Source organism: Salipaludibacillus sp. CUR1 (genome assembly GCF_021028955.1).
GTDB lineage: Bacteria > Bacillota > Bacilli > Bacillales > Salisediminibacteriaceae > Salipaludibacillus.
In genome coordinates this window covers 1-41,188 of sequence record NZ_JAIWPE010000015.1, presented here as the reverse complement: position 1 = coordinate 41,188, position 41,188 = coordinate 1, and the positions used below count along the sequence as shown (strand labels likewise).

Genomic DNA, 41,188 nt, shown 5'->3' with positions numbered 1-41,188 from the left:
ACAAGGTCGTTATATGCCTCGTCCGCCTTTTTTTAAAATTAACCCAAAATATTGTTTACATATATTAACATTAGTGTATTTATTTTACTTACGTGCAATCGTTATGGGTCAGACCCCCCATTATATGGAAAACACCCGTTCCGGGATTTTAGGGCCGGCACGGGTAATGCGGTTACTTTTTAAAGCCGAGCAGCATTTCACGGAGGAATTTACTGGCGGCGATCGCTGTTTGTTCTGAGTTGTCGTAGGCGGGTGACACTTCGACTAAGTCGAAACCGGTTATTTGAACATCCGACGCAGCGATGGCGTGAATCGCTTCGAGCAGTTCTTTGGAAGTGATGCCTCCTGCTTCAGCCGTGCCAGTTCCAGGAGCGTAAGCCGGGTCAAGCACATCAATATCAATTGTGACGTAAACCGGCCGCCCCGCTAATTGCGGAAGGATTTTTTTTAACGGTTCAGCTACTTCAAATTTACTCATATGCATGCCGGACTCCCGGGCGTACTGGAATTCCTCACGCATACCTGACCGGATGCCGAAGGAAAAGACGTTTTCCGGTCCGATTAATTCACAAGTTTTCCGGATAGGCGTGGAATGGGAAAGCACTTCTCCTTCGTATTCTTCCCTTAAGTCTGCATGGGCATCTATATGAATAACAGCCAAATCCTCGAACTTGTTAAACATAGCCCGGATGACAGGCCAGGACACGAGGTGTTCGCCGCCAATTCCTGCCGGAAGTTTGCCATCATCGAGAAGACGGTTGGCATACGTTTCTATCATATCGATACTTTTAGCAGCATTCCCAAATGGCAGAAGCATGTCCCCGGCATCGTGCACACTCACCTCTTCTAAATGGCGGTCAAGATACACGCTGTATTCTTCGAGGCCGATGGAAGCTTCACGGATACGGTTAGGGCCGAAACGGGAACCCGGCCGGAAGCTGACAGTGTAATCCATCGGCATGCCGAACATTACAACATCCGCTTCGTCATATGATTTATCTGCCATAATAAATTTTCTTCCTGAATATCTTTCGTCAAAAAACATAAGATCCCTCTTCCCGTTACTTTGTTAAGTCTTCTACGAACTTCGGCAGGGCAAACGCTGCTTTGTGGATGTCTTTCGTATAATATTTCGTATCAAGATCGTGAATACGGTCCTCTTTTACATCAAGGGGGTCGTATTTTTTTGAACCGATCGTAAACGACCAGAGACCGCTCGGATACGTAGGAATATTGGCCGTATAAAGACGGGTAATCGGGAACGTCTCCTTCACATCACGGAAGACGTTTCGGATGAGTTCCTGCTGAAACCACGGGTTATCTGTCTGTGCGACAAATACGCCATCTTCTTTTAACGCTTTGGAAATGCCTTCATAGAATCCTTTAGTAAAAAGATTGACGGCAGGTCCTACCGGTTCGGTGGAATCTACCATAATGACATCGTACTCATTCTCACTTTTGGCGATATGCATGAAGCCATCATCGACCTGAACGTCTACACGAGGGTCATCTAGTTTGCCGGCAATCGTCGGCAAATATTTTTTGGAGTATTCAATGACTTTTCCGTCTATTTCCACGAGGGTGGCTTTCTCAACTTCAGGGTGTTTAAGGATTTCACGGATAACGCCTCCGTCACCGCCTCCGACAACCAGGACATTTTTAGGATGAGGATGGGTATGAAGCGGTACGTGAGCCACCATTTCGTGATAGACGAACTCATCTTTTTCTGTGGTCATAACCATGTCATCGAGAAGGAGCATATTGCCAAACTCCTCAGTCTCGACCATATCAAGCTGCTGGAAATCTGTTTTTTCACTTACATACGTTTTCTTGATTTTTGCTGTAATACCGAAATTCTCTGTCTGTTTCTCTGTAAACCAAATACTCATTTGGCGTCACCTCTTTTTTATTTATAGATCGTTAATCTTTATTGTTAGCACCCCGGGACCAAATCGCCTCATCCCTTGTATGGAGTAAGACTCCTGGCTTTTCGCCCCCCAGGCTGTTACGGCTATTTGTAAACTTACTGTCCCTTTTCCATCACTTCTTCCATTCAAACTATCTATTTCCCCAAATAAACGAAAAGTACAGAAAAAGTATATAGCAATCCCAAATAAATAGAAACTGTTTTCTTAATTTCATAACTAAAGGAACGTATAAAGCCCCCCAAAAGGTGGAAAACTGTGGGAATGGAAACTTCTGGGGGGTCTGACCCCCCAGCTGTTCCCAGTAATTACACTCTGGAAATTAATGGGGGGTCAGACCCCGGAAAGGGGCACGGGATGGAAGTGCTGACACGGACGGCCTATCATAAGCGCCGTCGACTTTGGACTAAAATACTCTGGTTCGGCGTACTTGTTATTTTCTTCAGTTTCCTCACGTTGAGCGCTCTCGTGTTGTACGCTTATCAAATGGAACGGCCTTCATTATCGGTTCCCGATACTACCGTTGTTTATTCTGCTGACGGCGAAAGAATCGGAGAGTTTCATCAAGGCGAACACCGCTACTGGATTCCGCTGGACCAAATGGGAAATACCATAGTTGATGCTACTCTGGCTATTGAAGACCGCCGGTTTTACGACCATTACGGCTTTGACCCGATCCGGATCACCAGGGCTGCTCTGACTAACGTCTTATCAGGCTCAAAAGCGCAGGGAGCCAGTACAATAACTCAGCAGTACGCACGGAATTTATTTTTAACACATGATAAAACATGGGCAAGAAAATGGCATGAAGCTTTATATGCTTTACGCCTTGAGCTTCATTATTCAAAGAAAGAAATTCTTGAAGGCTATCTTAATACAATTTATTACGGGCACGGAGCTTACGGAATTGAAGCAGCCGCCAATCTTTATTTTCAAAAAAACGCTGATGAATTAACATATTCAGAAGCTGCGCTGCTTGCAGGAATACCTAAAGGGCCGAATATCTATTCGCCTTTTGTTGATGAGGAACGGGCCTTTACCCGCCAGCAAACCGTGCTCAGATCAATGGAAGAAGCCGGCACACTCTCTCCTGAAGAAAGAGCCGGTTATGAGTCTGCACCTTTAACCTTTGCCTCCAGCCAGGAAACAGAAGGGAAACGGGTCGCTCCGTATTTTCAGGATGCCGTCCGTCAGTGGCTCGCTGAAGAACACGGGTTTGATCCGGCTATGCTCGATGGAGGCGGCCTGGAAATTCACACGACTCTTCATTCAGGCTTGCAAAAGCATGCCGAAGACATTATCTCAAGAGAGCTTGACCCTGACCATGAACTGGATACGGCATTAGTGGCAATGGACCCTCGCACTGGTGATGTAAGAGCCCTGGTCGGCGGGAAAAATTATACGGAAAGCCCTTTTAACCGGGCTACTCAGGCAAAACGGCATCCCGGTTCTACAATGAAGCCTTTCTTGTATTATGCGGCTCTTGAGCATGGTTTAAAGCCTAATTCAATGCTTAAAAGTGAAGAGACCACTTTTGTTTATGACGAAGGCAGAGGTGAATACAAACCTAGTAACTTTAACCACCGCTATGCCGATGATTATATTACGATGCTTCAGGCACTGGCTGTTTCTGATAATATTTTTGCAATTAAAACGCATTTTTTGCTCGGCTTTGAAGACCTTCTTCATACGGCAGGCCGGTTTGGCATTGAGAGCCCGTTAGAGGCAAACCCTTCCCTCGCGCTCGGGACAAGTGATGTCGGGGTGCTGGAAATGACTAAAAGTTACAGTCCGTTTGCCAACGGCGGCTACCGTGTCGCTCCCCGGCTTGTGGAAAAAATCGAGGACCGCCACGGAAACCTTCTGTTCGAAGCAAATATGGAGAGAAAACAGGAATTTAACTCTGCTCACACCGCCATTATGACCGATTTAATGAAAGGCATGTTTGAACCTGAATTGAGTGCAAGCTTTGGAGCTGTGACGGGAGGCAGTATTTCGGACATCCTTGACCGCCCAGTGGCCGGAAAAAGCGGGTCAACTCAATCTGACAGCTGGATGATCGGCTACACCCCGCAGCTGTTAACAGGTGTGTGGACAGGTTACGATGATGCCCGTTTCCTTGAAAGCGGGGACGCCGCCCACTCGAAACAAATTTGGGCAAAGTTTATGAAAAAGTCGCTGGATGGAGAATTAAAGCTCAGTTTTCCGGTCCCTAAAAACGTGACTGAAGTGAACATAAATCCAGCAAACGGGCTTTTGGCGACAGAACACTGTCCCGTCAGCCGTCCTACCCTTTTTTATAAAGGGACCGAACCAACCGAATACTGTAATGAACATATTGGAGAATTGGAAGAAAAAACTTCTGAAACAGAAGGCGATCCAGAGGACAGCTCCTCCGGCCGTGAAGATAAAAAGAAAGAAAAATGGCTTGACCGCTTCACCGACTGGATACCTTAAGATGGGGCCTCCCCTCATATCTATCAAGTTAATCTTGGGCATATTAAGAGCAGCGAATGTTGTTCACATGATTTAAAAGGAGTGATTTTCACTCCGCCAGGCGGACGCTTGCCCAGGGGCTTGTCTTCAGCTAAATTCAACTCAGCCTAGCTTCGTTGAATTGGATCTTCAGACTGCGCTTAATCCCTCGGGCGTCGCCGCCTTCTGTCCTTCACTGTCAGTGCACATTATGACATTGATATTTAACAGGACCCTAAATTTGTACTAGATTGTAACGCCGGGCAGCCGACTCCTGCGGGCACAACACTAGCTGGAGATCCCCTCAGGAGTCCTTTTGGCTCCTGAGGAAGTCGAAGCATTGTCCGCGGAAAGCGGCTGCCCAGAGAGGAAATCCAGCTTTTATTTAAGTGTAATTCGTTAACTTGATGGGGTCAGACCCCCCATTTATTGGTAAATATGCGATGCATTTGGTAAAAATCCGCAAAAAAAAACAGACGAAGGGAACTGGGACATGTCCTTCGTCTGCTTTTCTTGTCTTAGTATTTCTTGTGCGTGTGTGGCTTTAAGTTTACAAAAGGATCGGATTTATGACAAGGGGAATATTGGAAGTTCACATTTTGTTCACATTTTCGACACAATCCTCTATTCACGATTTTTCCCGGAACCTTTTTAAAAGTTTTCGCCATTCCACCCGTCCCGCCTGACTCCTAAACAGTCAGGTCTTCTTTCAGCTGGTCGTCCGCGCGTTCCCACATACCTTCGTCGAAATCAAAAAGAAATTCTTTTAAAATTGTTTTCGACCGGTCGTCCATCTGGGAAACGACGATCCGGCGTTTTAAGGATTTATCCATGTTGTTCACATGTTCAGGGAGACTTTTATAACCGCGGCGGATTTCCCGGTCCACGGTCATTTCGCAGGCTGTGACGCCTACATAAGTCGGGCCGCCGTTCAGGGGCTCGACAGTGACCCACACAAGCCAGTACGGCTTTCCATTCGGCACGGCTTCTTTTTCTTTTAGAAATTTAATCCCTTTTTCAACAGCGCTTCGCGCATGCAGAGCGCCCATATCCACAAAGGCTTCTCCGCCTTCAACATCGACAAACACCGGAGTGATATTATTTAAATTTAATGTTCCCACTCCAAAACCGCCATGGCCGTCAGTGGAATCTCCACTTAAAATATTAAAACTTTTACTCATTTTTTTAATCTTTTCATTTTTTGCTTTATCTGATTCGTTCATTCTTATCCCTCGCCTTCACCAAATAGTGATTACGTCTAGTTTATCATACAACGTTTTTCAGATGCACAAATCTAAAACGGGAAAACTTCTGTTTTTAAAAGGAAAAAAGGCGAAGAATGTTGAAAAGGTAAAGGTGAACCTCCCCGCTGCATTCAGCGCGGAAGATTAGATGCTCACTAATGAAAGGAGAAACACATATGCCGATTGTGACAGTAAAAATGCTTGAAGGACGTACAGATGAACAAAAACGGGCCCTCGTTGAAAAGGTGACAGAAGCAGTTACAGAAACAACTAATGCACCGAAAGAACGCGTTTCCGTGGTCATTGAAGAAATGACATCAGATAATTTCGGAGTCGCCGGTGTCCGGGCAAGCGACAAAGGATAAATATGTAAAAAAAGCTTGCCGCTAAGTCTGGCGGAAGCCTCAGATTTAAATTAGATTAAAAAGGTGCTTTCAAAGAGGGGTAAACCCTTTGAAAGCACCTTTTATTCTTATCTCAACGCGTCATTGGCAAGCCGCAGGCATTTCTGGTAAAAGGCCATTTTCTTATCTTTCTCATACCTGTCCAGTTCCTCATCTATCCACGTAAAACTCTTCATCAGCATTTCTTCAGGCACACCTCTCGTTACAAGCACCTGGTGAAGCCATAACGCGTAATCTACAAAAATCTGTTCATTCTCTAACTCATAAGCTGTATTCAAATAATTAAAGTGGTGAAGCAGATCTTCTTTTGTATGCTTCCTTCCCCGGTCACCGAATCTCTCCAGCTCCGCCCCGTCCTGTTCATAGAACTTCTCTGTTAAAGCTTCGGCTACTGCCTCTTCACTGAATGGAAGACTCATAAGCCTCAAACCTCTCCTTCATTCATCGATTCACGCAGCCTGGCGATATAGGCATATGCTTCGTCAATATCTTCTTCAGTATAATTTTGCTTTGCTTTAAGCTTAAATACCTTACTCGTCACGTCTTCCTTTGAAAGTTCCTCAAAATACAGCACGGTTGACACGAGTTCAAGAAATTTAGCGCTCTGCCCGTTCATTTCCTGCAAGACACCAGTCACTTCAGGAAATTCGTAACCTGTCATGCCCAGAAATTCTTCTCCTTTACCAGCCAGTTCATAGCGGTACTGCTGATAACCAGCCTTTTTTTCTTTCACCTCAGAAATAAATTCCAGCTGGCTCATTTCTTCCATACGCAAAGTCAGTTCTTCCGAATAAGGCCCAAACATATGAAACTGATATTTTTCGTGAAAAGGCAGGTTTATTTTTTTAGCTATGTAAATCATCTTCTGCAATTTTTTACGCCCGACAATTTCACCTGTCTGTTTAAAAAAAGCGAGAAGCTTCGCATGTTCATTAAGCACCTTTTATCCCTCCTGGTTAGTGAGTAAAGATAGGATCTTCTGTTTTTCTTCCGCAAAAACCGTTTGGTCGGACAGAAAATCCTCGGGAAAATAAAGTTTGTGATCCGTCCGTTTCTTTCCGGAAATGGCTTCCACGACATCTGATTCCCTGGACAGTTCTCTCAGCCTTCCGTCTGGCATTAACAAGTGAATCGGCAGCCGCTCATCTTTCTCGCCGGGCCTGTAAAAATCATACGGCAGGTCTGATGACGAATCGATCACAAGATAATAATCCGGGTTTAGCCCTATTTTTTTGAAAAGCTGCTGAAGTTCAGGCCATATCAGCATTTGCTTACTCGGATTGCATTCCACATATTTGAACAGACGGCGGTTCATAAACCGCTGGCAGAGATCACTTAAAATCGGATCATCTTCTTCCTCCCACGCCTGAAAATAATAAAGGATAATCGACTCATCCAGTTTTAGGTAATCCTTTAATGTTACTTCCCCATTAAACATAGATTTAAAATGGATTGGCGTAATTTTAAAAGGATAATTTTCAGCAAGCAATTCTCTCGCCCGGTGCAGAATCTTGCTGAGGATGACTTCCGCACTTCTCGTGACAGGGTGAAAATAAACCTGCCAGTACATTTGATACCGGCTCATGATGTAATCTTCTACTGCATGCATCCCGCTATGCTTAAAGACGGCCTGATCTTCTTCCGGCCGCATGACTCTTAAGATCCGCTCCATATCAAACTGGCCATAGCTCACACCTGTATAGAAAGCGTCGCGAAGGAGGTAATCCATCCGGTCGGCATCAATCTGGCTCGAAATGAGGCTTACGAGAAGTTTGTTGTCATATGTTTTCGCTATGACATCCGCCACTTTCACCGGCACATCCGGACTCATCTGCCGGAGAACCTTATTAATTTCTGTGTCGCCAAGGATAATCTCCCTTGTCCACTTTTCATGATCCATATGAAATACTTTTTCAAATGAATGGGAAAACGGTCCGTGGCCCACGTCATGGAGTAACGCTGAAGCGAGGCATACGAGGCGTTCTTCTTCGTCCCATGCCCCTTTTTTCTCCAAGTTCTCCACCATCCGGCGCATCACTTCATACACACCGAGAGAGTGGTTAAACCTTGTATGTTCCGCTCCGTGAAACGTCAGAAATGTTGTTCCAAGCTGGCGAATCCGTCTAAGCCGCTGGAATTCTTTCGTCCCTATCAGCTCCCAGATCAGCTCGTCTCTAACATGAATGTACCGGTGAACCGGATCTTTAAACACCTTTTCTTCTTCCAGCTTTCCGTCTTGCCTCTCCATTGCAGGCGTGACCCCTTCCTCTGTTTTCTGGTCTGTTGAATTTATTGTCATATCGTGTCTTAGTTTATCTTGTTTTATTATACTAGATTGTTCCTTGAAAAAAATAGGTGATTTATGACGGCGTATAATATTTTTGCTGCGGCAGTCATAATAAGAACCGGACTTGGCTCGCGCTCTCTTGCTTTATCGTCTGGTCTGCGCCGCAAAAAAACTGCAGATAAGCCGTATTCTAACGGTCCCTGCAGTTCTTTTTATCTATCTGGCCGGCCACATTATTTCATTCGTTTTTTGACTTTTTCCATTAATTGATCCTCGTCGAGCGCTGCGACAGGACGGTCATTCACAAACGTGAATACTTTTTTCCGGCCCGGCCCGCAGTATGACTGGCACCCGATCTCAATCTCAGCATCAGGATCGAGCTTCTTTAACTTAGGAAGTAATGTTTTAATGTTTGTGGCCTGGCAATCGTCACAAATATAAAACTTGTTTGCCATTTTTCACCACATCCTTATTTTTCAGACTGCCAGAGCCGGCTCGCTAATGCTTCCCGGCCGCACCTATTTCAGGCTGAAGGTGCTACTGAAGTATTTTACAACTTACCCGTAGTAAAATGCAATAACCTTGCCCAAAAAACAGGGCTGGAAATATGATATAATTTTCTCGGCATAATAGCGACATAAAGAGGAGCATGACCAATGATAAATCTCCAACATTTACTTTATAGACAAAACTGGCTGTTTTTAGACCAGTCTGTTTCCGGCCTGGCAATGAATCCGATGCATTCGTTTGCGATGGATGATACGTTGTGCAGGCGGGCATCAGAATTTGAGAATACAGGAATTGCGAGGCCCTGGGTACATGACAGTACCGTGGTTCTTGGCATTCAGGACAGCCGTCTGCCTTTTATTGATAATGGCGTTCAATTTTTGAGAAACGAGGGGTACGAAGTGATTGTCAGGAATTCAGGAGGCCTGGCAGTTGTTCTTGATCCTGCTGTTTACAACTTGTCCCTCATTTTCCGGGACGAGAAGAACTTAACAATTGACCGGGGATACGACCTTATGGTGGCATTTACGAGGCTTCTCCTCCACGATGTAGGAGTTATTGAGGATGGAGAAATAAAAGAATCTTATTGCCCTGGAAGATACGATTTAAGCGTCAACGGACAAAAATTCGCCGGCATCTCCCAAAGGCGGCTTCGCGGAGGCGTGGCAGTCCAGATCTATCTGGCTATGAGCGGAAGCGGCTCTGAAAGGGCGTCACTGATTCGGGAATTTTACAGCCGGGCTGTCAATGGGGCTGCGACGAAGTTTGAGTATCCACGGATTATGCCTGAAAAAATGGCATCACTAGAAGAAATTTCCGGGCATACGTTCACATCTGAAAAGTTGAACGAGCGCCTTCTTATGCAGCTTCAAAAATTAAGCGGCAAACTCGGTATATACGAACTCGACAGCACCGACTGGGAGCGGTATGAAAACAACATTCAACGCATCGAAAAAAGGAATGAGAAAGTCTCAGCTGTCAACGGCTGATAACGGACCGCCTGTTTATTACGGCAGGACCGGCCTCTTGTTAAGATGAAGCAAGTCCCCATCTTCCTGATCCGCTTAAAAAGCCTGACTGGGTATATTCCAGTCAGGCTTCCTGTTTAACTTTAGGTTTGGCAGCGGCTTTTTTCCTCCCGCCGCCTCCTGCTGCTTTAGGCTGTTTCTTTGTTTTATCGATTGATGCTTGAAGGGCAGACATAAGGTCAGTGACATTGGCAGCGGCTGCCGGCTGCTTCCCTTCATCTGCTTCCACAATCTGTTTGCCGGTCCTCTTCTCTTCAATGAGTTCCATTAAAGCGGTACGGTAATCATCGCTGTATTTCTCCGGTTCAAACGGGGTGGTGAGCTGTTTAATCAGCATCAGGGCTGTATCAAGCTCTTTTTTTGTGATGTTTTGAGTATCAGGTATAGAGACATCTCCCGCGTTTCGCACTTCGTCCGGAAAATGAATGGTCTCCATAAGCAGCGTATTTTCATAAACTCTCACGACTGCCAGCTGTTCTTTCGACCGGATAACAATTTTAGCCACCCCTATTTTCCCCGACTTCTCCAGGGCTTGCCTCAAAAGCAGATAAGCTTTTCCTCCACCGGCATCCGGAGCGAGGAAATAACTTTTTTCAAAATAAATAGGATCTATTTCCTCAAGATCCACAAAATCAATAATCTCAACAGCTTTTTCTTCAGTTTCCTTTTTCAGCTTTTCCAAATCATCCTGATCGAGTACGACAAATTTATTTTTTTCATATTCGTAAGCTTTGACGATCTCTTCATTTTTTACTTCTTTGTCGCAACCCGGGCACGTTTTTTCATATGAAATCGGCGTGTGGCACTCTTTATGAATTTGCCGAAGCTTAATGTCTTTATTTTCAGTGGCCGCATGCAGTTTCACAGGGATATTGACGAGGCCAAAGCTGATACTTCCTTTCCATACCGTATGCATGATTCTCACCCGCTTTTTTTTCTTAATGTGCGGTTTTTAATTGTTGTTTATACATCCCCGCTTCTGTTCAAAATAAGAAGACAAAAGCTTTAAAGAATAGGAGCAGTTGCGATGAAACCGATGCGCCTTACGTCTGCAGAAGAGTTGCCGTCAGAGCCGGGCTGGCTGTATGAAGTAAAATACGACGGGTTCAGGTGTTTACTTGTTTGGGAAAAAAATAACGTTCAGCTTTTAACGAGGATGGGAAAAAGCCTGACGGCACAGTTTCCAGAAATTATTGATTTTTGCCGGAGCCTTGAAACTGACGTGTCTCCCTTTCTGCCGCTCACTTTGGACGGTGAGCTCGTCTATCTGGCAAGTACGTATAAAAGTGAATTTTCCATCGTTCAGCGACGGAGCCGGATGAAGAGCAGCGATGTGGTTACTGACCACGCCCGGCGTTTATCATGCCATTTAGTTGTGTTTGACTTACTGCAGCTAAGCGGCGAGCAGCTTACCGGCCAGTCGCTTGAAATGAGAAAGCAGCGCCTGAACCGCTTTTTGGAAAAAGTGGCCCTTCCTGAAACACCCAATTATGAATCGCCTTCTCTTATTCAGGGAATAGAATCGGCAAACGACCCGGCTTTACTGTGGGAGCACGTGGACGCTGAACACGGAGAAGGGCTGATAGCCAAGAAAAAAACAGGAGTATATGAGGCTGGCACCCGCTCAAAAAGCTGGCTTAAAAAGAAAAACTGGCGGGTTGTTACAGTGGTTTTAACCGAATACGACGAGACTAATAATTATTTCCAGGGAAGTGTTCTGTTAAATGGCGACTGGGTCCCTGTCGTCCACGTCCGCCATGGATTCAAAGAAGAAGAAGAAACGACGCTCGTAAAGATGTTCCGCCAAAACGGTGTGAAGGAACCTGCAGGAAAATGGCTTTTACCTCCGTCAATTTGTATCGGGGTGGCATGTATTGACTTTGACGGCAAACACCTGAGAGAACCGCGCTTTCACAGCTTTCAGCTCGACAAATCACCTGAAGAATGCACCTGGAAAACTATGAACCACCAGTTGGGGTCTGTCCCCCAGCGCGTTAAAGTAACAAAGCCAGATAAGCCTGTTTGGGCGGATGCTTCATTAACGAAAGCAGATTATCTCGTTTTTTTGCAAAGGGCAGCCCCTTACCTCCTGCCTCATTTAAAAGACAGGCTGTTAACTGTAATCCGTTACCCGCACGGCACGGACGGCGAGCATTTTTATCAGAAACACGTTCCCGATTATGCGCCTGAATTTGTACAGACGCGTATGGAAGGGGACACAGAGTATATTATCTGCAACTCCAGGGAGACTCTTCTCTGGCTCGGCAATCAGCTGGCGCTGGAATTTCACACACCTTTTCAGCCCGCCGGCTGCGAGTATCCATCTGAAATCGTCCTGGATCTTGACCCGCCTTCAGCGTCGGAGTTTAATCTTGCTGTAGATGCAGCGTTAAGGCTCAAAGCAGTCTTCGACGAACTGAATTTCAAACCATTTGTAAAAACGTCCGGACGGAAGGGGCTGCAAGTTTATTTACCCTTGCCTGCTGAGCGGTTTACTTATACAGAGACGAGGCAATTTACCTCCTTTGTCTGCCAGTTCCTTTGTGAACAGGCGCCTGACCGGTTTACAACAGAAAGGCTTAAAAAAAACCGGGGGAACCGGCTTTACCTGGACTATCTGCAGCATGAAGAAGGGAAAACAATTATCGCCCCCTATTCGCCTCGAGGGACAGAGGGCGGCCTTGTTGCCACTCCCCTGTATTGGGAGGAAGTTTCAGAAACGCTTGATCCCCGCCGGTTCAATTTGTATGCCGTCCTGGACCGGCTGACCTATGAAGGGGACCCATTCAGGTTTTACCGGGAATCAGCAGCCGAAAACGGTGCCATGCTGGAAGCCGTCTTAGCAAGGCTGACGACTGGATAAACGAGCCGGCACGGGATTTAAGCACCTGAGGCAACAAAGTTGCCCTTAGCCAATTCGGGGGGGTCAGACCCCCCATTTATTCCCAAAAACCCCCGACTGTTCACACAGCCGGGGGGTGGTATCAAATAAATTAATCTGTGACGCCTTGCATGGCGGTAATCAGTGCTAGCTTGTACACATCTTCTGCGTTACAGCCGCGGGATAAATCGTTTACCGGTTGATTTAATCCTTGAAGGATTGGGCCGATCGCTTCAAAATCGCCGAGCCGCTGAGCCAGTTTGTATCCGATATTTCCTGCTTCAAGACTTGGGAAAATGAACGTGTTCGCTTCTCCTTTTAATGGAGAATCCGGCGCTTTTTTAGCAGCTACACCTGGAACAAATGCAGCATCAAACTGGAACTCACCATCAAGTGTTAACTCAGGAGCTTTTTCCTGTGCGATTTTCGTCGCTTCAACTACTTTTTCTGTTTCAGGGCTTACTGCGGAGCCTTTTGTTGAAAAGCTGAGCATTGCCACTTTCGGATCGATACCGAATACTTTTGCTGTTTTAGCCGCTTCTACAGCTGTTTCGGCTAGATCATTGCTGTCTGGAGCAATATTAATCGCACAGTCACCAAAGATATAACGCTGGTCATCTTTAACCATAACGAAGACACCTGATGTCTTCTTAACGCCTTCTTTTGTTTTGATAATCTGAAGGGCCGGTCTGACAGTATCACCAGTCGAATGGGCCGCACCGCTCACAAGCCCTGCCGCTTTGCCTGTATAAACAAGCATCGTACCAAAATAGTTAGGAGTTTTTAAGATTTTTTGTGCTTCTTCCTTCGTATTTTTGCCTTTGCGGCGTTCAACGAAGGCATCACAAAGCTCATCAAATTCAGGATACGTTTCCGGATTGTAAATCGTAAGACCGGATACATCCAGATCCAATTCTTCTGCTTTGGCTGAAATCTCCTCTTCAGTTCCGATCAATACAGGGTTCAGCAGCCCTTCTTCTTTAAGACGCACTGTCGCTGACAGAATGCGTTCATCCGTACCTTCCGGAAAAACAATGGACGGATTATTTATTTTGACTTCTTCAGCTATAGCTGTAAACATGTCGCTCACAGGAATTCCTCCTTTATTCTCGCTATATACTAGGATACTCCTTCTCAAGGAAAAAATAAATTATTGAAAGCGCTTACTTTCAAAGTTTAAATTTTCAGAACGGGAATTTGACAATTTTATATAATCACTTCCAATTTTTATGTTAACATGCCCTGAATAACCGCTTTAATCTATTATTAAGAGCGACTAACCTTTACCAGCTGATGTAAAAACTGCTTCATTTTCTGCAAGCTTAGAAGTATATTATTAATCCGATGAACGAAGGCGAGGACACCCGGAGGATGAGCGAAGTCTGAAAATCCATTTTCCTGAAGTAGTTCTTCGGGAAAGTTAGTTGAAGACAAGCCCTCGGGTAAAGAAAACACAGCGAACTTCCACATGGATGTGGTGACTTCGGCGTTTCACAGGACGTGAAGGGGTTAGCCGAAGATCCCTGCGACGATGTTGCACTTATGCCTGTGGTATAAGCCTTCGCCGCGAGTGAATTGGCAAACTAACCGGATATCTTCCCAGGCTTCCATCACTCCTATTTTTAAATCAGCTTTTTCTTGTACTTAAAAGTGTAATAGTGATTAGAATGATTGCCATCCCTATTGTTTGAGTAAAGCTGAGGAATTCTCCCAGAATTAGAACTCCAAACAACGAAGCTGTAACGGGTTCGATCATAGCCACGACAGAAGCAACTGACGGGGAAACTATTTTCACTCCTTTTATATAAAGGAAAAAAGAGAGTCCTGCTCCCACTACTCCCAGAACCACAAACAAAAACAGGTCATCGGAATAAAACACAGATACCAGTTGTTCTCCATCTATTAAAAACACGAGCAAAACGCTAAACACGAAAAAAGCAATGGTTAAGATCGTTTGGGGACGACCATGTGCGGAAGCATATTTGAAACCGAAAATAAAAATTGCGTAAGATATGCCTGCTAATAAACCGGTGATAATTCCTATACTGTTTAAATTTCCTACACCGACCTCATAAACATTTGTTAATAAACTGATTCCTGCCATAACAACGGCTATAGAAACCCCTTTAAACAAGGTAATTTGTTCAGTACGCAATAAAAAAGAGATAAGAAGAACAAACAGCGGGGCGGTGTACATAAGAGTAGAAGCCACAGCTACGCCAGAAAGGGAAATACTGAAAAAATAAAAAGCAAAATTCCCAGCCACTCCTATCCCTGCCAGGATCGACCAGAGTACGAGAGGACGAGTCACCTGGAAATTTTTTTTAAAATTGAGGGAAAGCCAAAAAAGGATGCACAAAAGACCTACAGCCCCTCTATAAAAAGAAACAAGAAGGGGATCCCAGCCTTTATCCATCAGAATGGACCCTATCCCCCCCGACAACCCCCATAAAATTGCTGCTAATAAAACAAGTCCTGTTCCAATAAAATTCATCGGCTTTTCCTCCAATAAAACTGTTCTGTTTCTAGGTTCCTTCTGCCCTTCATTACCCTGAATCTGCTCCTGAGTAACTGAAAATTATTCAGAACTGCCAGACGAGTCTTTCAATCCCTTCCTTTTACTCGGCCATCGCCCTTTTAATGTCATCCAAATAATTAATGGGTTACAGCCTGGCCTCCCGCTTTTTTAGTGCCTCGCCCTCACTGCCATAACTAATTACTATGACTATATGCGCACTGACAGAAGGTATTTTAAGCGGCTGCCCCTCCTGAATGTGAATTTCCAATTGCAATCCTTCTCCTTTATTAAGTATAATGAATGAATAATCACTCATTTTTAAATGTTGGGAAAATTCACCGAGAAACTGACTGAAATCTATTTTTTAAAGGGGGATCTTATGGGTTGCGATGCTTTATTTCAACCGCTCACGATTAACAATTTGACGTTAAGGAGCCGTGTGATTATGGGCTCCATGCATGTAGGATTGGAAGGACTGGAAAACGGGATTCATAAACTGACAGAGTTTTACAAACGGAGGGCGGCCTTCGACGTCGGGCTGATCGTCACTGGAGGTGCAGCCGTTAACCCGGAAGGCAGTGGCGGACTCGATTTCATGACAATTTACGAAGACGAAGATATTGAACGGTGGAAGCCGTTAACTCAAGGCGTCCATGACGAAGGCGGAGCCATTGCTCTCCAGCTGTTCCACGCAGGAAGGTATGCCTACAAAATCATGACGGGAATGGACCCAGTAGCTCCTTCCCCTCTTCAGTCGCCTATTAATCCTGATAAGCCGGCAGAAATGACCCATGACCAGATTTTAAAAACGATTGACGATTTCGCGCAGGGAGCCCGCCGGGCAAAAGAAGCCGGTTTTGATGCGGTAGAAATTATGGGGTCCGAAGGGTATTTAATTAACCAGTTCGTCTCCCCTGCTACCAACAAGAGAACAGACGAATGGGGCGGCAACTTCAGCAACCGCCTCAAATTCCCTGTAGAAATCATGAAGGCCGTCCGAGAAGCTGTCGGGCCGGATTACCCTGTCCTGTTCAGAATGTCAGGCCTCGACCTGATTGATGAAAGCACGACAGAATTGGAAACGCTTCAATGGGCGCGGGAGATTGAAAAAGCAGGTGCTGATGTACTGAATATCGGAATCGGCTGGCATGAATCCAAAGTGCCGACTATCTCTATGAAAGTGCCGAGAATGCAATTCGTGCCAGTCGCTGAAAACATTGCCAAAGAAGTGTCCATCCCGGTAGTCGCCAGCAACAGAATTAATGATCCGCGTGACGCCAATAAAGTTCTTGAAGAAGGAACTGTTCAGCTCGTGTCTATGGCACGACCTTTCCTGGCAGATCCAGCTATCCTGACAAAAGGAAAAGAAGACCGTTATGATGAGGTAAATACGTGCATCGCCTGTAACCAGGCCTGCCTGGACCATGTGTTTGAAGGAAAGGCAGCCACATGCCTTGTCAATCCGGAAGCCGGCAGAGAAACCGAATTAACACTCGAACCAGCTGAAAAAACTAAAAATCTTCTTATCATAGGAGCCGGACCCGCCGGTCTGGAAACGGCCCGTGTGGCAGCTGAACGCGGCCACCATGTCACGCTTGTCGACGAGAAAACTGAAATTGGCGGCCAGCTTAACTATTCAAAACAGATACCAGGTAAACAGGAGTTTTATGAAACGCTCCGCTACTACCGGGTCCAAATGGACAAACTGGGTGTCGACCTTAAACTCGGAGAACGTTTATCAGCAGAAGATCCGCTTATAAAAGAAGCCGACGAGATCGTCATTGCTACCGGAATCGTTCCCCGGATGCCTGAAATTGAAGGGGTTAATGACAAGAATATCCTGTCTTACCGTGACGTTTTTGAGGGGACAGCCACAACCGGCAGCCGTGTCACCATCATTGGCGGCGGCGGAATAGCCTGTGACCTGGCCTTATTTTTGAAAGGAAAAGGGGTTGAGTCAATCACCCTTCTGCAGCGCAGCACGAAATTTGCCCGCGGAATCGGTAAAACTACACGATGGGCCACTCTTATGGAATTGATGCAGATGGGCATCAAAATGATCGGAGGAATTGAGGCCTATAAACGAATTGACGGGCAATCGGTCACATTTATCCACGAAGGCGAGCAGAAAACAGCTGAAGCGGATACGGTGGTTCTTGCAGCAGGACAGCTGATTAACGATGAGCTGGCTGCCGCTTTAAGGGATGAAGGCAAGAATGTGCATATCATCGGCGGAGCGAAAGATGCGCTGGGCCTTGACGCTAAAAAAGCCATTTATGACGGAGCAGTACTTGCACGTGCACTATAAATTAACGGAGGTATCGCCATGAAAACTGTAAAGTACGACGTGAAAGACGGCATAGCAACGATTATGATGAACCGCCCGGAAGTGAAAAATGCAATTAATGAAGAGATGCATAAAGACTTATATGAGGCGTTTCAGGAAGCACGGAGAGACAATGACGTTCAAGTCATCGTACTTACGGGTACAGAAGGAGCCTTCTCAAGCGGAGCCGATTTAAAGAGCATCCCCGTGAAGGAAATGGAAGCGTTTGACCACGGTGAGTACCTGGAACGCACATACAACCAGCTTTTGCTGCTGATCGACGAAATCGATAAACCAACCCTCGCCTACATGAACGGAACAGCTGTCGGAGCCGGCCTCAGTCTCGCACTCGCCTGTGATTTCCGTTTCGCTTCTTCCGATGCAAAAATCGCGCTCAGCTTTCTGCATATCGGCCTCACACCAGACGCAGGAGCTTCCTACTTTTTGCCGCGTCTTGTAGGTATGGGAAAAGCAATCGAATTGGGGCTGGGCGGCTCGATAAGCCCTGAAGAAGCTTTGAAGATTGGGCTCATTAATCAGATCGGCGACCCTGCACAGTTTATACAGGCACTCAAGCAGGCCCCCCACCCAGCCTATGGCTGGATGAAGAAAAATATGAAAGCAGGAATGGACAGCTCACTGCGTGATGTCTTATATGCTGAAGTAGAAGGCCAGCGGGCTGCAGGAAAATCTGAAGCCCACCTTCAGGCAGTCATGGCCTTCCTGAACCGGGCTAAAGGTTAAAAGCTGCACTTCAGCCATGATGCACCTTTCGTTGGTTCTCCACTCTAAAGGCAGAGAGGCCAAAGTCTGAAACCACATTTTGAAAATCGCATTCTGACATTAATCCCAGCAGCATGCCACACATCGGGCATGCTGTTTGGTTTTTTCTCCAGCGGCTTGTATAATGGGAGATGTGCAATAACGTTACATACACTATAATAATTGTGAAAACCTTTAATTATTGAACATGAACAGGAGTTGATTTAAATGGCAGAACCGGCTAAAACACTGGACGGATGGTATGTGCTCCATGATTTCCGTAAAATGAACTGGGTTGAATGGAAAAAGATTTCTTCTGATGAGAGAGAATCAATTATTGCTGAATTTATGAATTTGCTTGAAAAATGGGACAAAACCCAATCGAAATTTGAAGGCAGCCACGGCCTTTATTCAATCTTAGGGCAAAAAGCTGATTTAATGATTATGCTTTTGCGTCCGACAATGGACGAGCTCATTGAGATTGAGAGCGCGTTTAATAAGACCCGCCTTGCTGAATTTACAGTCCCAACTTATTCTTATGTCTCCGTAGTGGAGTTAAGTAATTACCTCCCTGCTGACAAAGACCCTGACCAGGATCCGGAAATTCAGGCCCGTCTCAAACCGATCCTGCCGAAGTGGCAGTATGTCTGCTTCTATCCAATGGATAAACGCCGCCAAGGCAACGACAACTGGTACATGCTTCCGATGGAAGAACGCCAGACAATGATGCGCAGCCACGGGATGATCGGACGCAGCTATGCTGGCAAAGTCCGCCAGATTATCTCCGGATCAGTCGGCTTCGACGACTGGGAATGGGGCGTGACTCTGTTCGCCCACGATGTACTCCAGTTTAAAAAGCTTGTTTACGAAATGCGCTTCGATGAAGTGAGCGCCCGCTACGGCGAATTCGGCACCTTCTATGTAGGCACCTACCTTGAAGATGAAAAAGTAAAACAATTTTTACATGTTTAGAGATAAGGATTCCGTGAGGCGCTTGTTAGCTGCCTCACGGTTTTTTTGTGCAGGGCGTTGGCGGCGCTATGCTTGCACCTACCTTGCCAAACCCTCTTTTACCTCCTTACAGCTCCCTTTTTCTCCCGGTTTCTTCCTGATACCTTTGTTGGTGCTACCCCGGTTGCACCAACTCTTCCAAACCCTCTTTTATCTCTTTCCAGCTCTCTTTTCCTCCTGTTTTCTTCCTGATCCATGTGTTGGTGCTACACCCGTTGCACCTACCTTTTCAAACCCTCTTTTACCTCCTTACAGCTCTCTTTTTCTCCTGTTTCCCTCCTGATCCATGTGTTGGTGCTCCTGCGCCGCTGTCGCTTGCTCGTCGCAGGTAATGAGTGCTACACCCGTTGCACCTACTTCTTCAAACCCTCTTTTATCTCTTTCCAGCTCTCTTTTCCTCCTGGTTTCGTCCTGATCCATGTGTTGGTGCTCCTGCGCCGCTGTCGCTTGCTCGTCGCAGGTAATGAGTGCTCCTGCGCCGCTTCGGCTTGCTCGTCGCAGGTAATGAGTGCTCCTGCGCCGCTTCGGCTTGCTCGTCGCAGGTGAAGAGTGCTACACCCGTTGCACCTACCTTGCCAAATATCCTGCGCCGCTATCCTTACTAATACTCCTTCAATCTAATTTTGGTTTTTGTCATAGGGGGTTAGGCGGGTTCATACAATGGGATTAGGATGAGCGGGGGCTGCCCTGAGATTCTGGACACAACTTCATTCGTGACCCGGCTAAAGGAGGTGTGGGGTTGGCTGTAATTAAAGCGAGAGATTCTGATATTGACTTACTGGCGAGGCTAATGCGCGCAGAAGCTGAAGGAGAAGGCGAGCAGGGTATGTTAAGCGCAGGAAATGTAATGGTTAACCGTGTGAGAGCCAGATGCCTTGACTTCGTTGATATTAATACTGTTCCCAGAATGGTTTTTCAGTCACCTGGCGGGTTTGAGGCGACCCAGAAAGGCTATTTTTATCAGCGGGCAAGGGAACGTGACAGGCGTCTTGCAAGAAGGCTGGTTGCGGGCGAACGCTTTGTTCCGGGGGAATTTGATTTATGGTTTTTCCGGCCGGATGGTCCGTGTCCTGAGCAATGGTGGGGGCAATGGAACTCGGGCAGGTTTAAATTGCATTGTTTTTACTCTCCTCTGCCTAGTGAATGTCCTTCAGTTTATACAGTTTATTAAAGGAGTGGTGGAATGTATTCACAACAAGATTTTCCGTATTCAGGATACGAAGACCAGAATTACGACAGCTCTGAAGGCGATCAGCAGCAAAAGGCATACGGTCCTGCAGGAGGGCCTCAGCAGGCCGGGGCTTTCTCTATGAGAAGCGGCCAGCAGCATGGAAGCTATCCGTCGATGCATCAAATGGGCCATCAGCACGGGGGCTATCCATCAACGCACCAAATGGGCCAAATGGGCCAGATGGGCCAGATGGGTCAGCAATTTGGAGGCTCCCCGTCTATGCATACTGGACAGCAGTTTGGAGGTTTCCAGGCGGGCCAGCAGCAGTTTTCACCATTTATGCCCGGCACACCTATGCCGCCCCCGCCACAGTTTGTTCAGCCTGGTCAGCAGCCTTTTTCACCCTTTTTACAGATTCCAGGGATGCTCCCAATTGAAATGTCGTATATTGAAAATATTCTTCGTCTTAACCGCGGGAAAGTCGCAACATTTTACATGACCTATGAAAACAATGAGAGGTGGAATGCTAAAATATTCAAAGGAGTTATTGAAGCAGCAGGAAGGGACCATATTATAATCAGTGATCCTCAGACGGACAAACGCTACCTCCTCCTGATGGTGAACCTTGATTATGTGACGTTTGATGAAGAAATCGAATACGATTACCCGTTTGACGGATTGGCACAGCAGCAGATGGCTGCTTATGCGCCGAGGTAAGCAGAGGCCTTTCTTTCACATAACACCATTTACATGCTTTAAAAAACCTGCTGCGGTCTGCAGCAGGTGTAATTTTTATTTTTTCACCCAGTATTCCGAGCAGTCTAAGCTGCGTTCCATAAATCCGTATTCGATAAAGTAGCGTCTTAAAGTTGCAAAATCGGAATAGATGGATTTAAGGATCTCGTTAACGTTTTTCTCTGAATAGATTTTTGCTGGGTTAAATCGTTGAACCAAATGCTGGAGGACAATGATCTTTCGCTTTTCCTTGCTTGGGAAAGAGGCAAGCGGTCCGTTTAGCCCTTCTTTAAAGTAAGTCTTCAGTACTTTATCCCTTTCTTCTACAGTCACTGCGTAGCGTTCATCCACCATTTTCGCCCCCTTATGAATTTCAATTAAATCATCTTTACTTTCCTTCTGCTCCTGTCTTAATCCATTCATAATGGCCAGAAACACTTTTGCCTGCTTTTCTTTCTCTTTCAGTTTAAAACGGTGGTTACGGATGGTGGAAGTGCTTCCTCCCTTTTGAGCACTGACTATTTCTCTGTCTGTCATGCCTTGTTTGAAGAAATGAAGAAGTTCCTTTTGATGATCGGAGAGGCCGGTATATTTCTTATCCATGGATAAGAGTGAATCTACTACAGACTGGTGGTCAACGGAAATGTGAAGCTGAATGGCTTTTCTGGCTTCATACAGCCTCTCTTCCCTCTCATAAACTACCCCGTCCTGAAAGCGTTCATTGCAAATAAGACAGATATATGCTTCTTCGTGGCTGTCATATGTGTAGCCCTTTGTCAGCTCTTCAACTGACGATTGCCAAAACCTCTCATCCGCTAACATAAACAAAACCCCTTTGTGTTTATTATTTATATAAACATTTTATAATTTCGTTTACTAAAAATCAATAGTTAACTTATATAAAAACCCGCTGGCTTAAACAAAACGCGCAAGGCCTTGCTTTACAACTAATTCCAGAATAAAAAGACAGGCTTTCATTTACTATGAAAGCCTGTCTGGTAATACGTTCAGTTGTTATTATTCCATCCACGCAGCAGCAAACAGCAGAGCCCAGCCTGCCAGAAAGGCCAAGCCTCCGATTGGGGTGATAGCTCCAAGTACACGAATTCCGGTTAAGCTTAAGGCATATAAGCTTCCTGAGAATAAAATAATACCCGCAACAAATGCCCAGCCTGCCCCGTGGACAAGCCCGGTCGCTGACAGATATCTGGATAGAATGGCTACAGCAATCAGGGCGAGTGCATGAATCATATGGTACTGCACACCAGTCTGGAACGTTTCCAGGTACCCCCCTGTTTCGAGACGCTCCTTAAGAGCATGAGCGCCAAATGCTCCAATGGCAACAAACAAGAAGGCATTTAAACTTCCAAGCAGCAAAAATAATTTCATGGTTTTCTCCTTTCAGTTCAATGACCATATTTCACTCCCATAACATACCATATGCCCAACAGCCAGAAAAGGGACTTGCTTCTTAAACTGAGCCAGCCCCCTTTAATTCGCCCTATTTTTACCGGTTGTGCAGAAAAACTTTTACAGCTTCTTCAACCCGTTCAGCATCCTTTTCAGTTTGGCAGTTGATCAGAATATGATCTCCTTCCACATCTATTTCAATATGACTGAAGCCCTGAGTTTCTAAAAAGTCTGCTATATCTGTCGCCTCTTCTTTTTCCGCATAAAGCGTATGGTCTCCTACATAGTCTCCATTTACAAACATTTCATATTGAGCTTCATAAAGCTTCGCATAAGCGTCCTCATTTTCGCCGATATAGCCAAAGAAGATCGGCAGACCTGGTATACCGTTTATCATGTTGTCATTCCTCCCTTTTCCAGATACGTTTAGCTTGCATTTTTTATTTAAAAATTATGTACTTAATCCTTTGCCGTACAGCGGTTCTATCTTCTATAATCAGGCTATACCATATGAAAGGACCGATGAAACATGTCTGAAAAAATAACGGTTCATCCATACACTATAGATGATTTTAACGAGCTTTTAACTATACAAAAAGAAGCCTTCCCTCCCCCTTTTCCGGAAGAATTATGGTGGAGCAAAGAGCATATTGCTGCGCACGCAGAAACGTTCCCCCAGGGGGCGATGCTCGCCAGGTTCGATGGCCAGCCGGCAGGATCGGCTACGTCATTAATCACCCGCTATGACGGGTCGCTTCATACATGGGAGGAAGCAGCTGATAATGGGTTTATCAAAAACACTCATGATCCAGGGGGGGATACACTTTACGGTATTGATGTTTGTGTACGTCCTGCCTTCAGGGGGAAAGGCGTCGCCAAGGCTCTTTACGAAGCGAGAAAACACCTTGTACAGGAGTTAGAGCTTTCACGGTATATTGCCGGCTGCCGAATCCCGGGCTTTCACACATACGCCGACCAGATGTCGCCGGTGGAATATGTCAATAAAGTCACGTCGGGAGAGTTAACTGATCTCGTGCTGTCATTCATGCTCACTCAAGGCCTCAGCCCTTTACAGGTGATACCGGGGTATGTGGAAGATCACGAATCTCTCAACTACGCTGTGATAGTCGAATGGCAGAATCCTTCTAAAAAACAGGTGTGACCCGTGCTGCCGGATTTTTCAGCCGTTTAAAAAGTGCGCTCCATAAGGAACGCACTTTTTTATTTTGATTTTGTTATGGTACCACAAATTAAACTTTGATGTTGATATTCGCTTCAGGACGCTCGCTTTCCGCGGGCGGTTCGGGAGCCTCCTCGGCGCAAAAGCGCCTGAGGGGTCTCCCTTGAACCCGCTTTTCCCGCAGGAGTCTCGCACCTTGCGCTACTATCAACCCTTATTTTAAAATCAACATTTACTTTAATCAAAGCATTTTAAAAATCAAACAGGCTGTCGCTTTCCGGTTCATCGCTCTTGTCATAAATCGTCTGTTTCTTTTTATTGCCGGTTTTAGCAGCCGGACGGTCTTCTTCCATATCGCCCATCATCATTTTAATGTCTGCTGCTGAAGGCTGGCGGACATCACCTGATGGTTGTTCTGCTGTCCGATCTTCCGAATCAAGTATCAGATCGCAGTAAGTTTTCAGCGCCTGGGCGTATTGGCGGTAGTCATCTGTTTTACCGGATTCATTCACTGCGTGCTTTAATTTAGCCAGTTCCTCTTCCATCTTTCGAAGAACAAGCTTTGCAGGAATCTCCATAGTCTTCCCTCCACTAATTACTTATTTCCTGGTTAATTCCATAAATGTATCGAGGTCCTGCTTCAGGAAATCGATCGCTTTCTGCCAGAATCCTGGTTTTGTCAGATCCACATTCAAATGTTTGATTGCCAGTTCTTCCACTTCGAGACGGCCGGTGTCGCGCAAAAGGTCAATGTATTTCTCTTCAAACGCCGCTCCCTCTTCTGATGCTTTCGCATAGATTCCCATGCTGAACAGATACCCGAAAGTATAAGGAAAATTATAAAACGGGACCCCGGTAATATGAAAATGGAGTTTTGAAGCCCAGAAACTTGGTGAATAGTCACTCAAAGATTCACAGTAAGCTTCCTTCTGAGCTTCAACCATCAGTTCATTTAGACGCTCTTTGCTGACCGGGCCGTTTTTACGCTCATCGTAAAAACGCGTTTCAAACAGAAAACGGGAATGGATATTCATAAAAAAAGCGACACTACGGTTTAACTTGTCATCGAGCAGCTGGATTTTTTCTTCATCTGTTTTGGCTGCTTTAACTGTCGCGTCAGCCACAATCATTTCTGCAAAGGTAGAAGCTGTTTCTGCCACGTTCATCGCATATCGCTGGGAAATTTGCGGAAGATCGTTCATGACATACTGGTGATAGGCGTGGCCAAGTTCATGAGCCAGTGTCGCGACATTAGAAGCCGAGCCGTCATATGTCATAAAAATCCGCGACTGTTCACTCAACGGAAAACTGGTGCAGAAACCGCCAGGGCGCTTCCCTTCTCTGCTTTCCGCTTCAATCCATTCCTCATCGAATGCTTTTTGTGCAAACTCAGCCATTTTAGGGCTGAACTTATTAAACTGGCTGACAATCATATCAGCTGCATCATCGTAACTCACTTCTGATACGTTTTCAGAAATGGGGGCACTGATATCATACATTGCCAGACGTTCTATTCCAAGAAGTTCAGCTTTACGGTTCATATATTTAACAAACGCTTCTTTGTTTTCTGTAATTGTCTGCCACATGACTTCCAGCGTTTCTTTTTTCATACGGTTAATCTGCAGCGGCTCCTTTAAGACCTCGTCCCATCCGCGGGCGCCGTAAGTTTCCAGCCTGAACCCTGCCAGGTGATTCAACGTGCTTGCAAACAAATCAGACTCTTGTGCCCAGGCCTTTTCATACCGGTCAAAGACATGCTTGCGCTTCTCTCTGCTTTTATCCGAAAGTTTATTGGACGCCTGGCCCACTGAAAGAGCCTTTGTTTCTCCGTTTTCTTCTATTTCGACTTTCATACGTCCGACAATGGTATTATACATCTCACCCCACGCATGGTAGCCATCCACCGACAGACTTTGAATAAGCTTTTCCTTATCTCCAGACAGTTTGTCTTTCGCGTTTTCGCGGCGTTCATTTAAATTAAAAAGGATTTGATTCATATCATCCCTTGCCGTAAATGCTCCCCATTGCTCGCTGTTAAAGGAAAGAAGCTGTTCATCAATCGTCGTCATGACCGAGGCGTATTTCGAGGCGAGCTGTTTCGTTTTTCCTCCTAACAGTCTGGCCAGGTCGTCGGTCACATCCTGTGCTGTCAGACAGCTGATAAATGCACTTGCTTCTCTAGCTTTCTTGCCGACCTCCTGTGCCCGGTTCACATAATCTGCCCAGAGGTCCACGTCCTCATTCTCCTCTTCCTGCGTACGGTCCATTTCTGCCTGAAAAGCAGTCAATTCAGTTTCCAGCGCTTCTAAATGCGCCTTGAATTCTTTTGAGCGGCTTCCCCCGGGAAAAATTGTATCCAAATTCCATACCTCACTATATCTGTTACTCATAAAATAACCCCTTTTTTAAAAGTATTTGCCATCTTTGGCTTTGATAAGTGCAGATTTTTTAAATCCCGCGAGACTCCCGCGGAAGAACGGGGCAGATTAGAGACCCCGCAGGACGGGAGCAGGTTTTTAACACCCACAGTTTTCCCTAACAGCGCTTAATTTTTAAGCACTTTTCCTAAACGTTGGATTAAAGGTGATTCATAAATGTGAAGCCCACGGCTTTCTTTTTGCGCAACAGCGTACATGGAAGCCGCCACGTATGAACCTTTTACAGGCTTATACTTATCCAGCGGGCCTTTCATAAAGATCGACAGCGGTTTACTGAGCCACTCTGCGGATTTCTCTCCTGCACGAAACTCATATCTTTCTCCGATAAGAAGAGATGGGCGGAAAATATGTAAAGACGGCAGATTCAGAGATATAAGCGCCTCCTCAAGAGTTCCTTTAACACGGTTATAGAAAAAACGTGATTCCCGGTTTGCCCCTGTAGCACTGACGACTGTAAAAGTATCCGCACCGTATTCTTTAGCCAGTTCCGCTATTTTGAGTGAATAGGTGTAATCCACCTTTATAAATTCTTCATGAGATTTAGCCTGTTTCATAGTGGTGCCAAGAGCCACAAAGATATCATTTATTTCTTCAAAAACAGGTCCAATTCCTTCCAGTTCCTCAAAAGATACAATATGTTCCCGGACAAGCGGGTGTTTGAAAAAAGGAGTTCTCCTTCGGGTCAGAATGTGAATTTCATCATACTTACGGCTGTTAATGAGCTCTTTGACTATATGTCTTCCCACTAACCCTGTCGCTCCGGCTACTGCAGCTTTTTTCAATCTGATCACCTCTTCCCATAATTTTCTGTACTGTCAATGTACCATGAAAAGGCTCGAAATAGAAACGATTCTGCAGGCCCTCTGGAGAATAAAATGGTTGAAAAAATAAATAGTTTTAAATTTCTTCATGCCTGATCCTTTACCAGAGTTAACTTCCGGACACAAAAAAACCGGCCTCATATCATATGAGCGTCCGGTTCTGCAGCGTGCTTATTTTTCTGCCTTATCCGCCGATGTTCTGCTTCCTTTTACCGCTGGCTTTGCAGGCAGGTAAATAGTAAAGGCTGTCCCTTTCCCTTGTTCAGATGACACATTCAGAGCGCCATTTACTTCTTCGATCACCCTGTAACTTGTTGTGAGCCCTAAGCCTGTTCCGGTTTTTTTAGTGGTGAAAAATGGCGTCCCGAGCTTTTCTATCGTTTCTTTATCCATTCCGACACCTGTGTCTTCTACCTGAATGATCACATGTGAATCATTTTCAGTTTCGTCTTCCACCGTGGTGCGGATATTCATCCTCCCTCCGTCGGGCATAGCTTCTATGCCGTTTTGGATCAGATTAATGAATACTTGCTTTAACTTATTCGCATCCATTTCCACTGCTGGAAGCGATCCGTGGAAGAACGTTTCAAGGTCAACATGGTTTTTATAAATCTGAGACGAATAAAGCGCCAATATATCTTCGAGCATTTGATCGATATTAATTTCAGCCTTTTTCTCTTCCGGATTCGGATTTGCTATGTTTAAAAGTTCATTCATAATTTTGTTTACACGCTCAATTTCTTCTATAACTAACTGATAGTAATTTTCCTTCACGTGGCCGTTCTGCTCGTAAAAAAGCTGGATAAATCCTTTAATTGTCGTTAACGGGTTTTTAATTTCGTGGGCGAAGCCGGCCGACATTTCTCCAACTACTTTAAGCTTCTCTGAACGGATCAGCTCTCTTTCCATCTTTCTTTTTTCTGTTAAATCATAAAAGACGACAAGCATTTCATCCTCTACCGTTTCATCTTCAGGAGTCGGAAGTGTCGAAAGACTCAGAAACAAAGTCCGCTCCTGTCCGCCGCACTTGCATTCTATTTCATATTCGGAACGCACCTGCTCTTCATCTTTTAATTCAAGCAGCCCGCTGCTCTCCACTACAGACTTAAAAGCCGGAGACTGGCCGATCAATTCATCAAGCTCCATACCGATTACATCATTTTTATCCTGGCTGAACATCTCTTCACACATCCGGTTAAATACGGTGATCCGCTTTGTCTTTCGGTCGAAAGCAAAGACCCCGTTGTCCGTGGTCTCAAGAACAAGAGCGGCCTTTTTATGGGAGCTTTCCCGTTCTTCAAGCTGGCGGGTCATTTCATCAAATGTAGTGTTTAAATCGTTTACTTCCTCGTAAGCATAAACATATTCCTGGTTATCCCGATTCCCGGCTGCCACCCGTTTCGTCGACTCAACAAGCTGGCTGACCGGCCGTACCAGAAAATCAGACAGACGGTACACGGCATATGTGAGGACAGGAAAAACAAGACTGAAGAATATGAGGTACCTGATGAGAAGGGTGTTTAATGGCGAGTATAACTCGTCTTCCTGAACAGATACGCCTACGTACCAGTCATGCATAAACCCTGGAAACGGATCGATCCTGTTAAAATAGTGGACTTCCCCGTCCACCACACTGGCCAGTTCCCCGTCTTCAATTTTCGTTTCAATATGGTTTTCGGAAATTTGTTTTTCCTGAAAGTAGTTTACATTTAATACTTTTTCAGGGTCCGGATGAAAAGCAACCTCTCCTTCACTGTTTAAAAGGAAGGTGTAGCCTCCCCATCCAGCCTCCTGCTGCTCTTCTGTATAATCACCGAGCTGGCTGTAAAGTGTTTCTACATCAAAAGTCGGTGAAACAACTCCGATAATTTCCTGGTTCATATTATATATCGGGGAGGCAACTACCATCACCGGTTTGTCGAGAAGCGGTGACACATAAAGATCAGAAACGACTGTATGCCCATTAAGCGCTTCCTGGTACCATTCTCTTTCACTCAAATCCTGGTCAAGCACTTCCGTTTCCGTGTCTGAAACGACAATTCCGTTTTCATCCAGTAAGATTATATCCACGTAAAGGTCATGTACACCCATAAAAGAATATAATTGGTCTCTGATATCCAAAGTGGAACTCTCAGGATCCATTAAGACAGGGTTTTGTGCCAGGAAGGCTGCGTCAGCAAGCCTCTCTTCCATAAAACGCTTTATTTCAAGATTGACACTGTAGCTTTGAATTGCCAAAGAGCGCTCCACACTTTGTGTCATCTCCTGTTTCTGGCTTGTATAACTGATCACACCGACTGCTGCCATTGGCACAAAAGCAATCAGTATGAAAAATAACAGCAGTTTGGACCGCAGTGTACGAAACATAATTAAATCTCCTTATTAACTTTCTCTATCTATCATTATAATGCATAGCGTTTGTAACATGTGCTAAAATGCGACATTTTTCGCAAAAATTCGACATATATATATTTATAATTTCATTTGACCATCATATAAGGGTTTAACATGTTTGTAAAGGGGAATTAATAGTAATTTAATAATTGTGAAACATTAAAAAAGACCCATAAAAGGAACTCTTTTCCTTAATGGGCCTCTGTTTTCAAGAGTTTTCCATATAGTATTTATATAGTGCCTGAGTACCTGAATTTTCTTCTCCTTTTTCAGCCAGCTCCTGGTAAAGTTTTTTTGCTACTACAAGACCGGGAGTTTTAAGCCCCAGTTCATCAGCTGACTCGATCGCAATGGCCATATCTTTTATAAAATGTTTAATATAAAAGCCCGGAGCAAAGTCGCCTGCAATCATTCTCGGCCCCAGCTTGGACAATGAAAAGCTTCCTGCCGCCCCGGTTTCAATTGTCTGCAGGACATTTTCCTGATCAAGACCAGCTTTCTTTGCGTAAGCAAGCGCTTCGCTAACACCCATCATCGTACTGGCTATAGCAATTTGGTTAGCCATTTTAGTATACTGGCCTGCTCCAGCATCTCCTTGAAGGCGGATATTTTCTCCCATAAGCTCTAACACGGGAAGAAGTTCTTTGAAAACTGATTCGTCTCCCCCTGCCATGATTGCAAGTTTTCCTTCCCTGGCCCCTGTATCGCCTCCTGAAACAGGGGCATCCAGGGCGTAAATGCCATATTTCTTTGCTTCGTTATAGAGCTGTTGGGCGAGTGCAGGTTTTGAAGTCGTCATATCCACCACATATGTACCCTCGCCGGCGTTAGCCAGTATGCCGTCTTTGCCAAAATACAATTCCTCCACGTCATGCGGATAGCCCACAATTGTCAGTATGACTTCAGATTCTCTTGCAAGCTGTGCTGGCGATGCACACCATTGGGCGCCTTCTTTGATCAGTTCATCTGCCTTCCGTTTTGTACGGTTATAAACAGCTACTTGATGGCCCCCTTTCATCAGATGACGGACCATGCTGGTTCCCATAACGCCTGTGCCAATAAAACCGATTGATTTTTTAGCCATCGTATCCTCTCACTCCCTTAACAGATTTAAACAAACGTATCAGGATGAGGCCCGAACCTCAAACCCTCATTGCAGTTATTTAAAACGGCCATCTCTTCTCCTGTCAGCTCAAAATCGAACAGCTCGGTATTTTGTTTAATTCGTGAAGGTGTAACAGACTTTGGAATAGTAACTACTCCGTTTTGCAAATCCCAGCGCAATAAAATCTGAGCAGGTGTTTTGCCGTACTTTTCAGCGAGCTTCATAAGCCGGGGATCATCAAATTTTCTCCCTCTGGTTAACGGGCTCCAGGCTTCAAGCTGTATCCCTTTATCTTTACAGTACTCATGCAGTTCAGACTGGGTAAGCCATGGATGGTACTCTATCTGATTCACAGCAGGCACGACCTCTGCCTCCTCGAGCAGGTCCTCCAGATGGTGGATTAAAAAGTTGCTTACACCAATCGCACGGACTTTGCCTTCGTGATATAGTTTTTCAAGCGCCCGCCACGTCTCTTTGAACTTACCGGTGACCGGCCAGTGGATTAAATATAAATCTATTATTTCCACTCCCAGTTTCCGCCTGCTCTCTTCAAAAGCAGCTAGTGTTTCATCGTATCCGTGATCGTCATTCCATACTTTCGTAGTTATAAAGATCTCATCGCGGGAAATCCCTGACTCTGCTATAGCCCGCCCGACACCTTCTTCATTGAAATAGAAAGCTGCTGTATCAATGCTTCTGTATCCGGATTCAAGGGCAGTTTTGACGGCATTAACCACCTCTTCACCGTCTTCCGCCTTATAAACTCCCAGCCCGACCAAGGGCATACGGATACCATTGTTTAACGTTATGGTTGATTGTAAGTTTTCCATCAGATTTGCCTCCTAATTTGACCACTATTATTCCACTGTAACCGGCAATTGCCAATCCACTTCGGTCTGGCCAGTCTTTCTTAGAAATTCATTCGTCCGTGAAAAAGGCCTGCTGCCAAAAAAACCTCTTCGCGCTGAAAAAGGACTGGGGTGGGGCGACTGGATAATACAGTGGTGACTGTTGGTAACGAGTTCCCCTTTCACTTGAGCATGCTTCCCCCAAAGTATGAACACAACAGGCTGCTCTCTGTCATTAAGCTTCTTAATAACCTTATCAGTCAGCTTTTCCCAGCCTTGTCCCTTGTGCGACTGGGGCTTCCCCGCTCTTACAGTCAGTACATTGTTCAGCAGTAACACGCCTTCTTCCGCCCATTTCTGCAGAAATCCGTGCTCTGGGACAGGGTGGCCCAAATCCTCATGAAGCTCCTTATATATATTTTTTAGTGAAGGCGGGACTTTCACGCCAGGCTGAACAGAGAAACTGAGGCCATGAGCCTGGCCGGCTCCGTGGTAGGGGTCCTGTCCAATGATTACCGCTTTCACATCTTCATAAGGTATGCTGTGAAGGGCATTATAAATATCATCCATTGGCGGATAAACAGTTTCATAAGTATATTCTGTTTTTAAAAATTCGCGCAGTTCAAGGTAATAGTTTTTATTAAACTCTTCATCCAGGACTTCTTTCCAGTCATTTTTTAAAGGGTTCATGCAGTCACCTCTCCTGTTTCTTTTGACGGTATATATGCTTCATCCCTTCCCTTTTACTGAGCGGTTCAAGCTTCTCATTATCTATGAAAGAGGCAACTGGCCGGGGGTTTGTTTTTGAATATTCTCGAAGCGCCCAGCCGATCGCTTTTTTAATAAAAAACTCTTTATCCCGGCTGTTTAACCGGATGATATGAAAGAGCCTCTCTTGATTGGTCCGTTCTTTATATTTTAACTGATATAAGATCGCCGTTCTTCTCAGCCACATATTTTCGTGGCTCTTCCATTTCTCTGCAGCTTCTTCTTCGAGGCCGGGGTGCCTGATAAAAAAAGGGCCCACTATATTTGAGGCCAGTGTATCTACAGTGTCCCACCAGGATTGAGTGGTTATTAATTCTTCCAAAAAAGGCAGATGCTTTTCTTCCAGCCATTCCGGCTTTGCTGCAAGCACAGTTAAAACTGCGTAATGGTATTCCCTTTCCGGCAGCACCCATATGTCTTTTAAAAAAGTAATGGGCAGTTCTTTTTCTTTTAATATTCCTGTCTCATTAAAAAACTGACGAAGAAGCACCTTTCTCTCTGGAGTTTTAATTCCGAGAAACGGAAAGTGAAGTTTCATATATTCAGCCATAGGTTTTGCCTGTCCGGTGTTCCTGTTTTTTTCAAAAAGATAGACGAGTTTTTTTAAGTACACCGTAAACACCTCTTTATTTATCGCACCAATTTATGGCATAATATAAAGGACTTTGGTAACGAGACAATTGTCTCAATAACACAAGAGCAGCCTATTTATTAAATCATAATAACTATTACCGTTTTATAGATTCAAAGGAGGTAAAATGGATGGCAAAACTATTAATTACTGATGACGCAGCTTTTATGAGAATGACGCTTAAGAAGATGGTGACCGATGCAGGGTACGAAGTCGCATGTGAAGCCGGGAATGGCCAGCAGGCAGTCGACCTGTACAAAGAGCATCGGCCTGATCTTGTCACTATGGATATTACGATGCCTGAAATGAATGGTATTGAAGCGCTTGAAAAAATTAAACATTTTGACCCCGAGGCTAAAGTCATTATGTGCTCAGCGATGGGGCAGCAGTCGATGGTTGTAGATGCTATTCAGAAAGGGGCCATCGACTTTATAGTTAAGCCGTTTGACAGCCTTCGTATTAAAGAAGCCATTGGAAAAGCTTTATCCCGTTAACAGGAAGTGGCTGTCTTCACCGACTTTCCCGAAGGCGGCTTCGGGAAAGTGGATTTTCAGACGTCGCTTATCCTCCGGGTGTCACCGCCTTCGTTCCCGAGAAGAATAGTGAGGTGTTACATATTGGACGATAAGCTAAGTTTCGCTCAAAACCGCTATTTGCTTTTATTTGTTAATTGCCTGCAGATTCCATTTTTCAACTGCAACAGAGGTTTTTTCTGAGCTTTTTAATAGGATGGACTCGTCATCTTCTTCAGGGAAAAATCGGGAGGTCATGACGGTTTCTCCTCCGTTGATAAACACCTCAAGAGAAGACGCGTCCATATAAATCTGCAGATCTCTTAAGTTTTCTACCCTCGCATGGCGCTGTTCAGTCAACCGGGTTTTCATATTCTTTCTCTCAAGTGTAAGAAGGTGCTCTTCTTTATTGTAAACAAGCCTTGCTTCTCCACGGAAAATCGTTTCAAAAATACCTTCAATGCCTTCCAGGCCGTTAATAGAAAGCTCCACTGATTTCCCGCTTACGTTTTCCAGCTGGACAGGCTCCTGTCCAATTTCTGCATTTTTGTGCTCTACGTGATTTTCCCGCAGTTCTTTAAGTTCTTCAACCGGCTGTTGAATGAGTGTGCTTCCAATTACAGATAATTGCCGCGGGACTGTCAGACAGTGAACCCATCCGTGTTCAATAGTTGGGTGATACTCTTCATCCTGCTCGGGAACGCCCATCCAGGCTGTAAGAATTCTGCGCCCTTTATCATCAACCGCTGTCTGAGGCGCGTAAAATTCAAACCCTTTATCCAGTTCGAAAAAATCTCCATGGTGAAAGGCAGGCGTCTCATAGTCCATTTCTCCAATAAAGTAACCCGCCTGATAGGTGTTCTGATAATAAATGCTTTCCTGCTCCAAGCCTTGCGGAGAAACGACAAGCACATCTTTACCATCCAGGTGAAACAGGTCCGGGCATTCCCACATAAAGCCAAAATCTTCAAGGCCGCCGATATGTGAACCCGCTACCGGCCCTTCAAACATCCAGTTTTTAAGGTTCGCGGATTTATACAATAAGGCCTGTCCCTGCTTGTCTGTCGTTTGTGCACCGATTACAAGATACCAAATGCCGTTATGTTTCCATACTTTAGGGTCACGGAAATGCGCCGTATATCCGTCAGGCAGCTCATCTATGACAGGACCTTTCTTTTCAAAGGTCACTCCGTCTGAAGAAGTGGCCATACATTGGTAAGATTCCCTGTTGCCTTCTTCATCTTTAACATTCCCTGTGTAAATAAGCGCCAGTCTACCATCATGGTCTACAGCACTCCCTGAATAGCATCCATTCTTTTCAAACCATTCACTTGGGGCGAGCGCCAACGGTTCTTCTTTCCACTTCACAAGGTCTTCAGATGAAAAGTGGCCCCAGAATTTAGCCCCATGTGCGCAGGCAAAGGGATTCCATTGATAAAAAAGATGATAGACCCCTTTCCATTGGATCCAGCCGTTCGGGTCGTTCAGCAGACCTGCTGGAGGCATCAGATGGAAAGACTGTCTGTAAGGGTCCGCATTTACCCGCTCCTGATGTTTTTTAACTTCTGTATATGCACGCTGATGCAGTTCCTTTTCTTTCTCAGTCATGAAATATTAAACTCCTTTAATTATGGCTCTGTTAAACTTTATTGTTAATATTCCCTGCATCCCCTCGCTTTTCCCGAAGGAGTCTCGGAGATTTCGGGAATATCATTTTTACCAGTAACAGACTTTAACAGAACATTAATTTTTGTAATTAGTACTCACTCATTTTTGTTTTTACTTCATCCAGTGTCGGCAGAGCGGTCATCGCTCCTTTAGTGGATGCCGCCAGTCCTCCTGACACAGAAGCAAACCGGGCCATCTCTTTTATCTCATCAGCAGTCAGCTCTTTCAGAGGTTTTTCCAGAAGATGAAGCTGATAAAGAATGCCTGATACAAAGGCGTCGCCCGCACCTGTCGTGTCGACAGCTTTCACTTTCATTGCTTCTACTTTAACAGGGGCCTGTCCGTTTAAAAAGATATAGCTTCCTTCCGCCCCTAAAGTAATAAAGATTAACGGAATGTGAAATTCATCAAGTTTGGCTACTCCTTTTTCAATGTGTGATTCGCCTGTGATAAATTCAAGTTCTTCCTCAGAAATTTTAAGAACATCCGCTTCCCCGAGCATGCTGCGGATTTCTTCTCTGGCCTGGTCTTCACTCGTCCATAACCCTAAACGTAGGTTAGGATCATAGGAAACAATCAATCCCTTCTCCCTTGCTGTTCTGACGGCTTTTTTTGTAGCTGACTTTGCCGGTTCACTAATAAGGCTTATAGAACCGAAATGAAGAAGATTGTGACTGTCAAATAAAGACTCGTCCACCTCGGCTTCTTCTAAAAACCTGTCGGCGCTCGGGTCAATATAAAATTCAAAGCTTCGTTCTCCTCCTTCACCAAGAGTGACAAAAACGACGCCTGTGCGCGTATCCTTTGTAAACCGCATGTTGGAGGTATCTACCCCGTAACTGTCCAGTGTGTCTTTTAAAAAGCGGCCCAATACGTCATCTCCCACTTTACCTAAAAAAGAGGTTTTAGCATCCAGCCTGGCAAGGCCTACTGCCACATTGGCGGGTGCTCCGCCCGGGCTTTTCTGAAACGTTTCATTATTGTCATCGAGAGGGATAAAATCTATTAAGGCTTCCCCTAAGCTGATAATTCCTTTAGTCATTGTCTTTTCCTCCTGCCTGTTCGTATTGTTCACTAATCTACATATTTATGCTGTCTATTATACGTCTCCTTCCCTTTATGGACAATGGCACACACAGGAAAAACAGCAATTGTCCTTTTTTGTCCAACTTTAAATTTCTGCTGCCTTAGCAATTACATTTTGTAGTAATCCGATTGGATTTATTTGCACACTTTCAGTGACCTGCTAAAATAAAGAATAAGACTCAATCGTTCGATAACCTCCCTGTAAAGAAAGGATGACCCATGTGAAAATATATATTCTGCATGAAAATGATGAATGGACGAGACCGCTTCTCGAAGCATTAGAAGAAGAAGGAGTGCCTTTCGAGGACTGGCATTTAAGCGAAGGGACGGTTCCTTTGGATGAAGCTCCGCCGGAAGGCATTTATTACAACCGGATGAGCGCTTCTTCCCACTCGCGCGGACACCGTTATGCCCCGGAACTGGCCCATTCCGTTCTAATCTGGCTTGAAAGCCACAATCGCCCTGTTTATAACAATTCTCAGGCCCTCAACCTTGAGTTAAGTAAAACAGCGCAGTATGAAGCTTTAAAAGCATTTGACATCCCTGTTCCAAAAACGACTGCTGTTCTGGGAAACAGCCAGCTGATCAAGGCCGCTGAAAATTTCGGCACTCCTTTTATTACTAAGCATAACCGTGCCGGGAAAGGCCTTGGTGTCCATAAGTTTGATTCTCCGGAAGCATTAAAGAATGCTGTTGAGGGCGGAACTATTGAACAGCCTGTTGACGGAATTATGCTGCTCCAGCAATACATTAATGCTCCCGACAACTCTATTATCCGCTGTGAGTTTGTAGGAGGGAAATTTCTATATGCGGTAAAGGTCGACACGTCAGAAGGGTTCGAACTGTGCCCGGCCGAAGCGTGCGATATTCAGGAACAGTTCTGCCCGGCTGACAGCCCGGAACCTGCCGCTGAGACAACGAGGCCAAAATTTGAAATTATTGAGGGTTTTTCAAGTCCGCTAATTAAAAAGTATGAAGCTTTTTTAAAGGCAAATGGCATTACTTTTGCTGGCATTGAGCAAATTACCGACTCAAAAGGCCAAACCTTCACATATGATGTGAATACAAATACAAATTATAACCCTCAAGCCCAGGAAAAAGCAGGAGTATACGGAATGAATGAAGTGGCAAGGTTCTTAAAAGGAAAATTAGAAACTCTTCTAGTATGATAGAATAGAGAAACTTAATCAGGATAATGAGGAGGAAGGAAAGATGAAACCAATTGACCCGCAGCTCGTTCAGGAGAAATTAACAGAACTGGCTGGCACGTCTTTATACATTCATCTGGAAACAACAAACGGGGCGTATGCCTCACATAAAAATCAGTCTTTCTTCTCCGCAGGAGCTTTTATCAGAAATGTTCAGCTCAACTTCTTACAAGGAAAGATTACCGGCAAGGGCCCATACAGAATAGGTCTTGAAACGGAACTGGGCTGGCTGTATGCAGAAGGACTGACCGAATGGGAAACAGATGAAATGAACAGGGTATTACTCGCCGGCCATGACGCCGACGGAAAACTGGCTATAGCTTTAGAACTGAGTGAAAAGCCTTTCCCAAAATAAACAGAATCAAATTTAAAAGGATGTGATCGGATGGAAAACCACGTACTCGTTATTTTTCCCCACCCAGACGATGAAGCCTTTGGAGTTGCCGGTACAATCCTTTCTCATACCCGAGCCGGCACACCAGTGACATATGTCTGCCTGACTTTAGGAGAAATGGGAAGAAATATGGGGAGGCCTATAATTGCTAATCGGGAAACGCTCCCTGAAATCCGCAAACTTGAACTTACCGAAGCTTGCCGCCTGCTCGGGGTGGAAGATTTACGACGTTTTGGGATGAGGGACAAAACGGTGGAGTTTGCTGACCAGGAAGCACTTCAAAGCAGGTTATTTGATGTGATTGAAGAAGTGAATCCCTCTCTTGTCATTACGTTTTACCCCGGATACGCCGTTCACCCGGACCATGATGCCACAGGGGCAGCAGTAGTTCAGGCGGTTAAAAGGCTCCCTGAAGGAGAACGCCCTAAAATACACGCGATCGCTTTTGCCCAAGGATGTGAAGATGTCTTAGGCGAGCCGGATATCGTACATGACGTCTCGGACTTTGCCGACCAGAAAATGAAAGTTATTGAGGCACATGCCTCCCAGACATCAGGCGTTATCGACACGATGAAAAAACAATTTCTCGAAGAAGATGAAACCGTGCGTGACCGTATGATTGTTGAACGCTTTTGGACCTTCCCTCTGTAGCTGCCTGCATTGAGAGCCGCGGATAAAGCATGCAGTTTCTCATGCTTGTCCGGCAGGCCGCATAAATAATATAAAGCACCGCCCGCTTACTAGCCTGGTAAGCGGGCGGTGCTTTCCTTTAAACCCCTTCACTTTTACTCATTTTATCGTATTTGTAAGGCAAAGATTTTCCGCTTTTTTCTTCAAGTTCCTGCTTTACTCTCTCGGGAGAGCCTATGCAAAACTGAAAGGTCCGGTGTTTATTTGGGAATTTAGCGGTTATCTCAATGGTCTGCCTTTCAAATTCATACCTGACGATTTGAGAAGTTTCCAGAACCGTTTTGATTTTCTTTTTCCACAAAGGAACAAAGAGAACAAAGTTATCAGTTATGACTAAATAACCTTTCCTGTCGCTGGAAATTTTAACAGCATGGACGATGAGGCTGCTTTTTTCATTAACCATCCCTTCAGCTTTGTTTAAAGCAATCTGGCGGGTTACAGAATCATAACCGACAGTCAACACTGCAGCTGCCAATAAGCTCAACACACTGTACAATGGACTCCATTGCCATAAAATGAGCGGGGCTAGAATAGCAAAAAATAAAATTGAAAGCACATAACGTAAATATCTTCCTGAAAATGGACTTGAATGTCTGACCATGATCGTTCACCTCCTGCTTTTTTGTAAATTAATTAAATATTCGGATGATTTTAACAAGTTAATTATATAATACTATCATACTTTATGACACAAATGAATAAAAAATGTACACGTCTGGAAAAAAAAGCGCTAATGAACGATATTATTCACTAGCGCCTGCAGAAATCCACTTCATATTAAAATGCCATTACTCGTGAAAACGTAAAAGGTCACTGTAAATAATTTTGTCGGAATAATATAATTCCCACTCTCCACGATTCACTGCTTCCATACATTTTTCGAGAGAGAGAATATCTCCATTGTCTGCATCAAAACATGTTTCACTAGTATAAATAAACTCATCTGTAATCACGCTGCCGTCTCTTTGAACTGCAAAGTCATCCCGCTCTTCTGAAAGAAGATCGCTTCCAAACATGACATGATCGTCTTCAGGCAAGCCTAATAAATTTAATACAGTCGGCATAATATCGATGTGGCCCCCCACAGTATCAGATGTAAAAGCTTCTTCTTCCATTCCGGGCACGTGGATTATTACCGGTACCCTGTCAAGTTTAACCGCTTCGTCGTCGGTCACTTCATAACCGAGATACTCAGACAAATCATCATAATGGCTGTCAGCGATTCCGTAATGGTCTCCGTACATGACAAACATCGTATTTTCGTAAAGGCCGGCTTCTTTCATTTCTTCAAAAAGAACCCGCATCGCTTCATCTGTATAACGGACAGTCGGGAAATACCGGCTGACTATATCACTTTCAGAATCATAAGGCTCGATATAATGGTCCTCAGGATCAAGCTCATAAGGAAAATGATTCGTTAATGTCAGAAAGGTACTGTAAAAAGGCTGATCCATTTCTTTCAGATAAGGCATGGACTGTTCGACAAAATCTATGTCTTTCAAGCCCCAGCCGACTGAATTATCCTCTGTTACGTCAAAGTAGTCGATATGGTAAAAATGGTCATAACCTAGAATGTCGTAAGTGATATTCCTGTTATAAAACGTCTTATCGTTGGCATGGAAAGACGCTGTAGAGTACCCTCTATCCTGCAGCGCACCCGGCAGAGGCGTCAGAATGTTTTCATCATGAGTATGAAAGACCGCTCCTCTTCCGAGAGGATAAAGGGAATTGTTCACCATAAATTCCGCATCAGATGTTTTACCCTGTCCTGTCTGATCATAAACATCACTGAAATAAAAACTGTCTTCAATAAGCTCGTTTAAAAATGGCGTTATTTCCTCTCCGTTAACTGTTTCGTTAATGACGAAACTCTCCACCGATTCCAGCGAGACGACTACAACATTCATACCCTCTGCTGCGCCATGCAGTTCGCGGTCAGGTTCAACTGAGTACATATCCAGATGATCATTAATAGTCTCCCAGTCGTCTTTGTCTGCAAAAACTGTCTGCGAACTCGTCGTTAAATGAAGGTAAGCGTCATAAATATAAAAATTATATATACCGAGACTTTTAATCACATTATCCCTGTTAAAAGAGTGGGTTCTGTGATCTGTCGTGTCGATCTGTCCGGCTACCACAATTGTTCCAACTACTACAGCCATTACGGCGTATTTTGACCTGCTTTGCCGGAACAGAACCTTATTAACTGTGAAAAAGGCAGGCTTTTTAGCTAATATATATCCTATAACAATGAGATCGAGAAAGAAGAAAATATCATACCATTGAACAAGCTCAAACACACTCGTACTCAAGTCCCCTGCATTGCCGCTCATTACAAGCATCGGTAAAGTAATAATATCTGTAAATTCACGGTAATAAACCGCATTCGCATAAAGCACAATGGTCAGGAGGATACTGATAATAAAATAATAGGGCCTTTGGATCTTTGGTTTCAGCAGTAAACCCAGACTGAAAACAACTAATAAGAACGCTAAAGGATTTAACAGGAAAATTAAAGCTTCTAAAAATTGATTTATTGTTAAATTAAAAGTAAGCGTCGATACTAAAAATGTTTTAAACCAAAGGATCCCCAAACAAAACAACATAAAGCGGTGCTGATTAAGAAAATTTTTCATGTTGGGCCAATCCTTCCGTATATTAATATCCATAAAATATCCATATAATATTTAAATAATATTATATAAGTATTTGCTTATCCGACTCAACTAAATAGCTCGATTTACACCTTTTTAGAGATTTA

Annotated in this window: 41 protein-coding genes; 14 read left to right on the top strand and 27 right to left on the bottom strand. The window is 44.8% G+C overall.

The genetic code is table 11. The features are described from left to right. Window positions 1-172: 172 nt before the first annotated feature. Both speB and speE read right to left on the bottom strand, forming a co-directional pair. Window positions 173-1,045 carry an agmatinase gene (gene speB, locus K8O68_RS03045; RefSeq protein WP_230895467.1) on the bottom strand — a complete coding sequence of 291 codons (873 nt, stop codon included), beginning with the start codon at window positions 1,043-1,045 and terminating at the stop codon, window positions 173-175. A gap of 16 nt (window positions 1,046-1,061) precedes the next feature. Further along, the gene (gene speE, locus K8O68_RS03040; RefSeq protein WP_230895466.1) at window positions 1,062-1,889 is read right to left on the bottom strand and encodes a spermidine synthase; all 828 of its coding nucleotides are present in this window, start codon (window positions 1,887-1,889) and stop codon (window positions 1,062-1,064) included. 393 nt (window positions 1,890-2,282) lie between these two features. Here speE and K8O68_RS03035 point away from each other — a divergent pair, with 393 nt between their 5' ends. Next, the gene (locus tag K8O68_RS03035; RefSeq protein ID WP_230895465.1) at window positions 2,283-4,382 is read left to right on the top strand and encodes a transglycosylase domain-containing protein; all 2,100 of its coding nucleotides are present in this window, start codon (window positions 2,283-2,285) and stop codon (window positions 4,380-4,382) included. 707 nt (window positions 4,383-5,089) lie between these two features. On the opposite strand, the gene K8O68_RS03030 is transcribed toward K8O68_RS03035, so the two are convergent. Continuing rightward, window positions 5,090-5,623: a YwhD family protein gene (locus K8O68_RS03030; RefSeq protein WP_230895464.1), complete on the bottom strand. Its 534-nt coding sequence runs from the start codon at window positions 5,621-5,623 to the stop codon at window positions 5,090-5,092. A 197-nt stretch (window positions 5,624-5,820) separates the two neighbouring features. Here K8O68_RS03030 and K8O68_RS03025 point away from each other — a divergent pair, with 197 nt between their 5' ends. Beyond that, window positions 5,821-6,009, top strand: coding sequence for a 2-hydroxymuconate tautomerase (locus K8O68_RS03025; protein ID WP_093052935.1), 189 nt, complete (start codon window positions 5,821-5,823; stop codon window positions 6,007-6,009). Window positions 6,010-6,116: 107 nt separating this feature from the next. Here the strand turns inward: K8O68_RS03025 and K8O68_RS03020 are convergent, their stop codons facing one another. From K8O68_RS03020 to K8O68_RS03005, 4 genes are all read right to left on the bottom strand, one after another. Continuing rightward, complete coding sequence (locus K8O68_RS03020; RefSeq protein WP_230895463.1) at window positions 6,117-6,467, bottom strand: hypothetical protein; 351 nt, start codon at window positions 6,465-6,467, stop codon at window positions 6,117-6,119. Between the two features lie 5 nt (window positions 6,468-6,472). Next, window positions 6,473-6,988 carry a YwgA family protein gene (locus tag K8O68_RS03015; RefSeq protein ID WP_230895462.1) on the bottom strand — a complete coding sequence of 172 codons (516 nt, stop codon included), beginning with the start codon at window positions 6,986-6,988 and terminating at the stop codon, window positions 6,473-6,475. A 3-nt stretch (window positions 6,989-6,991) separates the two neighbouring features. Continuing rightward, on the bottom strand, window positions 6,992-8,296 hold the full coding sequence (locus K8O68_RS03010; protein WP_230895461.1) for an HD domain-containing protein: 1,305 nt from the start codon (window positions 8,294-8,296) through the stop codon (window positions 6,992-6,994). A 272-nt stretch (window positions 8,297-8,568) separates the two neighbouring features. Further along, complete coding sequence (locus K8O68_RS03005) at window positions 8,569-8,790, bottom strand: YuzB family protein (RefSeq protein WP_093052927.1); 222 nt, start codon at window positions 8,788-8,790, stop codon at window positions 8,569-8,571. 201 nt (window positions 8,791-8,991) lie between these two features. Here K8O68_RS03005 and K8O68_RS03000 point away from each other — a divergent pair, with 201 nt between their 5' ends. Beyond that, a complete protein-coding gene (locus K8O68_RS03000; protein WP_230895460.1) occupies window positions 8,992-9,831 on the top strand; it encodes a lipoate--protein ligase family protein in 840 nt (279 codons plus the stop codon). Between the two features lie 103 nt (window positions 9,832-9,934). Here the strand turns inward: K8O68_RS03000 and ku are convergent, their stop codons facing one another. Further along, window positions 9,935-10,786, bottom strand: a complete 852-nt coding sequence (gene ku / locus K8O68_RS02995; protein WP_230895459.1) for a non-homologous end joining protein Ku — start codon at window positions 10,784-10,786, stop codon at window positions 9,935-9,937. 111 nt (window positions 10,787-10,897) lie between these two features. Here ku and K8O68_RS02990 point away from each other — a divergent pair, with 111 nt between their 5' ends. After that, entirely contained in the window at window positions 10,898-12,733 is a 1,836-nt protein-coding gene (locus tag K8O68_RS02990; protein ID WP_230895458.1) for a DNA ligase D, read from the top strand. Between the two features lie 130 nt (window positions 12,734-12,863). On the opposite strand, the gene pta is transcribed toward K8O68_RS02990, so the two are convergent. Together pta and K8O68_RS02980 are read right to left on the bottom strand one after the other, a co-directional pair. Next, window positions 12,864-13,841 carry a phosphate acetyltransferase gene (pta, locus tag K8O68_RS02985; protein ID WP_230895457.1) on the bottom strand — a complete coding sequence of 326 codons (978 nt, stop codon included), beginning with the start codon at window positions 13,839-13,841 and terminating at the stop codon, window positions 12,864-12,866. A 537-nt stretch (window positions 13,842-14,378) separates the two neighbouring features. Beyond that, window positions 14,379-15,245 carry a DMT family transporter gene (locus K8O68_RS02980; RefSeq protein WP_230895456.1) on the bottom strand — a complete coding sequence of 289 codons (867 nt, stop codon included), beginning with the start codon at window positions 15,243-15,245 and terminating at the stop codon, window positions 14,379-14,381. Between the two features lie 403 nt (window positions 15,246-15,648). On the opposite strand from K8O68_RS02980, the gene K8O68_RS02975 reads away from it, so the two are divergent. The 3 genes from K8O68_RS02975 to hemQ all read left to right on the top strand — a co-directional run bounded on the left by K8O68_RS02975 (window position 15,649) and on the right by hemQ (window position 19,329). After that, window positions 15,649-17,577: an oxidoreductase gene (locus K8O68_RS02975; RefSeq protein WP_230895455.1), complete on the top strand. Its 1,929-nt coding sequence runs from the start codon at window positions 15,649-15,651 to the stop codon at window positions 17,575-17,577. 18 nt (window positions 17,578-17,595) lie between these two features. Next, window positions 17,596-18,339: an enoyl-CoA hydratase/isomerase family protein gene (locus tag K8O68_RS02970; RefSeq protein ID WP_230895454.1), complete on the top strand. Its 744-nt coding sequence runs from the start codon at window positions 17,596-17,598 to the stop codon at window positions 18,337-18,339. A 246-nt stretch (window positions 18,340-18,585) separates the two neighbouring features. Then, the gene (gene hemQ / locus K8O68_RS02965; RefSeq protein ID WP_230895453.1) at window positions 18,586-19,329 is read left to right on the top strand and encodes a hydrogen peroxide-dependent heme synthase; all 744 of its coding nucleotides are present in this window, start codon (window positions 18,586-18,588) and stop codon (window positions 19,327-19,329) included. Window positions 19,330-19,427: 98 nt separating this feature from the next. Here hemQ and K8O68_RS02960 read toward each other — a convergent pair whose 3' ends face one another. Then, window positions 19,428-19,565: a hypothetical protein gene (locus K8O68_RS02960; protein WP_230895452.1), complete on the bottom strand. Its 138-nt coding sequence runs from the start codon at window positions 19,563-19,565 to the stop codon at window positions 19,428-19,430. Between the two features lie 52 nt (window positions 19,566-19,617). Continuing rightward, a complete protein-coding gene (locus tag K8O68_RS02955; protein WP_230895451.1) occupies window positions 19,618-19,788 on the bottom strand; it encodes a hypothetical protein in 171 nt (56 codons plus the stop codon). Window positions 19,789-20,107: 319 nt separating this feature from the next. On the opposite strand from K8O68_RS02955, the gene K8O68_RS02950 reads away from it, so the two are divergent. Further along, window positions 20,108-20,539, top strand: a complete 432-nt coding sequence (locus K8O68_RS02950; protein ID WP_230895450.1) for a cell wall hydrolase — start codon at window positions 20,108-20,110, stop codon at window positions 20,537-20,539. A 12-nt stretch (window positions 20,540-20,551) separates the two neighbouring features. Further along, window positions 20,552-21,256, top strand: a complete 705-nt coding sequence (gene gerQ / locus K8O68_RS02945; protein ID WP_230895449.1) for a spore coat protein GerQ — start codon at window positions 20,552-20,554, stop codon at window positions 21,254-21,256. Between the two features lie 75 nt (window positions 21,257-21,331). On the opposite strand, the gene K8O68_RS02940 is transcribed toward gerQ, so the two are convergent. The 3 genes from K8O68_RS02940 to K8O68_RS02930 all read right to left on the bottom strand — a co-directional run bounded on the left by K8O68_RS02940 (window position 21,332) and on the right by K8O68_RS02930 (window position 23,081). Beyond that, window positions 21,332-22,096, bottom strand: coding sequence for a DUF2087 domain-containing protein (locus tag K8O68_RS02940; RefSeq protein WP_230895448.1), 765 nt, complete (start codon window positions 22,094-22,096; stop codon window positions 21,332-21,334). Between the two features lie 195 nt (window positions 22,097-22,291). Then, entirely contained in the window at window positions 22,292-22,663 is a 372-nt protein-coding gene (locus tag K8O68_RS02935) for a DUF423 domain-containing protein (protein ID WP_230895447.1), read from the bottom strand. Between the two features lie 118 nt (window positions 22,664-22,781). Beyond that, window positions 22,782-23,081, bottom strand: a complete 300-nt coding sequence (locus K8O68_RS02930) for a hypothetical protein (RefSeq protein ID WP_230895446.1) — start codon at window positions 23,079-23,081, stop codon at window positions 22,782-22,784. Window positions 23,082-23,213: 132 nt separating this feature from the next. Here K8O68_RS02930 and K8O68_RS02925 point away from each other — a divergent pair, with 132 nt between their 5' ends. Continuing rightward, the gene (locus tag K8O68_RS02925) at window positions 23,214-23,846 is read left to right on the top strand and encodes a GNAT family N-acetyltransferase (RefSeq protein ID WP_230895445.1); all 633 of its coding nucleotides are present in this window, start codon (window positions 23,214-23,216) and stop codon (window positions 23,844-23,846) included. Window positions 23,847-24,115: 269 nt separating this feature from the next. Here K8O68_RS02925 and K8O68_RS02920 read toward each other — a convergent pair whose 3' ends face one another. The 8 genes from K8O68_RS02920 to K8O68_RS02885 form a co-directional block, all read right to left on the bottom strand. After that, entirely contained in the window at window positions 24,116-24,442 is a 327-nt protein-coding gene (locus tag K8O68_RS02920; RefSeq protein WP_230895444.1) for a YwdI family protein, read from the bottom strand. Between the two features lie 21 nt (window positions 24,443-24,463). Beyond that, window positions 24,464-26,254: a M3 family oligoendopeptidase gene (locus tag K8O68_RS02915; protein WP_230895443.1), complete on the bottom strand. Its 1,791-nt coding sequence runs from the start codon at window positions 26,252-26,254 to the stop codon at window positions 24,464-24,466. A gap of 155 nt (window positions 26,255-26,409) precedes the next feature. Then, a complete protein-coding gene (locus K8O68_RS02910; RefSeq protein WP_230895442.1) occupies window positions 26,410-27,084 on the bottom strand; it encodes an NAD-dependent epimerase/dehydratase family protein in 675 nt (224 codons plus the stop codon). A 210-nt stretch (window positions 27,085-27,294) separates the two neighbouring features. Next, window positions 27,295-29,490 (bottom strand): ATP-binding protein, encoded by a 2,196-nt coding sequence (locus tag K8O68_RS02905; RefSeq protein WP_230895441.1) that lies wholly within the window; start codon window positions 29,488-29,490, stop codon window positions 27,295-27,297. A gap of 235 nt (window positions 29,491-29,725) precedes the next feature. Further along, window positions 29,726-30,601: an NAD(P)-dependent oxidoreductase gene (locus K8O68_RS02900; RefSeq protein WP_230895440.1), complete on the bottom strand. Its 876-nt coding sequence runs from the start codon at window positions 30,599-30,601 to the stop codon at window positions 29,726-29,728. A 26-nt stretch (window positions 30,602-30,627) separates the two neighbouring features. Beyond that, window positions 30,628-31,452, bottom strand: coding sequence for an aldo/keto reductase (locus tag K8O68_RS02895; protein ID WP_304618632.1), 825 nt, complete (start codon window positions 31,450-31,452; stop codon window positions 30,628-30,630). Between the two features lie 27 nt (window positions 31,453-31,479). Beyond that, a complete protein-coding gene (locus K8O68_RS02890; RefSeq protein ID WP_230895439.1) occupies window positions 31,480-32,160 on the bottom strand; it encodes a uracil-DNA glycosylase in 681 nt (226 codons plus the stop codon). Window positions 32,161-32,164: 4 nt separating this feature from the next. After that, window positions 32,165-32,851 carry a DNA alkylation repair protein gene (locus K8O68_RS02885; RefSeq protein WP_230895438.1) on the bottom strand — a complete coding sequence of 229 codons (687 nt, stop codon included), beginning with the start codon at window positions 32,849-32,851 and terminating at the stop codon, window positions 32,165-32,167. A 149-nt stretch (window positions 32,852-33,000) separates the two neighbouring features. Here K8O68_RS02885 and K8O68_RS02880 point away from each other — a divergent pair, with 149 nt between their 5' ends. After that, a complete protein-coding gene (locus K8O68_RS02880; RefSeq protein ID WP_230895437.1) occupies window positions 33,001-33,363 on the top strand; it encodes a response regulator in 363 nt (120 codons plus the stop codon). Window positions 33,364-33,528: 165 nt separating this feature from the next. On the opposite strand, the gene K8O68_RS02875 is transcribed toward K8O68_RS02880, so the two are convergent. Together K8O68_RS02875 and K8O68_RS02870 are read right to left on the bottom strand one after the other, a co-directional pair. Then, window positions 33,529-34,989: a glycoside hydrolase family 32 protein gene (locus tag K8O68_RS02875; protein ID WP_230895436.1), complete on the bottom strand. Its 1,461-nt coding sequence runs from the start codon at window positions 34,987-34,989 to the stop codon at window positions 33,529-33,531. A 148-nt stretch (window positions 34,990-35,137) separates the two neighbouring features. After that, window positions 35,138-36,091 carry an aminoimidazole riboside kinase gene (locus K8O68_RS02870; protein WP_230895435.1) on the bottom strand — a complete coding sequence of 318 codons (954 nt, stop codon included), beginning with the start codon at window positions 36,089-36,091 and terminating at the stop codon, window positions 35,138-35,140. A 265-nt stretch (window positions 36,092-36,356) separates the two neighbouring features. Here K8O68_RS02870 and K8O68_RS02865 point away from each other — a divergent pair, with 265 nt between their 5' ends. Genes K8O68_RS02865 through bshB2 form a run of 3 tightly spaced genes read left to right on the top strand, consistent with a single transcriptional unit; the run spans window position 36,357 to window position 38,388 of the window. Beyond that, window positions 36,357-37,304: an ATP-grasp domain-containing protein gene (locus tag K8O68_RS02865; protein ID WP_370640474.1), complete on the top strand. Its 948-nt coding sequence runs from the start codon at window positions 36,357-36,359 to the stop codon at window positions 37,302-37,304. A 43-nt stretch (window positions 37,305-37,347) separates the two neighbouring features. Beyond that, a complete protein-coding gene (locus tag K8O68_RS02860; RefSeq protein ID WP_230895433.1) occupies window positions 37,348-37,698 on the top strand; it encodes a YojF family protein in 351 nt (116 codons plus the stop codon). A gap of 30 nt (window positions 37,699-37,728) precedes the next feature. Next, complete coding sequence (gene bshB2, locus K8O68_RS02855; protein ID WP_230895432.1) at window positions 37,729-38,388, top strand: bacillithiol biosynthesis deacetylase BshB2; 660 nt, start codon at window positions 37,729-37,731, stop codon at window positions 38,386-38,388. Between the two features lie 118 nt (window positions 38,389-38,506). Here bshB2 and K8O68_RS02850 read toward each other — a convergent pair whose 3' ends face one another. Beyond that, on the bottom strand, window positions 38,507-39,028 hold the full coding sequence (locus K8O68_RS02850) for a hypothetical protein (protein WP_230895431.1): 522 nt from the start codon (window positions 39,026-39,028) through the stop codon (window positions 38,507-38,509). A gap of 187 nt (window positions 39,029-39,215) precedes the next feature. Next, window positions 39,216-41,063, bottom strand: a complete 1,848-nt coding sequence (locus K8O68_RS02845) for an LTA synthase family protein (protein WP_230895430.1) — start codon at window positions 41,061-41,063, stop codon at window positions 39,216-39,218. Window positions 41,064-41,188: the final 125 nt, after the last annotated feature.

Coding starts and splice junctions, on each gene's coding strand:
- speB (WP_230895467.1), bottom strand. CDS start 1,045: ATGTTTTTTGACGAAAGATATTCAGGAAGAAAATTTATTATGGCAGAT.
- speE (WP_230895466.1), bottom strand. CDS start 1,889: ATGAGTATTTGGTTTACAGAGAAACAGACAGAGAATTTCGGTATTACA.
- K8O68_RS03035 (WP_230895465.1), top strand. CDS start 2,283: ATGGAAGTGCTGACACGGACGGCCTATCATAAGCGCCGTCGACTTTGG.
- K8O68_RS03030 (WP_230895464.1), bottom strand. CDS start 5,623: ATGAACGAATCAGATAAAGCAAAAAATGAAAAGATTAAAAAAATGAGT.
- K8O68_RS03025 (WP_093052935.1), top strand. CDS start 5,821: ATGCCGATTGTGACAGTAAAAATGCTTGAAGGACGTACAGATGAACAA.
- K8O68_RS03020 (WP_230895463.1), bottom strand. CDS start 6,467: ATGAGTCTTCCATTCAGTGAAGAGGCAGTAGCCGAAGCTTTAACAGAG.
- K8O68_RS03010 (WP_230895461.1), bottom strand. CDS start 8,296: ATGGAGAGGCAAGACGGAAAGCTGGAAGAAGAAAAGGTGTTTAAAGAT.
- K8O68_RS03005 (WP_093052927.1), bottom strand. CDS start 8,790: ATGGCAAACAAGTTTTATATTTGTGACGATTGCCAGGCCACAAACATT.
- K8O68_RS03000 (WP_230895460.1), top strand. CDS start 8,992: ATGATAAATCTCCAACATTTACTTTATAGACAAAACTGGCTGTTTTTA.
- ku (WP_230895459.1), bottom strand. CDS start 10,786: ATGCATACGGTATGGAAAGGAAGTATCAGCTTTGGCCTCGTCAATATC.
- K8O68_RS02990 (WP_230895458.1), top strand. CDS start 10,898: ATGAAACCGATGCGCCTTACGTCTGCAGAAGAGTTGCCGTCAGAGCCG.
- K8O68_RS02980 (WP_230895456.1), bottom strand. CDS start 15,245: ATGAATTTTATTGGAACAGGACTTGTTTTATTAGCAGCAATTTTATGG.
- K8O68_RS02975 (WP_230895455.1), top strand. CDS start 15,649: ATGGGTTGCGATGCTTTATTTCAACCGCTCACGATTAACAATTTGACG.
- K8O68_RS02970 (WP_230895454.1), top strand. CDS start 17,596: ATGAAAACTGTAAAGTACGACGTGAAAGACGGCATAGCAACGATTATG.
- hemQ (WP_230895453.1), top strand. CDS start 18,586: ATGGCAGAACCGGCTAAAACACTGGACGGATGGTATGTGCTCCATGAT.
- K8O68_RS02960 (WP_230895452.1), bottom strand. CDS start 19,565: ATGGATCAGGAAGAAAACAGGAGGAAAAGAGAGCTGGAAAGAGATAAA.
- K8O68_RS02955 (WP_230895451.1), bottom strand. CDS start 19,788: ATGGATCAGGACGAAACCAGGAGGAAAAGAGAGCTGGAAAGAGATAAA.
- gerQ (WP_230895449.1), top strand. CDS start 20,552: ATGTATTCACAACAAGATTTTCCGTATTCAGGATACGAAGACCAGAAT.
- K8O68_RS02940 (WP_230895448.1), bottom strand. CDS start 22,096: ATGTTAGCGGATGAGAGGTTTTGGCAATCGTCAGTTGAAGAGCTGACA.
- K8O68_RS02935 (WP_230895447.1), bottom strand. CDS start 22,663: ATGAAATTATTTTTGCTGCTTGGAAGTTTAAATGCCTTCTTGTTTGTT.
- K8O68_RS02930 (WP_230895446.1), bottom strand. CDS start 23,081: ATGATAAACGGTATACCAGGTCTGCCGATCTTCTTTGGCTATATCGGC.
- K8O68_RS02925 (WP_230895445.1), top strand. CDS start 23,214: ATGTCTGAAAAAATAACGGTTCATCCATACACTATAGATGATTTTAAC.
- K8O68_RS02920 (WP_230895444.1), bottom strand. CDS start 24,442: ATGGAGATTCCTGCAAAGCTTGTTCTTCGAAAGATGGAAGAGGAACTG.
- K8O68_RS02915 (WP_230895443.1), bottom strand. CDS start 26,254: ATGAGTAACAGATATAGTGAGGTATGGAATTTGGATACAATTTTTCCC.
- K8O68_RS02905 (WP_230895441.1), bottom strand. CDS start 29,490: ATGTTTCGTACACTGCGGTCCAAACTGCTGTTATTTTTCATACTGATT.
- K8O68_RS02900 (WP_230895440.1), bottom strand. CDS start 30,601: ATGGCTAAAAAATCAATCGGTTTTATTGGCACAGGCGTTATGGGAACC.
- K8O68_RS02895 (WP_304618632.1), bottom strand. CDS start 31,452: ATGGAAAACTTACAATCAACCATAACGTTAAACAATGGTATCCGTATG.
- K8O68_RS02890 (WP_230895439.1), bottom strand. CDS start 32,160: ATGAACCCTTTAAAAAATGACTGGAAAGAAGTCCTGGATGAAGAGTTT.
- K8O68_RS02880 (WP_230895437.1), top strand. CDS start 33,001: ATGGCAAAACTATTAATTACTGATGACGCAGCTTTTATGAGAATGACG.
- K8O68_RS02875 (WP_230895436.1), bottom strand. CDS start 34,989: ATGACTGAGAAAGAAAAGGAACTGCATCAGCGTGCATATACAGAAGTT.
- K8O68_RS02870 (WP_230895435.1), bottom strand. CDS start 36,091: ATGACTAAAGGAATTATCAGCTTAGGGGAAGCCTTAATAGATTTTATC.
- K8O68_RS02860 (WP_230895433.1), top strand. CDS start 37,348: ATGAAACCAATTGACCCGCAGCTCGTTCAGGAGAAATTAACAGAACTG.
- bshB2 (WP_230895432.1), top strand. CDS start 37,729: ATGGAAAACCACGTACTCGTTATTTTTCCCCACCCAGACGATGAAGCC.
- K8O68_RS02850 (WP_230895431.1), bottom strand. CDS start 39,028: ATGGTCAGACATTCAAGTCCATTTTCAGGAAGATATTTACGTTATGTG.
- K8O68_RS02845 (WP_230895430.1), bottom strand. CDS start 41,063: ATGAAAAATTTTCTTAATCAGCACCGCTTTATGTTGTTTTGTTTGGGG.